The sequence below is a fragment of the Pseudomonas sp. ES4 genome (assembly GCF_050586665.1).
GTDB classification, from domain to species: Bacteria; Pseudomonadota; Gammaproteobacteria; order Pseudomonadales; family Pseudomonadaceae; genus Aquipseudomonas; species Aquipseudomonas frederiksbergensis.
The window spans coordinates 55,381-113,051 of sequence record NZ_JBOBDO010000007.1; the positions used below are offsets into that span (position 1 = coordinate 55,381).

At 60.0% G+C, this 57,671-nt stretch carries 45 protein-coding genes and 8 tRNA genes (2 of these 53 only partly in view); 7 read left to right on the forward strand and 46 right to left on the reverse strand.

Annotation, left to right across the window (positions count from 1 at the left end; genetic code table 11):
- The 28 genes from ACQ4OB_RS10645 to leuC all read right to left on the reverse strand — a co-directional run.
- Nucleotides 1–379, reverse strand: partial view of an HpcH/HpaI aldolase family protein gene (locus ACQ4OB_RS10645; protein ID WP_430955655.1) — the beginning only. It extends 395 nt beyond the left edge of the window; the window shows 379 of its 774 coding nt (coding positions 1–379); its start codon is at nt 377–379; its stop codon lies off the left edge, out of view.
- Nucleotides 373–2,238, reverse strand: a complete 1,866-nt coding sequence (locus ACQ4OB_RS10650) for an IucA/IucC family protein (protein WP_430955656.1) — start codon at nt 2,236–2,238, stop codon at nt 373–375. The genes ACQ4OB_RS10645 and ACQ4OB_RS10650 overlap by 7 nt, the downstream gene beginning before the upstream one ends.
- A 25-nt stretch (nt 2,239–2,263) precedes the next feature.
- On the reverse strand, nt 2,264–3,691 hold the full coding sequence (locus tag ACQ4OB_RS10655; RefSeq protein ID WP_430955705.1) for a DHA2 family efflux MFS transporter permease subunit: 1,428 nt from the start codon (nt 3,689–3,691) through the stop codon (nt 2,264–2,266).
- Nucleotides 3,688–4,899 (reverse strand): type III PLP-dependent enzyme, encoded by a 1,212-nt coding sequence (locus ACQ4OB_RS10660; RefSeq protein WP_102615216.1) that lies wholly within the window; start codon nt 4,897–4,899, stop codon nt 3,688–3,690. Before ACQ4OB_RS10660 ends, ACQ4OB_RS10655 begins: the two co-directional genes overlap by 4 nt.
- Complete coding sequence (locus ACQ4OB_RS10665; RefSeq protein WP_430955657.1) at nt 4,892–6,676, reverse strand: IucA/IucC family protein; 1,785 nt, start codon at nt 6,674–6,676, stop codon at nt 4,892–4,894. Before ACQ4OB_RS10665 ends, ACQ4OB_RS10660 begins: the two co-directional genes overlap by 8 nt.
- Nucleotides 6,677–6,888: 212 nt before the next feature.
- Nucleotides 6,889–8,265, reverse strand: a complete 1,377-nt coding sequence (locus tag ACQ4OB_RS10670) for a diaminobutyrate--2-oxoglutarate transaminase (protein WP_430955706.1) — start codon at nt 8,263–8,265, stop codon at nt 6,889–6,891.
- 355 nt (nt 8,266–8,620) lie between these two features.
- Nucleotides 8,621–11,044: a TonB-dependent receptor gene (locus tag ACQ4OB_RS10675; protein WP_074875255.1), complete on the reverse strand. Its 2,424-nt coding sequence runs from the start codon at nt 11,042–11,044 to the stop codon at nt 8,621–8,623.
- 67 nt (nt 11,045–11,111) lie between these two features.
- Nucleotides 11,112–12,062, reverse strand: a complete 951-nt coding sequence (locus tag ACQ4OB_RS10680; protein ID WP_430955658.1) for a FecR domain-containing protein — start codon at nt 12,060–12,062, stop codon at nt 11,112–11,114.
- Nucleotides 12,059–12,568 (reverse strand): sigma-70 family RNA polymerase sigma factor, encoded by a 510-nt coding sequence (locus ACQ4OB_RS10685; protein WP_008145604.1) that lies wholly within the window; start codon nt 12,566–12,568, stop codon nt 12,059–12,061. The genes ACQ4OB_RS10680 and ACQ4OB_RS10685 overlap by 4 nt, the downstream gene beginning before the upstream one ends.
- A gap of 393 nt (nt 12,569–12,961) precedes the next feature.
- Nucleotides 12,962–13,038, reverse strand: a tRNA-Asp gene (locus ACQ4OB_RS10690).
- A gap of 93 nt (nt 13,039–13,131) precedes the next feature.
- A tRNA-Asp gene (locus ACQ4OB_RS10695) sits at nt 13,132–13,208 on the reverse strand.
- Nucleotides 13,209–13,263: 55 nt separating this feature from the next.
- Nucleotides 13,264–13,339: transfer RNA gene (locus ACQ4OB_RS10700), tRNA-Val, on the reverse strand.
- A gap of 159 nt (nt 13,340–13,498) precedes the next feature.
- Nucleotides 13,499–14,275: an SDR family oxidoreductase gene (locus ACQ4OB_RS10705; protein ID WP_430955659.1), complete on the reverse strand. Its 777-nt coding sequence runs from the start codon at nt 14,273–14,275 to the stop codon at nt 13,499–13,501.
- Nucleotides 14,272–15,483: an O-succinylhomoserine sulfhydrylase gene (locus ACQ4OB_RS10710; RefSeq protein ID WP_430955660.1), complete on the reverse strand. Its 1,212-nt coding sequence runs from the start codon at nt 15,481–15,483 to the stop codon at nt 14,272–14,274. Before ACQ4OB_RS10710 ends, ACQ4OB_RS10705 begins: the two co-directional genes overlap by 4 nt.
- A gap of 65 nt (nt 15,484–15,548) precedes the next feature.
- The gene (purF, locus tag ACQ4OB_RS10715) at nt 15,549–17,054 is read right to left on the reverse strand and encodes an amidophosphoribosyltransferase (protein ID WP_007905939.1); all 1,506 of its coding nucleotides are present in this window, start codon (nt 17,052–17,054) and stop codon (nt 15,549–15,551) included.
- Between the two features lie 41 nt (nt 17,055–17,095).
- Nucleotides 17,096–17,656, reverse strand: coding sequence for a CvpA family protein (locus tag ACQ4OB_RS10720; RefSeq protein ID WP_074875247.1), 561 nt, complete (start codon nt 17,654–17,656; stop codon nt 17,096–17,098).
- 291 nt (nt 17,657–17,947) lie between these two features.
- On the reverse strand, nt 17,948–18,619 hold the full coding sequence (locus tag ACQ4OB_RS10725) for an SPOR domain-containing protein (RefSeq protein WP_074875245.1): 672 nt from the start codon (nt 18,617–18,619) through the stop codon (nt 17,948–17,950).
- On the reverse strand, nt 18,603–19,910 hold the full coding sequence (gene folC / locus ACQ4OB_RS10730) for a bifunctional tetrahydrofolate synthase/dihydrofolate synthase (protein ID WP_074875243.1): 1,308 nt from the start codon (nt 19,908–19,910) through the stop codon (nt 18,603–18,605). The genes ACQ4OB_RS10725 and folC overlap by 17 nt, the downstream gene beginning before the upstream one ends.
- Nucleotides 19,907–20,827 (reverse strand): acetyl-CoA carboxylase, carboxyltransferase subunit beta, encoded by a 921-nt coding sequence (accD, locus tag ACQ4OB_RS10735; protein ID WP_430955661.1) that lies wholly within the window; start codon nt 20,825–20,827, stop codon nt 19,907–19,909. The genes folC and accD overlap by 4 nt, the downstream gene beginning before the upstream one ends.
- A 182-nt stretch (nt 20,828–21,009) precedes the next feature.
- The gene (locus ACQ4OB_RS10740; RefSeq protein WP_430955662.1) at nt 21,010–21,630 is read right to left on the reverse strand and encodes a phosphoribosylanthranilate isomerase; all 621 of its coding nucleotides are present in this window, start codon (nt 21,628–21,630) and stop codon (nt 21,010–21,012) included.
- Nucleotides 21,631–21,693: 63 nt separating this feature from the next.
- On the reverse strand, nt 21,694–22,548 hold the full coding sequence (truA, locus tag ACQ4OB_RS10745; protein ID WP_430955663.1) for a tRNA pseudouridine(38-40) synthase TruA: 855 nt from the start codon (nt 22,546–22,548) through the stop codon (nt 21,694–21,696).
- A gap of 198 nt (nt 22,549–22,746) precedes the next feature.
- The gene (locus ACQ4OB_RS10750) at nt 22,747–25,602 is read right to left on the reverse strand and encodes a FimV/HubP family polar landmark protein (RefSeq protein ID WP_430955664.1); all 2,856 of its coding nucleotides are present in this window, start codon (nt 25,600–25,602) and stop codon (nt 22,747–22,749) included.
- 207 nt (nt 25,603–25,809) lie between these two features.
- Nucleotides 25,810–26,820: an aspartate-semialdehyde dehydrogenase gene (locus tag ACQ4OB_RS10755; protein WP_430955665.1), complete on the reverse strand. Its 1,011-nt coding sequence runs from the start codon at nt 26,818–26,820 to the stop codon at nt 25,810–25,812.
- Between the two features lie 166 nt (nt 26,821–26,986).
- Entirely contained in the window at nt 26,987–28,099 is a 1,113-nt protein-coding gene (gene asd / locus ACQ4OB_RS10760) for an aspartate-semialdehyde dehydrogenase (RefSeq protein ID WP_102615226.1), read from the reverse strand.
- A gap of 68 nt (nt 28,100–28,167) precedes the next feature.
- Nucleotides 28,168–29,250: a 3-isopropylmalate dehydrogenase gene (gene leuB / locus ACQ4OB_RS10765; protein ID WP_074875232.1), complete on the reverse strand. Its 1,083-nt coding sequence runs from the start codon at nt 29,248–29,250 to the stop codon at nt 28,168–28,170.
- A 61-nt stretch (nt 29,251–29,311) separates the two neighbouring features.
- Nucleotides 29,312–30,076, reverse strand: coding sequence for a class I SAM-dependent methyltransferase (locus ACQ4OB_RS10770; RefSeq protein ID WP_074875230.1), 765 nt, complete (start codon nt 30,074–30,076; stop codon nt 29,312–29,314).
- Between the two features lie 137 nt (nt 30,077–30,213).
- Nucleotides 30,214–30,858 carry a 3-isopropylmalate dehydratase small subunit gene (gene leuD, locus ACQ4OB_RS10775; protein ID WP_074875228.1) on the reverse strand — a complete coding sequence of 215 codons (645 nt, stop codon included), beginning with the start codon at nt 30,856–30,858 and terminating at the stop codon, nt 30,214–30,216.
- Between the two features lie 10 nt (nt 30,859–30,868).
- Nucleotides 30,869–32,287, reverse strand: a complete 1,419-nt coding sequence (gene leuC, locus ACQ4OB_RS10780) for a 3-isopropylmalate dehydratase large subunit (RefSeq protein WP_074875226.1) — start codon at nt 32,285–32,287, stop codon at nt 30,869–30,871.
- A 146-nt stretch (nt 32,288–32,433) separates the two neighbouring features.
- On the opposite strand from leuC, the gene ACQ4OB_RS10785 reads away from it, so the two are divergent.
- Nucleotides 32,434–33,324, forward strand: coding sequence for a LysR family transcriptional regulator (locus ACQ4OB_RS10785; RefSeq protein WP_008151271.1), 891 nt, complete (start codon nt 32,434–32,436; stop codon nt 33,322–33,324).
- Between the two features lie 63 nt (nt 33,325–33,387).
- A complete protein-coding gene (locus tag ACQ4OB_RS10790) occupies nt 33,388–36,666 on the forward strand; it encodes an EAL domain-containing protein (RefSeq protein ID WP_074875224.1) in 3,279 nt (1,092 codons plus the stop codon).
- 47 nt (nt 36,667–36,713) lie between these two features.
- Here the strand turns inward: ACQ4OB_RS10790 and ACQ4OB_RS10795 are convergent, their stop codons facing one another.
- The 11 genes from ACQ4OB_RS10795 to uvrB all read right to left on the reverse strand — a co-directional run bounded on the left by ACQ4OB_RS10795 (nt 36,714) and on the right by uvrB (nt 44,845).
- Nucleotides 36,714–37,160: an Hsp20 family protein gene (locus tag ACQ4OB_RS10795; protein WP_008151276.1), complete on the reverse strand. Its 447-nt coding sequence runs from the start codon at nt 37,158–37,160 to the stop codon at nt 36,714–36,716.
- A gap of 122 nt (nt 37,161–37,282) precedes the next feature.
- Nucleotides 37,283–38,242: a tRNA dihydrouridine synthase gene (locus tag ACQ4OB_RS10800; RefSeq protein WP_074875222.1), complete on the reverse strand. Its 960-nt coding sequence runs from the start codon at nt 38,240–38,242 to the stop codon at nt 37,283–37,285.
- A 166-nt stretch (nt 38,243–38,408) separates the two neighbouring features.
- Nucleotides 38,409–38,858, reverse strand: coding sequence for an acyl-CoA thioesterase (locus ACQ4OB_RS10805; RefSeq protein ID WP_074875220.1), 450 nt, complete (start codon nt 38,856–38,858; stop codon nt 38,409–38,411).
- Nucleotides 38,859–38,905: 47 nt separating this feature from the next.
- Nucleotides 38,906–39,739 carry an alpha/beta fold hydrolase gene (locus tag ACQ4OB_RS10810; RefSeq protein ID WP_140893593.1) on the reverse strand — a complete coding sequence of 278 codons (834 nt, stop codon included), beginning with the start codon at nt 39,737–39,739 and terminating at the stop codon, nt 38,906–38,908.
- 31 nt (nt 39,740–39,770) lie between these two features.
- On the reverse strand, nt 39,771–40,310 hold the full coding sequence (locus ACQ4OB_RS10815) for a TetR/AcrR family transcriptional regulator (protein WP_008028313.1): 540 nt from the start codon (nt 40,308–40,310) through the stop codon (nt 39,771–39,773).
- Nucleotides 40,311–40,494: 184 nt separating this feature from the next.
- Nucleotides 40,495–40,570 (reverse strand) — tRNA-Glu (locus tag ACQ4OB_RS10820).
- Between the two features lie 80 nt (nt 40,571–40,650).
- Nucleotides 40,651–40,726 (reverse strand) — tRNA-Ala (locus tag ACQ4OB_RS10825).
- A gap of 53 nt (nt 40,727–40,779) precedes the next feature.
- Nucleotides 40,780–40,855: transfer RNA gene (locus tag ACQ4OB_RS10830), tRNA-Glu, on the reverse strand.
- A 79-nt stretch (nt 40,856–40,934) separates the two neighbouring features.
- Nucleotides 40,935–41,010, reverse strand: a tRNA-Ala gene (locus ACQ4OB_RS10835).
- 190 nt (nt 41,011–41,200) lie between these two features.
- Nucleotides 41,201–42,682 carry a glutamate--tRNA ligase gene (gene gltX, locus ACQ4OB_RS10840; protein WP_074875216.1) on the reverse strand — a complete coding sequence of 494 codons (1,482 nt, stop codon included), beginning with the start codon at nt 42,680–42,682 and terminating at the stop codon, nt 41,201–41,203.
- A gap of 147 nt (nt 42,683–42,829) precedes the next feature.
- Entirely contained in the window at nt 42,830–44,845 is a 2,016-nt protein-coding gene (gene uvrB / locus ACQ4OB_RS10845) for an excinuclease ABC subunit UvrB (protein WP_074875214.1), read from the reverse strand.
- Between the two features lie 336 nt (nt 44,846–45,181).
- Here uvrB and ACQ4OB_RS10850 point away from each other — a divergent pair, with 336 nt between their 5' ends.
- Together ACQ4OB_RS10850 and ACQ4OB_RS10855 are read left to right on the forward strand one after the other, a co-directional pair.
- Nucleotides 45,182–46,378, forward strand: coding sequence for an amino acid aminotransferase (locus tag ACQ4OB_RS10850; protein WP_102615227.1), 1,197 nt, complete (start codon nt 45,182–45,184; stop codon nt 46,376–46,378).
- Nucleotides 46,379–46,612: 234 nt separating this feature from the next.
- Entirely contained in the window at nt 46,613–46,813 is a 201-nt protein-coding gene (locus ACQ4OB_RS10855) for a hypothetical protein (protein ID WP_074875210.1), read from the forward strand.
- Here ACQ4OB_RS10855 and ACQ4OB_RS10860 read toward each other — a convergent pair.
- Nucleotides 46,810–47,040 carry a hypothetical protein gene (locus ACQ4OB_RS10860; protein WP_008007186.1) on the reverse strand — a complete coding sequence of 77 codons (231 nt, stop codon included), beginning with the start codon at nt 47,038–47,040 and terminating at the stop codon, nt 46,810–46,812. The two genes, ACQ4OB_RS10855 and ACQ4OB_RS10860, sit on opposite strands and share 4 nt — an antisense overlap.
- 227 nt (nt 47,041–47,267) lie before the next feature.
- Here ACQ4OB_RS10860 and ACQ4OB_RS10865 point away from each other — a divergent pair.
- A tRNA-Asn gene (locus tag ACQ4OB_RS10865) sits at nt 47,268–47,343 on the forward strand.
- 120 nt (nt 47,344–47,463) lie between these two features.
- Here ACQ4OB_RS10865 and ACQ4OB_RS10870 read toward each other — a convergent pair.
- Nucleotides 47,464–48,981 (reverse strand): nucleobase:cation symporter-2 family protein, encoded by a 1,518-nt coding sequence (locus ACQ4OB_RS10870; RefSeq protein WP_102615228.1) that lies wholly within the window; start codon nt 48,979–48,981, stop codon nt 47,464–47,466.
- Nucleotides 48,982–49,276: 295 nt separating this feature from the next.
- Here ACQ4OB_RS10870 and ACQ4OB_RS10875 point away from each other — a divergent pair, with 295 nt between their 5' ends.
- On the forward strand, nt 49,277–49,762 hold the full coding sequence (locus ACQ4OB_RS10875) for a hypothetical protein (RefSeq protein WP_430955666.1): 486 nt from the start codon (nt 49,277–49,279) through the stop codon (nt 49,760–49,762).
- A 3-nt stretch (nt 49,763–49,765) separates the two neighbouring features.
- On the opposite strand, the gene ACQ4OB_RS10880 is transcribed toward ACQ4OB_RS10875, so the two are convergent.
- The 3 genes from ACQ4OB_RS10880 to ACQ4OB_RS10890 form a co-directional block, all read right to left on the reverse strand.
- Nucleotides 49,766–50,593: an arylamine N-acetyltransferase family protein gene (locus ACQ4OB_RS10880; protein WP_430955667.1), complete on the reverse strand. Its 828-nt coding sequence runs from the start codon at nt 50,591–50,593 to the stop codon at nt 49,766–49,768.
- A 117-nt stretch (nt 50,594–50,710) separates the two neighbouring features.
- Nucleotides 50,711–51,505: an exodeoxyribonuclease III gene (locus tag ACQ4OB_RS10885; protein WP_074875203.1), complete on the reverse strand. Its 795-nt coding sequence runs from the start codon at nt 51,503–51,505 to the stop codon at nt 50,711–50,713.
- 99 nt (nt 51,506–51,604) lie between these two features.
- Nucleotides 51,605–54,175, reverse strand: coding sequence for a bifunctional diguanylate cyclase/phosphodiesterase (locus ACQ4OB_RS10890; RefSeq protein ID WP_430955668.1), 2,571 nt, complete (start codon nt 54,173–54,175; stop codon nt 51,605–51,607).
- A 281-nt stretch (nt 54,176–54,456) separates the two neighbouring features.
- Here ACQ4OB_RS10890 and ACQ4OB_RS10895 point away from each other — a divergent pair, with 281 nt between their 5' ends.
- Nucleotides 54,457–54,795, forward strand: a complete 339-nt coding sequence (locus tag ACQ4OB_RS10895; protein WP_102615252.1) for a hypothetical protein — start codon at nt 54,457–54,459, stop codon at nt 54,793–54,795.
- Between the two features lie 32 nt (nt 54,796–54,827).
- On the opposite strand, the gene ACQ4OB_RS10900 is transcribed toward ACQ4OB_RS10895, so the two are convergent.
- Together ACQ4OB_RS10900 and ACQ4OB_RS10905 are read right to left on the reverse strand one after the other, a co-directional pair.
- Complete coding sequence (locus ACQ4OB_RS10900; RefSeq protein WP_430955669.1) at nt 54,828–56,234, reverse strand: DUF1254 domain-containing protein; 1,407 nt, start codon at nt 56,232–56,234, stop codon at nt 54,828–54,830.
- Between the two features lie 142 nt (nt 56,235–56,376).
- Nucleotides 56,377–57,671, reverse strand: partial view of a sensor domain-containing diguanylate cyclase gene (locus tag ACQ4OB_RS10905; RefSeq protein ID WP_102615234.1) — the 3' portion only. 277 nt of this gene lie beyond the right edge of the window; 1,295 of the gene's 1,572 nt are visible here — the last part of the coding sequence; the start codon falls outside the window, past its right edge; its stop codon occupies nt 56,377–56,379.

Consider the following 57,671-nt stretch of genomic DNA (forward strand, 5'->3'; position numbering starts at 1 on the left):
CACCGGGGCGCCCGGCATTCAGGCTGCGGGTGCCCTGCGGATGGTATTTGCAGGCTCGAATGCTTTCGGCCAAAGGCTCGGGGCTCTCGATCATCGGCAACACAATGCCCTGGGCGCCGCCATCGAGCAGGCACAGCAGGGTTTTCGGGTTGAGGTCCGCCACCCGCACCAGCGGGGTCAGCGCGTAACTTTCGGCGGTGCGGATCATGTTCTCCACGGTCTCGGGATTGATCAGCACGTGTTCCATATCGATGATCACAAAATCGAAACCCGCCTCGGCAATCAGTTCGATGGCCGCTGGCGACGGAATCGAGCTGATCAGGCCGTAGACCGGCTCACCTGCTACGAGCTTCTGCTTGAGCAGATTGGTCCTCAGCATGATTGCGGCCGGAACGCGTGCAGCGGATTCGGCACCGATTTGAAACGACGTTCGCCGTCACCCAGCAGTCGGCGTTTGGTCAGCTCTTCCACTTCATAGAACGGCGCAAACACATCAAACGCGGCATAACGCGGACGGTGTTGCGGATGTTCAGCCTGGTAAGCCGTGATGACCTCGGCAGTCATCTGCCAGAACAGGGCCTCTTCGAGCTGATAGTGCTGATGCAGGAAGATCGCCATCTCGGCCAGGGCGATGAAAAAGAACGAATCACAGGAAAAGTCCCGGACCGCATCCAGGTCGTCGGTGAGGATGAACGAGTTGCGATTGAGCTTGGCGTGGCTGGCGGGCAGCGGCACCAGGGTCGGGCACAGCTCGGGGCGACCGAGGTGTTGCGGCGAATAGCGCACGCCGTCATGGAAGTCTTTCAGGGCGATACGTTGCGGCCAGCCCTGCTTCACGATCAGCACGATGTTCTGACCATGGGACTCCATGCCGATGCCTTCGGCGTAGAGCATGTGGATGATCGGCGACACCGCGACTTGCAGCAGTTGGCGGGTCCAGGCGTGCAGGCCGTATTGCTTGATCCAGGCGTCGATAAACGGCTTCTGTTCACCGCTGCCGTAGCGATTGTCCACGGAGCTCAAACCATTGAACGGCACCGCTTGCTCGTCGTCTTGCAGGTATTGGTGAATGCTCTCGCGCCATAGGCTGCCCATCGTGCCGTAGGCCTGGGACATCCGCGTGGCGGGCAGGTGATCGTAATCAAAGCTGACGCCGACCACTTCGCCGAGAATCACAAAGCCAAGGTCGCGGGCGGTGCTGTCGCTGCCGATCAACTGCTGCAACCAGTCGGTGATGATCGGGCCGTTCATCACCGTATGCCGGGCCAGAATTCGCGTGCTGGAGGTGTTGATCATGCTCAGCGCGAGCTTGACGTAAGGCCGCTTTTTCTCCGTAACGTTGGCCAGGGTGCGGATCGACTGTTGCGCCTGATACCGGTCATTGGTGGTGCCCAGATGGATCACTTCGCCGCTGACCAGCTCCGGGTAGAACACCGGAACGATGATGTTTTCCCACTGCCACGGGTGCACCGGCATCAGCCAGTAATCGCCCATCGCCTTGCCTTGATCGGTGAGGCTTTCAGCCAGTTCCTGCCAGCGCTGAAGTCCGAATTCCTGCTGGATAAAATCGTCGTAATTCAGGTGCCGCGAGATGTTCATCGCCCCGCAGGTTTTCGCCACTGCCAGCCAGACGATGGCAACAGGCGCGGCAAATTCCGGTCCGTAGCTCGCGTTGTCTTTCAGCGAGAAGCCGATGCGCGATTTGTAGCAAGGGTGATAGCTGTGGGCGTCCATGAAGTGCTGTTCCAGCGCATCGACGTCCAGTTGATGGGATGGCTTGGCCGCTTGATAACCCTGACTGCGCGATTGCAGATCCTTGAGCATCGTTTGTTCAAGCTCATGGGTGAAGCGTGGCAGGTGCGGGCTGTCCTGGAGTTCGCTCAGCAGCTCCGCCAATGCTTGATGGAGGTGCGGCCGGCGGCGTGCGCCCAACGCGTCAACGCGTTCGAGGCTGGCATAGTCGACGCGGATCAGCTCGAAGCTTTCGCTGAGCAATCCATTGCAGTGGTACTCCACCGGTTGTTGCTGCGCGTCGATACCGCTGACAACAAAACGGTACTGGCCGCCATCGAGGGGCGAATGGCGATACGGCAAGACGTTTTCATACAACAGCGTTTGCAGCAGTTGACCCACCACGCGCTGTTCCACTTGCTGATAGTGGCGCGGATCGGCCGTCGCCAGCCAGACGCCTGGCGCAGAATCCGCAGCCTGTTGTGTTGCCTGTGAAGAAGTCGCCATAGTCATAACCTTGTCCGTGAAAGAATTAACGGTGTTCGAGGGCCGAGGGCAATGCCTCGGCCGGCTCGTCGGATGCGTGAACGGGAAAACGCCAGGCACAGGGCAATGCCAGCAGGATGAGGATGCCGGTGGCCATGAAGACCTCGCTGATCGCCCCCGAACTGGCCATCGAAGCCACCCCGCCCCCGGTCTCGGCAGTCAGCCGGAGTTCCAGCCACAGGGACGCAATCACGATGGCCAGCGACGAGACGAGACGACGGGAAATGTTGTTCATCGCCGCGCCTTGCGTGACCATCGGTTCCGGCAGCGCATCGAGCCCGGCGGTGGTGATGGGGATGTAGGACAGGCCCAGCCCGGCGCCGCGGACCATCATCAGGAAAAACACCACACCGATTGAAGCGCCAGCCCCCAGCATGCCCAATCCCAGCGTGGCGCCCCCGGTCAGCAGCAACCCCCAGAACACCACGCCGCGCGGGCCGTGACGGTCCAGCCACTTGCCGCCCAGATGCCCGAACAGGCTGGCGAACAACGCCGTGCACAGCAGCGACAGGCCGGTCCAGATAGCGCTGTAGCCCATCACCACTTGCACCAGCAGCGGCAGCAGCACCAGGCATTCGAACATGCCGACCGACTGCACCACGGCGATGATCACGCTCAAGCGATAACCGCGCAGGGCAAAGATGCGCAGGTTGAGCAGCGGCGAAGTCCGGTTCAGTTCCAGTCGAACAAACGCGACCAGACACACAATGGCTGTCAGCAGCATGCCGAGGTTGAGCGGATCAGTGAGGGCCTCGGCATGGCGCAGGCGGCCAACGGCAATCATCAGCAGACCGATGCCCGTCGCGATCAACAGGTAACCCGCCAGGTCGAAAGGTTTGCGTTCCGATGCTTCGCAAGTCGGCAGCACGCCGACGCCAAGGATCAGCGCCAACAGGCCAATCGGCACATTCATCAGGAACAGCGAACGCCAACTGAACCACTCCAGCATCAGGCTCCCGCACAAGGGCCCCAACGCCGGCGCCAACATGACCGCCGCGCCCCACAGGCCAGTAACCCTGCCCCGCTCGCCCTTGGCGTACACCGAAAAAATGATCGCCAGCGACAGCGGAATCATCAGCCCGCTGGCAATGCCTTGCACCACGCGCGCGGCAATCACCAGCGCGATGGAGTTGGCCAACGCCCCTAGCAGCGAACCGCAGACAAACAACGCCACGCCCCACAAATAAAGGGATTTGCGCCCCACCCGCTGGCTGAGAAAACTGGTGAGCGGCATGGTCATGCCCATGCTCACCATGAACGCGGCCACGATCCAGGTGGCCAACAGCGGACCGATATCAAAGGCATCCATGAACGCCGGCAACGCCGGATTCAGCGAGCTGTTGTTCAGGCTGACCGTCAGCGTGCCCAACAGCACGTTGACCACCACCAACCAGCGCGGCACGGCAAACGTCAATCCCACGGTGCGACTCCGGCTTCTTGCACAAACACCTGCGGTGGTCGCGGATGACAGAGGAAATCGGCGTGGGAGATGTTGTAGCCATAGGCACCGGCCAGGGGCAGTACCAGCATGTCGCCGATCTCCACCTCCGTGAGCGGGCAATCGCGGCTCAGCACATCCTTGGGCGTACAGAGTTGCCCAACGACAGTCCACTGCTGTTGTGGCGCTGTTGACGTGACGCGATGCCGGGGCAGATGAATGACCGGGTGATCATGGCCCTGGGCAACCGGCAAACGGAACTGATGAGTGCCGCCCCGACAGACCAGGAAGTGCTTGCCGTGACTGGTTTTCCTGTCCAGCACTTCAATGGCGTAATAGCCGCAGAAGGCGCTGATGAAACGACCGGGCTCAAAGCGCACGATGGGCGCATCGGCACAGGCGGCAAGGCTCTGCGCCAAATGCGTACACAAGCGCTGCCAGTCGAATTGCTGCGGCCCGAGGTAATTGACGCCGATGCCACCGCCCACGTTGAGGTGAGTGACCGCTGCGGGATCGGCCGACAACGCCTTCCATTGCGGCCAGCGCTGCAAGTACAGATCGAGCAATTGTTCATGGCGTTCCACCAGCGACTGATGGGACATCGCATGCACATGGAAGCCCTTGAGCCGCAGGTGGCTGGCGTTATCAACCCAACTCACTGCCTGAGCCAGTTGCGACTCATCGATCCCGAACGGTGTCGCCGTGCCGGCCATCGCCAGTTTGCTGGAGAGTGGTGACGGCAGTTCAGGATTGATCCGCAGCAAGACGTCTTGCACGCGCCCCGCTTCCAGTGCCAACCGTTGCAGGCGGACGATCTCGTTCAGGCTTTCGATGTGAATCGCTTCGACCTGATGTTGCAGCGCCGAACGCAGATCGGAATCCAGTTTGCCGGGGCCGGAGAAGATGAATGGCTTGCGCGTCGGGCAGGCCTGGAGGCGATCGATCTCACCGCCGGAGGAAATCTCGAAGCCATGCACCAATGGCGCCACAGCGGCGAGGATTTGCGGTTCGCTGTTGGCCTTGATCGCGTAGTAAAGCTCTACGCCGTCGGGCAGCGCTGCCATCACTTGCGTCACGTGCTGTTTCAGCGCGTCCAGGTCATAGATGAACAGCGCCAGCGGATCTTCGTGTTGAACGCGGGCTTCGTCGATGGCGGCCAATACCGTTTCGGGCAACTTATCCATGCTTGGCTTCCTTGCCCCATGGGGACAGCAGACTGACGTAGCTGGCCTGGCGATCGGCCTTGGCTGCGAGGCGGACTTTCAGGTTGGTTTTGCAGGCAATCGGCTGACCGGCGATCAGGGCATCCAGCTCCGGCGCAGCGCGGGTCAATTCGGCGCGGATGCTGACCAATTGCTGCTCCACCCGTTGCCACATCAGCGGCGCCAGGTGCGGACGTTCCCAACTCAAGGCCAGTACAGCCTCGGACAAGTTGTTGACGAACAGACAATAGACGATGCGATTCCAGCCTTGCTGGCGAGAATACAGCAGCGACTCGCGCACCCGTGGGTGAACGTCTGCATCGATCCGCGAGGCCCCCAGTTCGTCGGTCAGTTTGACCCCTTCGAAATCCCGCAGCAGCAAGCGTTGCGGGCGACCGTTATCATGCACCAGCACGCTGTTCTGCAAATGCGGCTCCATGACGATGCCGTGGTTGAAGAACAGCGCCAGCACCGGCCGTAGCAACAGCGCCTGATAGTCGTCGAACCAGCTCAACAGCGTTTGATCGTCGATGTCATTGCCGTTGAACCGGCTCAGGAACTCATGCACCAACGGCGGCAAATGCAGGCCACGAGCGAACAACGTACCGGCCATGATGCTGCAGTCGGTGCCGGTGTCGAGGCAGAAGTTTTCCCGCAGGATTGCCCCGGTCTGTTCGCGGAACCAGTGGTTATCGGCTTCGCTGGCCTGTTGCGGCGCCCAGCTCAGGTTGCCCGGCTCAGCCACCACCGACAGCCCGCCCAGAGTTTCGGGTTGGGTCAATTGGAGGTTACGAAAGACCCGGTCGATCATCAGTGCGCTTTCCAGTTCGTACCAGGCGTTTTTCCTGACGCAGTTGGTGATGCGCACGTTCAGCGAGCCCTTGATGAAGAACTCATGGCCCTCGATGTACCAGGTTCGGATGGACGCCGTGGGATTGGCCATCAGCCCTGTAGCGCCAAGGTCGACGATGGCCGCGGATTTCAACAAACGCTGAACCCGGCCATCCTGCATGAACAACTGCGCCTGCACCGGGTGCATGCAGATAACCGCATGCCCTGGCCGCGCCTGCGCTTGATCGGCAAAACCGGCCAGCACTTGGGCTTTGCTCAGGCCGTTAGCCCCGACGTTCAATCCTTCCAGCGGCACCTCGAACAGGTGCAACGGCGTGCGGGCCTGGAATTCCGGGGCGTAGGTTTCCTGGGCCAGATGCGCTGGCCACAGCCGCGCCTTGGGTGCCGGGTGGTTCGGATGACCGAACCACAAGCCCTGTTCGCTGGCGAGATAACCACTGAGCGGTGCCGGGTGCTGACCGTCCATGTTGTGGCCGACGATGGCCGCGGTCAGCAACTGGCTTTGCAACACCTGATCCAGCAACTCATCATTGCTGGCACGGGTCATGTGTTCGCAGGCCGCGAGCAACTGCTCGACGAATTCGGTGAATCTCAGGCACGACCAGTCGCCCTCGCCACGCCGGGCATAAACGTCCGACAGGTAACGGTGACTGCCCAGACCATCACGGCGGTCCACCATCACAAAGAACTGCTGCTGGTTGGGCAGGCTGATGGTCAGGGGAATGCCCTTCCATTCCAGGCCCTCGAGGTAACTGCCCGGGGGGATACCTTGCATCTGTGTCGGCCAACTGTAACTGAGGCAGTTTTCCGGCAAGGCGAACTCTTTGATCAAACAATTAAGCAACGCGCGCGTCGTCGCCAACTCACTGACCATATTCGATAAAACACTGCGATCTGGATGATTCATGGGTGCTCCACAATAGCCCGCGAGGCCACTGGACACGTTATATGGCGAAGAAATTAGTTGCTGATCGATCTGTTTAACAGCCGACGAAACCCCACGTAACGACATCACTTCATTGAACCTTTTTAAACAATCAGATGAACATCAAAGTTACTCGCAGCACTGCCATCAAACAGTGATTCGACAGACTGCCAGCGCAACTTCGATTGACTCATTCAAGGGCGTAACTGCAATAACGCTGCCGCCATTGCATTATCAAAACGCTGGATGACTTGCTGGCATTGTTCATCGTCGATAATCAAGGGCGGCAACAAGCGGATGACATTGCCCTTGCGACCGCCGCGTTCCAGCAACAGGCCTTGTTTGAAGCACTGTTGCTGAATGGCCACGGCCAGCGCCGGGTCCGTCGGGAAATGCCCGTGGCGATCAGCCGGCTGGCGCTCATCGACGATCTCGATGCCCAGCATCAGGCCACGACCGCGCACTTGGCCGAGGGCCGGATAATGCGCCTGCAACTCGACCAGTCGGTCCTTGAGCCACTGGCCCTGGCGCTCGGCCTGGGCGGCGAGGTTTTGCTGTTGCAGCACCAGCAATGTGGCCAGCCCGGCGGCCATGGCCATCTGGTTGCCACGGAACGTCCCGGCGTGATTGCCTGGCTCCCAGGCGTCGAATTCACGACGGATGCCCAGCACCGCCATGGGCAAACCGCCACCGACCGCTTTCGACATGACGATCAGGTCCGGCTCGATGCCGGCGTGTTCGAAGGCAAACATCTTGCCGGTGCGACCGAAACCGGTCTGCACTTCGTCGAGGATCAGCAGGATGCCGTGCTTGCGCGTCACCTCACGGATCGCCCGCAGCCAGCCCGCCGGGGCACAGTTGACCCCGCCCTCACCCTGCACCGCTTCAAGGATCACCGCCGCGGGCAGTGACACGCCGCTTTCAACGTCTTCGATGAACTGGGTGAAATAGTGGGTCAAGGCCTCGACCCCGGCCTCACCGCCAATGCCCAGTGGGCAACGGTATTCATGGGGGTACGGCATGAACTGCACCCCGGGCATCAGGCTGGCGATGGCATTTTTCGGCGCCGTGTTGCCGGTCAGGGCCAGGGCGCCGTGGGTCATGCCATGGTAGGCCCCGGAGAAACTGATGATGTTGTTGCGCCCGGTATAGGTCTTGGCCAGTTTCAGCGCAGCCTCCACCGCATCCGCCCCGGACGGCCCGCAAAATTGCAGGCAGTAATCGCGGCCCTGGTTCGGCAACAGGCTGAGCAGGGTTTCGCTGAAAGCGTCCTTGACCGCGGTGGTCAGGTCCAGCGTGTGCATCGGCAGGCCTGAGGCGAGGAAGCTGTCGAGGCTGGCCATGACGGCCGGATGATTGTGCCCCAGTGCCAAAGTGCCGGCGCCGGCCAGGCAGTCGAGGTAAGTATTGCCCTCGACATCGGTCACCCAGAGCCCGTGCGCCTTGGCAATGGCCAGCGGCAACTTGCGTGGATAACTGCGTACATTAGATTCGAACTTGCTTTGTCGAGCCAAATAGTCGGCATTGGTCTTTTGCAAAGGATTAGAGTGCAATACGCCATCATTCAACATCGCTTCACCCTCGTTAAATTCGATATGCAACTTATTCTCATTTGAGAGTTGTTGCAACTAATTCTTACTACCGATTTGGAAATTTACATATAGCGATTTGAACTACTTTAAAAATAATCAGGCACGCAAAAAACCAAGTTAATAAACCTGGTATGAATTCCGGAAGTGCCATTGTCTGGCCATGATCTTGTAATGTTACTGACAACTTATATATAGGCTATCGACAAATAGCGACTTATACGCAAGTGTCTTGATTGTTCATTAACTGAGGGTGTGCATATGTCCTTCCTCTATACGAATCAGGTCATGGTCCAACAATGGCGCCCCGCTCCCTGGGGCGCATGACACGGGTGAATCAGAAGTCGACGGTCGCCGAAAGCAGGTAGGTGCGCGGGGTCGACAGCGTCAAGCCAGGCTCGCTGTCATCCGAGGCTCCGGCCGAACTCCAGTAGCGCTTGTCCGCCACGTTCTCGACATTGGCACGCAGGGTGATGTTCTTTTCCTCGACCTTGAACGCATAGCGTGCGCCCACGTCGAAACGCTCCCAGGAGTCGATTTCCTTGTTGTTGGACTGGTCCAGGTACTGCGAACTGGAATAGATGCCGCGGCTGGTCAGGGTCAGGCCCTGTACAGTCGGCACGTCCCACTCGGCGCCCAGGTTGACGTTGTATTTCGGTGTGGCCGGGGCCCGGTTGCCGTCGAAGGTGCCATTGGTGGTGTCATTCAACTCGCTGTCGATGTACATGACGCCGCCGAGCAGGCGGAAGCCATCGAGTGGCTCACCGAACATACTCAGTTCCACACCCGTGTTCTCACGCTTGCCGTTGGGGCCGAAGACGCGGGTCGTGGCGTTGGTCTCGTAGGCCGGCTGCTTGATGCGGAACACGGCGGCGGTGACGGCGAACGCACCGGCGTCGTACTTGGCACCGACTTCGACCTGGCGGCTGATGAACGGCGGGAAGATCTGGTCCTCGTTAATCGAGGTCGACGGCGCGATCTTGCCTTGGCTCAGGCCTTCCATGTAGTTGGCATACAGCGACAGCTTGTCGGTTGCCTTGAACAGGATGCCGCCCGACGGCGAAACCTTTTCCTCGTCGTAAGCGGTATCGCCTCTGACGTTATCGGTCCAGTCGTCAACCTTCACGCGCTGCCAGCGGGCGCCGAGGGTCAGCAGCAAGCGGTCATCGAAGAAACCCAGGGTGTCGGACAACGCCACGCCGGTGGACCGGTTCTCGGTATAGACCTCCGAATCCTGTCGCGTGGGCCTGCCAGGCGTTGGTGTTTCAACGGGGTTATAAATGTTGCTGTTGCCCGCGGCATAACGGGCGCCGCCATTTTCGAAGTCCATGTAGTAATAGCTGGCGGCCAGGTTGACTTCATGGCTTACCGGGCCGGTACGGAACCAGTTGCGCACACCCGCCGTGGCCGTGCGGACATTTTCGTCACGGGTGAAGTCACGGGGTAGAACGCTGAAATTGCCGGCGTCGTTGATGACTGAAACGGCATGTCGGAGGAATTCATGGTTACTTTTGCGCGCGCCCACGCCGCCGTACAACATGACGGAGTCGTTGACATCGAATTCAGCGTTCACCGTGCCGAACGTGTCGTTGGTGCTCGCCTTGCTCCAGGGCTGCGCATAGTTGCGTCGCACATCGCTGGCATGCGGCACCTGCGCGTTAGGGCCAACCTGTACGCGCTCCTGCGGTGCGTCGGTATCCCGCTCGGTGCGCCCAATGTCTGTCGAGAGTCGCAGGCGTTCACCGCGAAAATCCAGGCCCAGCACGGCCATCTCGCGGTCGACATTCTGGTGATCCCATTCGGTGTCGCCGGACTGCTTCACGCCGTTGAAACGAAGACCGAACTTGTTGTCTTCACCAAAGCGCCGGCCGACATCCACGGCACCACCGACCTGGCTGTCGGAAGCGTACATACCGGTAAACGAAGTGATAGGTTTGTCGGTCGCGCGCTTGGGCACCACGTTGATCCCGCCGCCCACGCTGCCCCGCGGCGAGATGCCGTTGATCAGCTGGGTCGGGCCCTTGATGACATCGACGCGGTCAGCCATCTCCATGTCGATCGTATAGGTCGGCAGCACGCCGTAGAGGCCGTTGTAGGAAACATCACTGTTGAACAGGCTCAACCCTCGAATGGTGAACTGCTCATAGCGCCCACCCGCCGGGTTGGTGACACGAACCGAAGGATCGCTGGCGATCAGGTCGCCCAAGGTACGCGCCTGCTGGTTTTTGACCACCTCGCTGGTGTAGGTGGTCATGCTGAACGGCGTTTCCATAAAGTCTTTCGAGCCCAGCAAGCCTTGCGACCCGCGACGCGCGACCTGGCCGCCGACATACGGATCACCGTGCTCCGAGTCAGTGGCACCGACAATCGAGGTGGCGCCCAGTTGCAGGCTGCCGCCTTCTGGCGCCGGGGTCAGGATGTACGCCTCTTCACCCACTGGCTGCAGTTGCAGACCGGAACCCTGCAACAGTCGGGCAAAGCCCTCCTCGACCGCATACTCGCCGGAAAGACCAGGGCTGGTGCGACTGCCCACCAGCGCCGGGTCCACCGACAGATTGACCCCGGCCAGACCGGCGAAACGGGTCAGCGCTGCACTGAGGCTTCCTGCCGGCACCTGGTAACTGCGTCGAGGCGCGTCTTCGGCCCAACCGGCAGTGATGAACAACGGACAGGCACTCAGACTCAGCATCAGACTCAAGTGCAACAACGGGCGCAACCTGGAAGAACCCAGACGCGAATTGCAGGGCATCACTACGGGCATTGAGAATCTCTCTGATTTCGTTTCACTTGCCTTGAATGACAAGCGACGCGAAAAAAGGGGACAAGCTTCAGACATTATTTTTACGCGGCAGTAACGTGACCCAGTAACGGGTTCGTCTCTGCACTTCCAGCGGCAAGCTGGCGGCCAGCAACGTCAGGATGCGATCGGTGTCGTCCAGACGGAAACTGCCGGTGACGCGCAGGGATTCGAGCTCCGGTTCCCAGCGCAACAATCCCGGCCGATGGGTGCTGAGTTCGCGCAGAAAATCGCCCAGGGGCTGGTTCTGCGCCATCAACACGCCGTCGCGCCAGCCTGGAGCAAGCACATCGAAAGGTTCGGTGCGCCCCGCCCCCATCGCCTGAAGGCTGACTTGCTGACCTGCACGCAATGAAAAGACCGGTCCGCGCAACGGCTGCAATTGCACCGCGCCTTTAAGCACCGACACCTTGCACCCCGTCTGCCCCTGGCGAACGCACACTTCGCTCTGACTGACGACCACTTGCCCGAAGTGCGTCTGGATCGTCAGTGGCGATGTGCCGGGCACCTTCAGCGCTATTTCGCCTTCCACAAGTGTCAGTCGCCGATTCTTCAGGTCGATATCGACGGCACTCGCGGTATTCAATTGCAGCGAGCTGCCATCGGCCAACTGGACTTTTTTGCCCTCCCCGGTCGCGGTTCGCAGGTCAGCGCGCCAGACATCCAGAGGTAGCTGCCGGCTGATCAGCCAGACAGTTGGCACAAGCGCCACCGCCCCCACGGCGCGCTTGAGCACCGTGCGCCGACTCGTCTGCGGCCGATCCAGGCTGGCCATGGCCAGTGCCGACGGCAGGTCGGCAAAGCGTTGACGCAAGAGCTGGGCTTTCTGCCAGGCTTGTTCGTGACTAGGGTGGCTGTCACGCCAGTGCTGCAGATTGGCACGATCGCGCTCGTTGGCGGCGCCTGATTCCATGAGTGCCAGCCATTGAGCGGCGGCCCGCACCACTTGCCGGGCTTCAGCCGAAGGTGGCGAACCGATCACAATTCCACCAGCAGGCAATGCTCGTAGGCTTGGGCCATGTAGCGCTTGATCGTGCGCTCCGAGACTTGCAGGCGTTCCGCAATCTCGTGATAACCCAAACCCTCCAACTGGCTCCAGAGAAACGCCCGTCGCACCGCGGTCGGCAATCCATCGAGCAATTCATCCAGGGCTTGCAGGGTTTCCAGCAGCAACCAGCGTTGCTCGGGAGACGGCACGCAATCCTCAGGCAGCAGCGCCAGCGCACTGAGGTAGGCCTGTTCGAGGCTGCGGCGCTTATAGAAGTTGGTGAGCAGTCGCTTGCCGACGGTCGCCAGATAGGCGCGGGGTTCTTGCAGGTCAGCGATGTGCTGGGAGCTGGCGAGTAAACGCACGAACGTATCCTGGCTCAAGTCCGCCGCATCATGGCCATTGCTCATGCGTCGTCTCAACCAGCTTTCGAGCCAGCCACGATGGTCGCGGTACAGGTCGTGAAAGGTTTGCGCCGCCGGCATCGCTGCATCACTCATCTAAAGGAACCCTGCGCGAAGAAATATTTTAAATGCGACTCATTCTAATTAGTGTTGATACTTCAAACCAAGCCCTTTATGCGTTTTGCCCCCAGGAAAAACTTGAATACGTGAATGAAAGACAGGGGTTTCTGCCACGCAGCCACCGGTTAGTCAGGGCTGGGCGTTTATGGCGGGATATCGTCGAGAGGAGGAAGAATTAGACACGCGGCGGCATTTGGCTGGCAGATGCAAATGCCCTTGGTTGCGAAGACAAGGAGAAAAGCCAAATCGCAGGCACAAAAAACCCCGGTCTTTCGACCAGGGTCTTTGCTATCGACTCGAAGTAGGCACTGGCTTTAGCAGTAACTTTCTTCGTAGCTCCAAGGCGTTCAGTGGGCCTTGAGGCAGATATGGCGCAGCGGACGGGACTCGAACCCGCGACCCCCGGCGTGACAGGCCGGTATTCTAACCGACTGAACTACCGCTGCGTATCGCTTTGGACTTGCGTCCAAGTAACTCGTCTGACTGAAAGCTTCGAGGCTTTCAATCTCGAACCAGAATAAACCCTGACTCGGAAAATATGGCGCAGCGGACGGGACTCGAACCCGCGACCCCCGGCGTGACAGGCCGGTATTCTAACCGACTGAACTACCGCTGCGCGTCGGTGGAGGCTTTTAAAAGCTTCCATCTTGCTTTCGCAAGACTCTCGGAAGTGGTGGGTGATGACGGGATCGAACCGCCGACATTCTGCTTGTAAGGCAGACGCTCTCCCAGCTGAGCTAATCACCCGTTTGCATCTCCGAGGCCGCGAAATTTACGCAGGTACCGAAGCTAAGTCAATACCCCGCTTGAAGTTTTTCTGAAAAAGACAAAATCATGTCATTTCCCGCAGCGCTGCCAATGGCGGTCTGCAACCTCAAGACGCCGCTGTCGCGGCCCCTGCCCGAATTACTCGCTGTAAATCATCTTCTTGGTCATGCCGCCATCGACCACGAACTCCTGGCCCGTGACGAAACCGGCGTTCTTCGACAACAGCCAGGCGACCATCGCTGCCACGTCCTCGACCGTCCCTACCCTGCCCGCCGGATGCTGGGCATGATCGGCATCGCTCAGCGGTTCGGCACGGCGCGCAGAGGGATCTCGCGCATCGATCCAGCCGGGGCTGACCGCGTTGACGCGAATTTCCGGCCCGAGGCTGATGGCCAAGGCATGTGTCAGGGCCAACAGGCCGCCCTTGCTCGCCGCGTAAGCCTCGGTGTCGGGTTCCGACTGCCCGGCGCGGGTCGAGGCCAGGTTGACGATCGCGCCGCTGTGAGCGCGCAGATACGGCGCACAGTGCTTGGCCAACAGCATCGGCCCACTGAGATTCACCGCCAGCACCCGATTCCAGTAAGCCAGATCGAGGCTTTCAAGGGTGATGTTGTGCGGATCGGCAACCGCCGCGTTGCACACCAGCGCATCCAGACGCCCAAACTGCCCCAGCACCTCCGCGACGCCCAATGCCACCTGCCCTTCGTTCGAGACGTCCATGGCGATGAACCAGGCGTTGTCGCCGAGCACCTTCGCCACTTTCGAACCGCGCACTCGATCAAGATCAGTCAGCACCACCTGCCAGCCTTCGCTGATCAGCCAGGCCGAGATCCCCAGACCTATGCCCCGCGCAGCACCCGTGACCAGTGCAACGCGGCCATTGGTGCCGGTACCCGGTGCGGACAACTCGATCACAAGGCAGCCAACCCGCGCGCCAGATCGGCTTGCAGGTCGGTCACGTCTTCCAGACCGACCGCGATGCGGATCAGGCTGTCACGGATGCCCGCGGCTTCACGCTCTTGCGGCGCCAGACGGCCGTGAGAGGTGGTGCTTGGGTGGGTAATGGTGGTTTTGCTGTCACCGAGGTTGGCGGTGATGGAAATCAGACGGGTCGCGTCGATAAAGCGCCAGGCGCCCTCTTTGCCGCCCTTGACCTCGAAACTCACGACCGCACCGAAGCCTTTCTGCTGACGCAGGGCCAACTCGTGCTGCGGATGGCTTTTGAGACCGGCGTAATGGACTTTTTCGATGCCCTCCTGCTGCTCCAGCCATTCGGCCAGTTGCTGGGCATTGGCACAGTGAGCCTTCATGCGCAGGCTCAGTGTTTCCAGGCCCTTGAGGAAGATCCAGGCGTTGAACGGGCTCAGGGTCGGCCCGGCAGTGCGCAGGAAACCGACGACTTCTTTCATCTGTTCGCTGCGACCGGCCACAACACCGCCCATGCAACGGCCCTGGCCGTCGATGAACTTGGTCGCCGAGTGCACGACGATGTCCGCGCCCATCTTCAGCGGCTGCTGCAATGCCGGGGTGCAGAAGCAGTTGTCGACCACCAGCATCGTGCCTTTGGCATGAGCGATTTTCGACAGCTCGGCGATGTCCACCAACTCCGCCAGCGGGTTGGAGGGCGATTCGACGAACAGCAATTTAGTATTGGCCTTGATCGCCGCATCCCAGCCGGACAAATCCGCCAGAGGCACGTAATCGACTTCAATGCCAAAGCGTTTGAAGTACTTCTCGAACAGGCTGATGGTCGAACCGAACACGCTGCGCGATACCAGAACGTGATCGCCGGCACTGCACAGGCTCATCACCACCGCCATGATCGCGGCCATGCCGGTCGCCGTGGCCACGGCTTGCTCGGCGCTTTCCAGCGCGGCAATGCGCTCTTCGAACGCACGCACGGTCGGGTTGGTGTAGCGCGAGTAAACGTTGCCCGGCACTTCACCGGCAAAACGTGCGGCTGCGTCGGCGGCAGTACGGAATACGTAGCTGGAAGTGAAGAACATCGGATCACCGTGTTCGCCTTCCGGCGTGCGGTGCTGACCGGCGCGTACGGCCAGGGTATCGAACGCTACGCCTTCGAGGTCGCTGTCCAGCCGACCGGCATCCCAATCCTGACTCATGCTGTCACTCCTTGCCTTGCTCTTTTTAGTAGATACAAAACCGGCCCCTCAGGGCCGGTAGTTACTTAGTTGTTATACAGATCAATGATCGCACTGACTGCCTGCGTCTTGACCTTGGAGGCATCGTTACGGGCCTGCTCGATCTTGTTCAGGTAAGCCTCGTCGACGTCGCCGGTGACGTACTGGCCGTCGAACACCGCGCAATCGAACTTCTCGATCTTGATCTTGCCGCCACCGACCGCTTCGATCAAGTCAGGCAAGTCCTGATAGATCAACCAGTCAGCGCCGATCAGATCAGCCACGTCCTGGGTCGAACGGTTGTGCGCGATCAACTCGTGAGCGCTCGGCATGTCGATGCCGTAGACGTTCGGATAACGAACGGCCGGTGCCGCGGAGCAGAAATAGACGTTCTTGGCGCCGGCTTCGCGGGCCATCTGGATGATCTGCTTGCAGGTGGTGCCACGAACGATGGAGTCGTCCACCAGCATCACGTTCTTGCCGCGGAATTCCAGCTCGATGGCGTTGAGCTTCTGGCGTACGGACTTTTTCCGTGCAGCCTGGCCCGGCATGATGAAGGTCCGGCCGATGTAGCGGTTCTTCACGAAGCCTTCGCGGAACTTGACGCCCAAGTGGTTCGCCAGCTCCAGGGCCGCGGTGCGGCTGGTGTCCGGAATCGGGATGACCACGTCGATGTCGTGATCCGGACGCTCGCGCAGAATCTTCTCGGCGAGTTTCTCACCCATGCGCAGACGTGCCTTATAGACCGACACGCCGTCGATGATCGAGTCCGGACGCGCCAGATAAACGTGTTCAAAGATGCACGGGGTCAGGGACGGGTTGGTCGCGCACTGACGGGTGTGCAGCTTGCCGTCTTCAGTGATGTAGACCGCTTCGCCCGGTGCCAGGTCGCGAATCAGGGTGAAACCGAGTACGTCCAGCGAAACGCTTTCGGAGGCGATCATGTACTCGACGCCTTCGTCGGTGTGACGCTGACCGAAGACGATCGGACGGATGCCGTGCGGGTCGCGGAAACCGACGATGCCGTAACCGGTCACCATCGCCACGACCGCGTAACCACCGACGCAACGGTTGTGCACGTCAGTTACAGCGGCGAACACGTCTTCTTCGGTTGGCTGCAACTTGCCGCGCTGGGCCAGTTCGTGTGCGAACACGTTGAGCAGCACTTCCGAATCGGAATTGGTGTTGACGTGGCGCAGGTCAGATTCGTAAATCTCCTTGGCCAGCTGTTCAACGTTGGTCAGGTTACCGTTGTGCGCCAGAGTGATGCCGTAAGGCGAGTTGACGTAAAACGGTTGGGCTTCGGCCGAAGTCGAACTGCCCGCGGTCGGGTAACGCACATGGCCAATGCCCATGTGGCCGACCAGGCGCTGCATGTGACGCTGATGGAACACGTCACGCACCAGGCCATTGTCCTTGCGCAGGAATAACCGGCCATCATGGCTGGTCACGATACCGGCAGCGTCCTGGCCGCGGTGCTGGAGGACGGTTAGCGCGTCATACAGCGCCTGATTGACGTTCGACTTACCGACGATACCGACGATGCCACACATGCGACGCAACCCCTACTTAATGGATCTGAACTGAACACAACTCACTGAGGCGTTTTGGCCATCGGCAAGAGGTGCTCCTTGAACGGTATCTCAGCGGGTACGCTGATACCACTGGCAAGCCACTGACTGCTCCACCCGAGAATCAGGTTTTTGGACCAGTCTGCAACCAATAGAAATTTTGGCACGAGCTGTGACTCTTGCCACCACCCGTCCTGCTGTACCGGCCCCAGGCTCAACAGCCCGACCGCCACGACCACCAGCAACACGCCACGCGCGGCACCGAAGGCCATGCCGAGGAATCGATCGGTCCCGGATAGCCCGGTGACGCGAACCAATTCGCCGATAAGATAATTGATCATCGCGCCTACGATTAACGTGGCGACAAACATGATGGCACAGCCCGTGATCACACGGGCCGACGGCGTTTGGATGTATCCGGCGAGGTACTCGGACAATGAACCACCGAACATCCAGGCGACGACTCCTGCGATGATCCAGGTCACCAGCGACAGTGCTTCTTTGACGAAGCCGCGGCTCAGACTGATCAATGCGGAGATGGCGACGATTGCAACGATCGCCCAGTCAACCCAGGTAAATGGCACAGTGCAGCCTACAGACGGATAAGGCGGCGCATTTTAGCAGAGCGCATGGCTATCGGTAAGCTGCGATTGTCAGTGCATTTCAAATCGACGCGATAGTTTTAGCCCCTATCGAGCTGCACTCGTCCTTGTAGCAGCTGGCGAAGCCTGCGTCCGGCTGCGCAGCAGCCGTAAAATCGGGCAATTCGGTCTATCCGGCATACCGTGCAAGCAGGGTTTACGGCTGCTTCGCAGACCGGACGCAGCCTCGCGGGGCTCGACAGCTGCTACATCGAGCCGGGGATTGGCGTTTCGTTAGCCACGCTCAGGCTGGAAACGCACCACAAAACCCTTGAGGTTCTGCTGGCGGCTCAACAAGTCACGCAGACGATCGGCTTCCGCCCGCTCGATCAGCGGCCCGACAAACACCCGATTCTTGCCATCGGCAGTTCGAATGTAGGCGTTGTAACCCTGGCTGCGCAGGGATTTCTGCAGGCTTTCTGCACTGGCACGGCTCGACAGGCTGGCCAGTTGCACCGACCAACTGACCGACAGGCCATTGGCATCGACGCGGCTTTGAGTCGTGTCCGGCTTGCCCGGTGCAGCCGTGATGGGCTGGCCAGGTGCAACCGTTGGCTTGTTCGCCGGAGCCGGCGCTGGCGCCACAGTTGGCGCGACCGGTTTGGCGGCAGGCGCAGGCGTCACCGGTACAGTCGGGGCAATCGCTGTCGACGGTGCTTCTTGCTGAGCGATTTCTTCATCACTCGGCACAGGTTCCTGAGGCAGCGCTTGCGGTTCAGGCACCGCCACCGGCTCGACCTGAACTTGCGGCACCACCGGCGCTTGCGGCGCAGCCGGGGCTTCGACCGTCACTTGACGCTGTTCATCCTGGCGGGAAAACAGCATCGGCAGGAAAATCACCGCCAGCGCCACCAGAACCAGGGCGCCGACCATGCGCTGTTTGTATGCCTTATCCAGCAATGCCATTTGCCGCTTCCTCCGTGGAGCGCCGGGACAACCATTCGAGGGCCTCGGCGACACAATAAAATGATCCGAACAACAGAATCTCGTCGTCGCTCGTTGCCAGCGCGCATTGCCCTTCCAGGGCGGCCGCCACGCTGTCATAAGATGTTACCGAGGCGCCAAGGTTATGCAACGCTGCGTGCAAATCGGCAACCGGGCGTGCTCGCGGCGAATCCAGCGGCGCGACGGCCCAATGCTGGACACTAGCACTCAATTCACCGACGACACCATCCAGATCCTTGTCTGCCAACAGTCCGAACACTGCCAAACGCTTGCCGGCCGGTGCACGGCTGGCCAGACGACGAGCCAGATACTCTGCCGCATGGGGGTTATGCCCCACATCCAGCAACAGGTTCAGGCGCTTGCCCTGCCAGTCGAACTGACGGCGATCGAGGCGACCGACCACCCGAGTGGCTTTCAGCGCTTCAATAATGTGTGCATCCACCCAAGGCAACCCGAGCAACAGGTAAGCCTGCAACGCCAGCGCGGCGTTTTCCATCGGCAGATCGAGCAACGGCAGATCATGCAGCTCGACAGCACGCCCTTGAGCGTCAAGACCGCGCCATTGCCAGTTGTGATCGGTGATACCGAGGTCGAAATCGCGCCCACGCAGGAAAAACGGGCAATTGAGCTCGCGCGCTTTATCCAGCAGGGGTTGTGGAGGATTCAGGTCGCCACACAGCGCAGGCGCGCTCTGGCGGAAGATGCCGGCCTTTTCGAACGCGACGGATTCACGGGTATCGCCCAGATAGTCCGCGTGATCCACACCGATGCTGGTGACCAGCGCCATATCGGCGTCGACCACATTGACCGTGTCCAGACGACCGCCCAACCCGACTTCCAGCACCACCGCATCGAGACTGGCGTGTTGAAACAGCCAGAACGCCGCCAGGGTGCCCATTTCGAAGTACGTCAGGGAAGTGTCGCCACGACCGGCCTCGACCGCAGCAAAGGCTTCGCACAGCTCGGCGTCAGTGGCTTCGATGCCATTGACCTGCACCCGCTCGTTGTAACGCAGCAGATGCGGAGAATTGTAGACACCGACGTTCAGACCCTGCGCCCGCAGCAACGAAGCCACGAATGCGCAGGTAGAACCTTTGCCGTTGGTGCCGGTGACCGTGATCACCCGAGGCGCCGGCTTGCCCAGTCCCATGCGGGACGCTACCTGCTGCGAGCGCTCCAGGCCCATGTCGATGGCCGAAGGGTGCAACTGCTCAAGGTAGGCGAGCCACTCGCCAAGGGTACGTTCGATCATAGGTTGGCGGGCACCGGTGGGACCACGATTGGCTCGATTGGCGCCGCGACGAATTGCGGTGTCGGCAGACCCATCATTTGTGCCAGCAGATTGCCCAGACGCGGACGCAGTTCCTGGCGGTGAATAATCATGTCGATCGCACCGTGCTCCAGCAGGAACTCACTGCGCTGGAAACCTTCCGGCAGTTTTTCGCGAACGGTCTGCTCGATAACGCGCGGACCGGCGAAGCCGATCAGGGCTTTGGGCTCACCGACAATCACGTCGCCGAGCATCGCCAGACTGGCGGAAACACCGCCGTAGACCGGGTCGGTCAGTACGGAGATGAACGGAATGCCTTCTTCACGCAGACGCGCCAGCACCGCAGAGGTCTTGGCCATTTGCATCAGGGAGATCAGGGCTTCCTGCATCCGCGCACCGCCGGAAGCGGAGAAGCAGATCATCGGGCAACGGTTTTCCAGCGCGTAGTTGGCGGCGCGAACAAAACGCTCGCCAACGATGGCGCCCATCGAGCCACCCATGAAGGAAAATTCGAAGGCCGACACCACGACCGGCATGCCCAGCAAGGTGCCGCTCATGGAGATCAGGGCGTCTTTTTCGCCGGTCTGCTTCTGCGCAGCGGTCAGGCGATCCTTGTACTTCTTGCCGTCGCGAAACTTCAGACGGTCAACCGGCTCCAGGTCCGCGCCCAGTTCGGCACGGCCTTCAGCGTCGAGGAAGATATCGATGCGGGCGCGTGCGCCGATACGCATGTGGTGGTTGCACTTGGGGCAAACGTCCAGGGTCTTTTCCAGCTCCGGACGATACAGCACAGCCTCGCAAGACGGGCATTTGTGCCACAGACCTTCAGGCACCGAGCTCTTCTTGACCTCGGAACGCATGATCGAAGGGATCAGTTTGTCTACTAACCAGTTGCTCATGCTTTCTTTCTCCAGTACCGGCGGCCCGAACGCTCTGGTTCGCAGCCCCGCGTATGCCCTTGAGCTAAATTCATATGTGTGGCGATGATCGATGGGTTGCCGGGTCAGTGAAGCGTGACCTGCGTACACCCCAAAAACCCTCAGCCATGCCTGTGGACGGCGGCAGTGTGCCAGCCGTCACATCAGCTTCCGCGTACCGCTTTAATGAATGCCTGAATCTTTGCGTGATCCTTGATGCCCTTGCTCGCCTCCACCCCGCCGCTGACGTCCACGGCATATGGCCGAACCCTTGCAATCGCTTCGGCGACGTTGTCCGGCGTCAAGCCACCCGCCAGGATGATCGGTTTGCTTAAGCCTTGCGGTATCAGAGACCAGTCAAACACTTCACCGGTTCCGCCGGGCACGCCTTCAACGTAGGCGTCGAGCAGGATACCGCTGGCGCCTGGAAACGCATCGCAGGCGGCCGCGATGTCATCACCGGCCTTGACCCGCAGCGCCTTGATGTACGGACGGTGCCAGCCTTCGCACTCCGCCGCGGTTTCATCGCCATGGAACTGCAACAGGTCCAGCGGCACGGCGTCGAGGATTTCTCCCAACTCGCAGCGGCTGGCGTTGACGAACAACCCGACAGTGGTCACGAACGGCGGCAACGCCTCGATGATCGAGCGCGCCTGCTGAAACGTCACGGCCCGAGGGCTTTTGGCATAGAACACGAAACCGATCGCATCAGCCCCGGCCTCAACCGCCGCCAACGCATCTTCCATGCGGGTAATCCCACAAATCTTGCTGCGAACGGCCGACATGTCGATAGAACCCCAAGGTAAATCCGAGAAAGTCCCGGATGGTAACAAAAGCGTTCGAGGGCGTCAGCCGTCAAGTTCCGAGAAACCGGTCAGGAAGTGCGGCCCGATGTAACGCTCGGGCAATTCGAACTCGTCGCGGTACTCGACCTGCACCAGGTACAGGCCGTACGGGTGCGCCGTCACCCCACCGGAACGACGAATACGACTCTCCAGCACTTCTTTCATCCACTCCACAGGACGCTCGCCAGCACCGATGGTCATCAGCACGCCAGCAATGTTGCGCACCATGTGATGCAGGAAGGCGCTGGCGCGGATGTCCAGCACGATCATCTTGCCGTGGCGCGTGACGCGCAGGTGATGCAGCTCCTTGATCGGCGACTTGGCCTGACACTGGCCGGCACGGAACGCGCTGAAATCGTGGGTGCCGACCAGGTACTGCGCGGCGTCGGCCATGCGCTCGACGTCCAGCGGACGGTGATTCCAGGTGATTTCTTCGTTCAGGTGCGCCGGACGGATCTGGTCGTTGTAGATCACGTAGCGATAGCGCCGGGCAATAGCCTTGAACCGCGCATGAAAATGCGCCGGCATGACCTTGGCCCAGCTGACACTAACGTCGTGAGGCAAATTGATATTGGCGCCCATGACCCAGGCTTTCATCGAACGCTCGACCTGAGTATCGAAATGCACCACCTGACCGCACGCATGCACGCCGGCATCCGTACGTCCGGCGCAGAGCAGTGACACCGGTGAGTCGGCGACTTTGGACAAGGCCTTTTCAAGCGTCTCCTGCACGGTGAGTACACCGGAGGCCTGACGCTGCCAGCCGCGATAGCGCGAGCCTTTGTATTCAACGCCCAACGCGATCCGGAAAAAGCCCTCGGCCGCCAGTTCGGCGGCCGGATTATCTATATTTGCCAAGGAGTGACAGCCTGCTGATGTACGCAAAGGCGGGCATTATAAGGCTGTCAGGCAGGGACGCCAGAGGCGTATGTTTTTTGTGGCCTGACGTGTCGGGGTTGATCGTTCCCACGCAGAGCGTGGGAACGGGCTGTCGTGGACTGAAACAAAAACGGCAGCCTCAATGGGCTGCCGTTTTGTTTACGCCTTACCGATCAATCAAGCCAGACGCGAAAGCATTTCGTTGGCTTCGCTCTTCTGACCTGCATCCCCCTCTGTCACCACTTCATTGAGGATGTCCCGGGCGCCGTCGGCGTCGCCCATGTCGATGTAGGCTTGGGCCAGATCGAGTTTGGTCGCCACTTCGTCGGTGCCGGAAAGGAAATCGAATTCCGGCTCGTCGGCGGCGGAGGCCATGGCATCTTCCGCGGTGAAACTCGGCTCGCCAAGACTCTGGGACAGGCGATCGAGCTCGGCGTTGACGTCTTCCAGTTCGGCTGCAAACGCGTCCGGAGCGTCTGGCGCATCCATTTCGTCAGCCAGCGACAGGTCGAAATCGGCTGGCAGCTCCAGATCGTCCAGCGCAGCTGCAGGAACAGCCGGCGCTTCAGCGACAGGCAAGTCCAGGTCCTTGACGCCGTCATCCAGGCTCAACAGGAAGTCGTCTTCGGCCAGGGTCGCCGGCGAGGCATCCCCACCAAGATCCATATCCAGGTCGAAGTCCGACAGGTCATCGAGGTTTTCCTTGATGTCGGTCTGCTGCTGCAACACCGACTCGAAGCTCAGGTCGTCGTCCAGCGGGAATTCGTCCAGATCTGCCGCAGCCACTGGTGCCGGTACAACCACTGCCGGCGAGGCAGTTTCCAGATCATCCAGGCTCAAATCGAAGGCACTGTCGAGATCATCGAGTTCAGGTTCAGGTTTTTCTGGCGCTGGTTCAGGTGCTGGTTCGGGTGCTGGTTCGGGTGCAACCTCTGCCGCCGAGGCCGTTTCCAGATCATCCAGGCTCAAATCGAAAGCACTGTCGAGATCATCGAGTTCTGGTTCTGGTTCTGGTTCTGGTTCTGGCTCTGATGCAACCCCTGCCGCCGAGGCAGTTTCCAGATCATCCAGGCTCAAATCGAAAGCATTGTCGAAGTCATCGGGCACTGCCGGCGCCGGCGCTTCTGGCTCGTCCAGCAGTAGATCCTTGACGTATTGCGCGTCCAGTTCGGCAGCGATCGCAGCGGCTGCGATACCACCGGCTGCCGCAACGGCCATGGCCGGGAAGCGGCTCTTGAGTTTTTCGACCTGAGCAAAGTTGTCGCCATTGGCCACCAGTTGGCGTTCCTGGGCAACGAATGCATCGCGGTCACCCTGCTGACCGTAGACTTCCATCAGCTTGAGGCGCAAGTCGCTGCGTTGCGGCTCTTGCTTGATCCCGTCTTCCAGCAAGGCGGCCGCCTGATTCAGACGACCGGCAGTGATGTGCGACTGCGCCTTGCTCAATACATCGTCATTGCGCTCGCCAGCAGGCGAAACCAATGGCGCAGCGATCGGCGGCGTCACCACAACCGGAGCAAACACCGGCGCGGGTGCAGGGGCTGGTGCAGGCGGCGGCGTTGGCGCGGTAGCGAGCTTCACGCTCGGCGGCGGCACTTCCAGGTCATCAAAGATGCCTTTTGGCAGGTCGAGTTCAGCGGAGAACGCCTGCTCCTCGGCCAAATCACGGGCCATGCGCAAATGCTTTTCGGCTTCTTGCTGGGCTTTGCGGCGACGCGCCAGCAACAGCAGCAGGAACAGCGCCACCACGGCGGCGCCCCCTGCCAGACCCAGCAGCCACGGATTGGTCAGCAGCTCTTTGAATTGCTGATCGTCAGAGGCTGCCGGCGTTGGCTCGACAGGCTTCTCGGCTGGAGGCGCAGCGTCCTGGGGAGCAGCCGCTTCTGGCGCAGGTGCAGGCGCTGCATCAGGATTGGCTGCGAGCTCGGCTGACATTGCCGGAGCGGTCGCATCGGATGCCGGCGTACCCGCCGCGCCTTCAGCCTGCAACTTGGCCAGTTGATTGTTCTTCAGCTCGATCAGGCGTTGCAGCTTGTCTAGCTGACTTTGCAGATCGGTCATGCGGCTTTTCAGTTCGGCGTTGTCACGACGGGTCGTGTCGAGGCTTTCCTGGGTCACGGCCAGCTTGTTGCTCAAATTCTTGGCATCACCCGCAGCGCCTTTGCCACCCGCCTTGCCGGCCTCGGCAGAGACCAGGCTCAGCTTGTCTGTCGCTGTTTGCGACGAAGGGCCTTCACCGCGAGCGCGTTTGGTGGCATCGAGCTGCTGCTGTCCGGTCCCGGGCTTCGCCACGTAGCGACGCCCCTGACGCCACGCAGTGTTCTGCGCGGAGACTTCGGCAATGGCTTTCGGTTGCGGCAGGCTGGTGCTCTGTGCCTGATCGGGCAGACGCAGCACCTGACCGGCTTTCAACCGGTTGATGTTGCCGTCGATAAAGGCATCCGGATTTAACGCCTGGATGGCCAGCATGGTTTGCTGGACCGAGCCGCCATTGCCCGTCTTTTCGGCGATTTCCCACAGGGTATCGCGCGGCGCGGTGGTGTATTGGGAGGGTTTGGTGCCACCGGTCACCGGAGCGGTGACGGTTTGCGTCGGAGCAGGTTGCGCAGCCGCATCAGCGGTTTGCGGCGAGAACTTGGACGGATCGAGCAGCACGCTGTAATCGCGCAGCAGGCGACCGTTGGGCCACATCACCTGAACCAGGAATTTCACCATGGGTTCAGAGAGCGGCTTGCTGGATGTCACACGCAAGATGCTTTTACCGCTGGCGTTGAGCACCGGGGTAAAGGTCAGGTCATTGAGAAAGGCCTGGCGATCAACGCCGGCCTTGGCGAAATCTTCGGGCGAAGCCAGGCTCGGCACCACTTCGGCAGCGGTGAGTTCCTTGACGTCGAGCAACTCGATTTCTGCCACCAGGGGTTGGTTCAGCGTCGACTTCAGGGTCAATTCCCCGAGCCCGAGGGCATGCGCCATACCGGAGGACAGCGCCGAGGCGGCCGCTATTGCTAACACCAGTTTGCGAACTTGAACCATAGCCTCATCCTTTGTTTGAACATTCCTCGGCCAGCGAGAAGGTGTTGATAGTCGCTGCCGTAAGGCATTGCGCGCGGCGGCGAAGAGTCATCGCGCGCGATCATTTCATTCATGCCACGCAAAACCCCGCAGGGAGCCCGCCTTCAGCAGTCCAGCCAAGCATAGCGCCCGACTGGATTCATTCGACAAATTGTTGCCAAGTATCTTTTACAGCAGGCCTTTTATCAACAATTCAGCCACCTGCACAGCATTGAGCGCTGCGCCTTTGCGTACGTTATCTGACGTCAGCCACAAATTAAGTTCCGACAGGTCGTCGATCCCGTGGCGAACCCGACCAACGTAAACCACGTCCTGCCCTACCGCATCGCCTACCGGCGTCGGGTAATCACCGGCTTCCACCAGCTCTATACCGGGCGCGTCTTCCAGGGCAGCGCTGACTTTTGCCAGGTCGATGTCGCTCGATGACTGCAAGGTCACGTTAAAGCTATCGCCAAAAAACACCGGGGCTTGAATGCAAGTCACGGAAATCTTTAATAAAGGCAGCGCCATGACCTGACGCAGCTCGCGTACCAGGCGTTTTTCCAGCAGCGTGTGACCCTGTTCATCAGGCTTGCCCACTTGCGCCAGCAGGTTGAAGGCCATCTGCCGATCAAAGAACGTCGGCTCCAGCGGACGCACATTCAGCAGCTCGGCTGTTTGCCGCGCCAGCTCGGTGACGGCTTCGCGGCCCTGGGCGGAGACGGCCAGGCTGGCGGTCAAATTGATCCGTTGCAGATCGAGCAAACCGAGCAACGGCGCCAGCACGACCGCCAATGTGGTGGCCGAAGGGCTTGGACTGCTGACCTGGAACGGCTTTTTCAAACCGGCCAGCACCTGCGCGTTGGCTTCAGGCACGACTTGTGGCGCCTGATCAGCCGGCAAGGCGCCGGACAAGTCGATCAACGAACAACCGGCGGCGGTGGCACGCGAGGCGAAACTCAGGGTTACCGCCGGGCCGGCAGCGAAGAACACCAGCTGGACTTTGCTGAAGTCGAACTCATCGACCTCCCTCACCCGCACGTTCTTGCCGCGAAACGGCACCGAATGCCCGGCGGATTCGCTGCTGGCGAGCAGGTGCAGATTGCCGACCGGGAAGTCGCGCTCTTCGAGAATCTGCACGAGCGTTTCGCCGACAGTACCGGTGGCGCCGATCACGGCAATATCAAAGGACTGGTTCATGGATCTACCTCTGGCGAAACGGGGGGAGCGGCACTTTACCGGGTGGTTGGCATGCAGGCAATTCACGCCCACCCCGATCGCTCCCACACTCTGCGTGGGAACGATCGGCAGGAACAAAAAACCCGCACCTCTTTCAAGGCACGGGTTCCTTTATGACTTCAACCGATCAACGCTCAAGCAGGATCCGCAGCATGCGACGCAGCGGTTCGGCCGCGCCCCACAGCAGTTGGTCGCCGACGGTGAACGCGCCGACGTACTGCGTGCCCATGTTCAGCTTGCGCAGACGGCCAACCGGCACGTTCAGGGTACCGGTGACCTTTGTAGGGCTCAGCTCCTGCATGCTGATTTCGCGGTTGTTCGGCACCAGTTTGACCCAAGGGTTGTGCTGGCTGATCAACCCTTCGATGTCAGCGATCGGCACGTCTTTGTTCAGCTTGATGGTCAGCGCCTGGCTGTGGCAGCGCATGGCGCCGATGCGCACGCAGATGCCGTCCACCGGGATCGGGCTCTTGAAGCGACCGAGGATCTTGTTGGTCTCGGCCTGGGCTTTCCACTCTTCGCGGCTCTGACCGTTCGGCAGTTCCTTGTCGATCCACGGGATCAGGCTGCCGGCCAGCGGTACGCCGAAGTTCTCGGTCGGGTACGCGTCGCTGCGCATGGCTTCGGCAACACGGCGGTCGATGTCGAGGATCGCGCTGGCCGGGTCGGCCAGTTGATCGGCGACAGCGGCGTGGGTCACACCCATTTGCTTGATCAGTTCACGCATGTGCTGCGCGCCGCCACCGGAGGCGGCCTGATAAGTCATGGCGCTCATCCACTCGACCAGACCCGCCTCGAACAGGCCCCCCAGGCCCATCAGCATCAGGCTGACGGTGCAGTTGCCGCCGATGTAGTTCTTGGTGCCCGCGTCGAGCTGCTGGTCGATGACCTTGCGGTTAACCGGGTCCAGGACGATGACCGCGTCATCCTGCATGCGCAGGCTGGAAGCGGCGTCGATCCAGTAACCCTGCCAGCCGGCTTCGCGCAGCTTCGGGAACACTTCGCTGGTGTAGTCGCCACCCTGGCAGGTCAGAATCACGTCGAGGGTTTTCAGCTCTTCAATGTTGTAAGCGTCCTTGAGCGGAGCAATGTCCTTACCCACGGACGGGCCTTGGCCACCGACATTGGAAGTGGTGAAAAACACCGGCTCGATAAGATCGAAATCCTGCTCTTCCAGCATCCGCTGCATGAGCACGGAACCGACCATACCGCGCCAACCGATCAGACCTACACGTTTCATCGCAACTACACCTTCTTCAAAAGTGGGCCGCTGCCTTCATGGTTGAAAGTTGCAGCGGGCCAAAGAGATTACAGATTCCGCAGCGCGGCGACTACTGCGTCGCCCATTTCCTGCGTACCGACTTTAGTGCAACCGGCCGACCAGATGTCGCCCGTACGCAGGCCCTGGTCCAATACCAGACTGACGGCCTGCTCGATGGCATCGGCCGCATCCTGCAGATTGAAGCTGTAACGCAGCATCATCGACACCGACAAAATGGTCGCCAACGGGTTGGCGATACCTTTGCCAGCGATGTCCGGCGCCGAACCGTGGCACGGCTCATACATGCCTTTGTTGTTGGTATCCAGGGACGCCGAGGGCAGCATGCCGATGGAACCGGTGAGCATCGACGCCTGGTCGGAAAGAATGTCGCCGAACAGGTTGTCGGTGACGATCACGTCGAACTGCTTTGGTGCGCGCACCAGCTGCATGGCGGCGTTGTCGACGTACATGTGGCTGAGTTCGACTTCCGGGTAATCCTTGGCCACTTGCTCGACGATTTCACGCCACAGTTGACTGGACGCTAACACGTTGGCCTTGTCTACCGAACACAGTTTCTTGTTACGAACCATGGCCATGTCGAAACCGACACGGGCGATACGGCGGATTTCGCTTTCGCTGTACGGCAGGGTGTCGTAAGCCTGACGCTCGCCGTTTTCCAGGGTGCGAACGCCACGTGGCGCGCCGAAGTAGATACCACCGGTCAGTTCACGGACGATCAGGATATCCAGGCCAGCCACGATTTCAGGCTTCAGGCTCGAAGCCTCGGCCAGTTGCGGGTACAGGATCGCCGGACGCAGGTTGCCGAACAGGCCCAGTTGCGCACGGATTTTCAGCAGGCCGCGCTCAGGGCGGATGTCACGCTCGATGGTGTCCCATTTCGGGCCGCCCACGGCGCCCAGCAATACAGCGTCAGCTGCGCGTGCACGGTCCAGGGTTTCGTCAGCCAGCGGCACGCCGTGCTTGTCGATGGCAGCGCCGCCGATCACGTCATGGCTCAGCTCGAAGCCCAGGCTGTACTTGTCGTTCGCCAGCTCCAGCACCTTGACCGCTTCGGCCATGATTTCCGGGCCAATACCGTCACCTGGGAGAATCAGAATCTGCTTGCTCATGCTTTCCTCATGTCATCAGTCGGTGCGCCCTGGGGCACACCCGGAAAAATTGGTTTGACGCTTACCTTTCAGCCATCAGTACCAACACATCGGTACTGAACGAGCCATCAGCCTCGATTTCAAAATATTCGCGTACTTCATTGCCCATCGATTGCTGCAGCTCGAGGATTGCCGCGCGCATCACTTCTGGGGTGCGCATGCGCTCGACCCAGGAGGTGTACTCCAGACGCAACCGTTGACGAGTGGTGCTGCGGGTATGCAACCCCGCTTCGCTGACCTGACGCAACCACTCACCGGCGGAATAATCGCGCACATGGCTGGTGTCGCGCAGCACTTCGACGCTTTGCAGGTAAGTGTCGAACAGCGGACTGCCCGGTGACAACACGTCGATGAACGCCGCCACGCCGCCCGGCTTCAGCACCCGGCGAACCTCTCGCAGGGCCAGGCCGAGATCGCTCCAATGGTGCGCCGAATAACGGCTGAAGACGAAATCGAATTCGCCATCGGCGAAGGGCAAGTGCTCGGCGGCGCCCAGCACGGTGGACACGTTGGTCAGGCCGCGATCAACGGCAGCACCGGCCACCACGTCGAGCATCTGCTGCGACAAATCGTAGGCCACCACTTCCTTGACCAGCGACGCCACGTGAAAACTCACGTGACCGGCGCCGCAGCCCAGGTCCAGCACTCGGGCATCGCCCTGCCCTGCCAGTTCAGCCTGTAGCAACGCAAATTCGGTGCCTTGAGCATGTACGGCGCTGCTCAGGTAGGCCGAGGCTTGTTCGCCGAATTGCTTTTGTACGACTTGGCTGTGGGCGGTGCTGGTCATCGTAATGTCCTGATATTTGTGTTGTCTGGGCTCCCGTCATCGCGAGCAAGCTCAGCTCCTACAGGGGATCTGTGGCACTCACATAACCTGTGGGAGCCGAGCTTGCTCGCGATGGCGTAATTACGCCTTACGCAGAATCAAACGTCGCGAAACAACCACGGCTGGCTCGCACGGTGTTTGGCTTCAAACGCCGCAATCGCTTCGTGATCCATCAATGTCAGACCGATATCGTCGAGGCCATTCACCAGGCAGTGTTTACGGAATTCGTCCAATTCGAATTTGTAGACCTTGCCATCCGGACGGGTCACGGTCTGGGCTTGCAGGTCGACCGTCAACTCGTAACCCGGATTGGCCTCGACTTGCTGGAACAACTCATCCACTTCAGCGTCGGTCAGAATGATCGGCAACAAGCCGTTCTTGAAGCTGTTGTTGTAGAAGATGTCGGCATAGCTCGGCGCAATGATGCTGCGAAAACCGTACTCTTCCAGCGCCCACGGCGCGTGTTCACGGCTGGAGCCGCAACCGAAGTTTTCGCGGGCCAGCAGCACGCTGGCGCCTTGATAACGCTCGGCGTTGAGCACGAAGTCCTTGTTCAGCGGACGCTTGGAGTTGTCCTGGTAGGCATAGCCCACGTCCAGGTAGCGCCATTCGTCGAACAGGTTCGGGCCAAAACCGGTGCGCTTGATCGACTTCAAGAACTGCTTCGGAATGATCTGGTCGGTGTCGACGTTGGCACGGTCCAATGGCGCGACCAAACCGGTGTGTTGGGTAAAAGCTCTCATGTGCGGTTCCTCAGATCAGTTCGCGAACGTCGATGAAACGACCGTGGACGGCAGCCGCCGCGGCCATGGCCGGGCTGACCAGGTGCGTACGGCCACCGGCGCCCTGACGCCCTTCGAAGTTGCGGTTGGAGGTCGAGGCGCAATGCTCGCCCGACTCCAAGCGGTCCGGGTTCATCGCCAGGCACATCGAGCAACCCGGTTCACGCCACTCGAAACCGGCTTCGAGGAAAATCTTGTCCAGGCCTTCGGCCTCGGCTTGCGCCTTCACCAGGCCCGAGCCCGGCACCACGATGGCTTGCTTGATGGTCGAAGCGACTTTACGGCCCTTGGCGATCACCGCCGCAGCGCGCAAGTCTTCGATCCGCGAGTTGGTGCAGGAACCGATGAACACGCGGTCCAGTTGAATGTCGGTGATCGCCTGATTGGCGCTCAAACCCATGTATTTCAAGGCGCGCTCGATGGAACCGCGCTTGACCAGGTCCATTTCCTTCGCCGGGTCCGGCACGTTCTGATCAACCGCCAAAACCATCTCGGGCGAAGTACCCCAGCTGACTTGCGGCTTGATCTGGGCAGCGTCGAGCTCGACGACGGTGTCGAACACGGCATCGGCGTCGGACACCAGGTCTTTCCAGGCTTCGACCGCCATGTCCCATTCCGCACCTTTCGGGGCAAATGGACGACCCTTGACGTAAGCCACGGTTTTTTCATCGGCAGCCACCAGGCCAACACGAGCGCCGGCTTCGATGGACATGTTGCAGATGGTCATGCGGCCTTCGACGGACAAATCGCGAATGGCGCTGCCGGCGAACTCGATGGCGTGGCCGTTACCGCCGGCAGTGCCGATCTTGCCGATGACGGCGAGCACGATGTCCTTGGCGGTCACGCCGAACGGCAATTTGCCTTCGACCGACACCAGCATGTTTTTCATTTTCTTGGCCACCAGGCATTGCGTGGCGAACACGTGCTCGACTTCGGAAGTGCCGATGCCGTGGGCCAATGCGCCAAACGCGCCGTGGGTCGAGGTGTGCGAGTCGCCGCAGACCACGGTCATGCCCGGCAAGGTGGCGCCCTGCTCCGGACCGATCACGTGAACGATGCCCTGACGCACGTCATTCATCTTGAATTCGGTGATGCCATATTCGTCGCAGTAGTCGTCGAGGGTCTGAACCTGCAAACGCGAGACCTGGTCGGTAATCGCTTCGATGCCGCCCTTGCGATCCGGGGTGGTCGGTACGTTGTGGTCCGGGGTCGCGATGATCGAGTCGACGCGCCAAGGCTTGCGCCCGGCCAGACGCAGGCCTTCGAAAGCTTGGGGCGAAGTCACTTCATGGATGATGTGGCGGTCGATATAGATCAGCGACGACCCATCGTCGCGCCGTTTCACTTCATGGGAATCCCAAAGCTTGTCGTAAAGCGTTTTGCCGGCCATCAGACGGTCCTCATCAGCGTATTTCTATGCCCTGGATTTTGAAAAACTCAATAACCCCTTGGCTTGTGAGGTCGATCCTAGGGGGTTACATTAAATAACTCAAATTCATATTTTTCATGCTTTGGATAACCAACTGGAATACAGCAATGGACCTCGCCAACCTCAATGCTTTTATCGCGATTGCCGAGACCGGGAGCTTCTCCGGCGCTGGCGAACGGCTGCACCTGACGCAACCGGCCATCAGCAAGCGCATTGCCGGGCTGGAACAGCAATTGAAGGTGCGTCTGTTCGATCGCCTGGGCCGGGAAGTCAGCCTGACTGAGGCCGGACGCGCCTTGCTGCCGCGGGCCTATCAGATCCTGAATGTGCTGGACGACACCCGCCGCGCGCTGACCAACCTGACCGGCGAAGTGACTGGCCGCCTGACCCTGGCCACCAGCCACCACATAGGCCTGCACCGCTTGCCCCCCTTGCTAAGGGAGTTCACCCGACGTTACCCGCAAGTGGCGCTGGATATTCAGTTCCTCGATTCGGAAGTGGCCTACGAAGAAATCCTCCATGGCCGCGCCGAACTGGCGGTCATCACCCTGGCGCCGGAGCCCCACGCACTGGTCAAGGCCACGCCGGTGTGGGACGACCCGCTGGACTTCGTGGTCGCCCCGGAGCATTCGCTGATCAGCCACGGCCCGGTCAGCCTGGCGGACATTGCCCTGCACCCGGCGGTTTTCCCCGGCGGCAACACCTTTACTCACCACATCGTCCGGCGCCTGTTCGAAGCTCAAGGCCTGACGCCGAACATCGCCATGAGCACGAATTATCTGGAAACCATCAAGATGATGGTCTCGATCGGCCTGGCCTGGAGCGTGTTGCCGCGCACTATGCTTGACGATCAAGTGGCGCGAATACCTTTACCAGGCATACAACTCACTCGCCAGCTAGGCTATATCCTGCACACAGAAAGGACACTATCGAATGCGGCGCGAGCCTTCATGGCCTTGCTGGATGCACAAATCGATCTGCCAGGGACTCTCGGCTAAGCTGTGCTACGTCTATAGAGCTTCGAGTCACTGACCTGACCCCCACTCAGCCAAGGCTTGCCAATGCCGAAATCTGTTGACCGTATTCCGCCGATGCCGCGTATACAAGCGCTTGACCCAAAACGGTCCGAGCAGAGTTGGGAGAGCGCCCCACAATTGCTGGCCGCCCTCAACGGTGCACGACTGGGCGCCTGGTATTGGGACATCGAGCGTGGGCAGATCAGTTGGTCGCGGGGGACCCAGGCGCTGTTCGGCTTCGATCCCCGGCAACCGCTGCCGGCGGATCTGGAATACCTCGACTTGCTGCCGCCAGAGGATCGGGCGAAAACCATTCGCGCCTTCGACGCGGTGATCGCCGGCGCCCCGCTGGAACAGGCGATGCATCACCGCATTCGCTGGCCCGACGGCAGCCTGCACTGGCTGGAGATCAACGGCAGTCTGCTGCCGGACAAACACGGCCGGCCACGCATGATCGGCGTCATCCGCGAAATCACCCACCAGCGTCAGCGCGAACAGGCGTTGACCAGCTCAGAAAAACGCTTTGCCACGCTGTTCCACCTGTGTCCGAACATGGTCCTGCTGACTCGCCAGGAAGACGGCCTGATCAGCGAAGCCAACCAGTATTTCGAAAGCCTGTTTGGCTGGCCAGTTCAGAACGCTATTGGTCGTACCACCCTGGAACTGGGCCTCTGGGTGCATCCGGAACAACGGACGCAACTGGTCAAAGCCACCAAGGCCAAAGGCGAACTGATCAACATGGAGGTGCAATTTCGTGCCAGCAACGGCCAGATCCACGACGGCATCCTCAGCGCACAAAAAGTCGAGCTAGAAGGCCAGCCGTATCTGCTGAGCACGTTTCTGGACACCACCGAACGCAAAGCCGCCGAGCTTGCCCTGAAAGACAGCCAGGAGCGCCTCGACCTGGCGCTGGATTCGGCGCAACTGGGTACCTGGGACTGGCACATCCCCAGCGGCATGCTGTACGGCTCGGCGCGCGCCGCCCAGCTACATGGGCTGGAAGCCATACCTTTCCATGAATCCTTCGACGAGTTTTTCGAAGGCGTACCCGACGAAGAACGCGGCTCCATGCGCGATGCCTATCGCAGCCTGCGAGAAGGCCCGGCCGGCAATTATCAACTGACCTACCGCGTACAACTGCAGGACGGCAGCTCACGCTACCTGGAAAGCCGCGCCCGGCTCTATCGCGACGAAAACGGGGCCCCGCTGCGCATGGCCGGCACCCTGCTCGACATCACTGACCAGGTGGAGCGCGAGCAACTGCTGGTGGCGTCCGAAGAGAAGTTCGCCACCCTGTTCCAGGTCAGCCCGGACCCGATTTGCGTGACCCGTCAGGACACCGGCCAATTTATCGAGATCAATTCCAGTTTCACCCAGACCTTCGGCTGGAGCGCCGCCGACGTGATTGGCCGCGGCGCCGACGAAATCGGTCTATGGGACGCTTCGGCACAAAGCCTGCGACGCATCGAGCAGGTCATCCGCGAACAGGGCCTGAACAACGTGGCGATCCTCGTTCAGCACAAAGACGGGCAAGCCCTGACCTGCGTGATTTCCAGCCGCCAGATCAGCGTCGGCGACCAGCCGTGCATTGTTACTACCCTGCGCGATATCACTCAGCAGCAACGCTCGGAAGCTGCGCTCAAGGCCAGCGAAGAGAAGTTCGCCAAGGCCTTCCACTCCAGCCCCGACGCCATCACCATCACCGAGCGCGACACCGGGCGTTATCTGGAGGTTAACGATGGCTTTTGCCGCCTGACCGGCTACCGCGCCGATGAAGTGGTCGGCCGCACGGTGTACCAGGTCGGCATCTGGGCCGAGGAAAAACAACGTTCAGCGCTGCTCGCCGAACTCCAGATCAAGGGCCGGGTACTTCATCAGGAAATGCTCGGACGCAATAAACGCGGCGAGTTGCTGACCGTCGAAGTCTCGATAGAACCAATTACCCTCAACGAAACCGCGTGCCTGCTGCTGACCGCGCGGGACGTCAGCCTGCTGAAAAACGCCGAAGCGCAGATCCGTCACCTGGCCTACCACGACCCGCTGACCAACCTGCCCAACCGCGCCCTGCTGATGGATCGCCTGAGCCAGCAGATTGCCTTGCTCAAGCGCCACAACCTGCGCGGCGCCCTGATGTTTCTCGACCTTGATCACTTCAAGCACATCAATGATTCGCTCGGCCATCCGGTGGGCGATACCGTGCTGAAAATCATCACCGCGCGCCTCGAAGCCAGCGTGCGCATGGAAGACACCGTCGCGCGCTTGGGCGGTGACGAATTCGTGGTGCTGCTCAGCGGACTCGAAGGCTCGCGCAACGAGGTCAGCGAGCAAGTCCTGCAACTGGCGGACACCTTGCGTGAACTGCTGTCGGAGCCGATGTTCCTCGACGGACAACGCCTGCAAGTAACCCCGAGCATCGGTATCGCGCTGATTCCCGATCACGGTTCGACACCGACCGACCTGCTCAAGCGCGCCGACATTGCCCTCTATAGAGCCAAGGATTCGGGCCGCAACACCGCGCAGATGTACCACAACACCATGCAGAAGGCGGCGAGCGAACGCTTGCGCATGGAAACCGACCTGCGCCTGGCCCTTTCCCGGGGCGAGTTCCGCGTGCATTACCAACCCCAGGTCGACGCCCGGAACGAGCGCATCGTCGGCGCCGAGGCCCTGGTGCGCTGGAACCATCCGGAACTCGGCGAGCAATCGCCCACCGAGTTCATCAAGGTGCTGGAAGACAGCGGACTGATTCTGGAAGTGGGTACCTGGATCGTCGACGAGGCCTGCAGCGCCTTCAAACAGCTGATCGCCAACGGCCTGGTCGATCCGCTGGACTTCAGCCTGTGCGTCAACATCAGCCCACGGCAATTTCGCCAGAATGACTTTGTCGAACGCATCGAACACAGCCTCGTCAGCCACGGCCTGCCCTGCTCGCTGCTGAAACTGGAAATCACCGAAGGCATCGTGATCCAGAACCTGGAAGACACCATCAACAAAATGCGCAGCCTGAAAAAGCTCGGCGTGAGTTTCGCCATGGACGATTTCGGCACCGGTTATTCCTCGCTGACCTACCTCAAGCGTTTGCCGGTCGACACCCTGAAAATCGACCAATCATTCATCCGCGACGCCACCACCGACCCCAACGACGCCGAGATCATCCGCGCCATCGTTGCCATGGCCCGCAGCCTGGAATTGAAAGTGATTGCCGAAGGGGTCGAGACGCCTGAGCAGCTGGAATTCTTGCAGGGGCTGGGCTGCCATTTCTATCAGGGGTATTTGCACAGTCCTCCGCTGCCTGTGGAGGACTTCCAGAAACTGCTCAAGTGACGGGCACAAAAAAAGGGCGCCGATGGCGCCCTTTTCATTGCCCTGCCTCAGTGCTGCAGCGCAGGTTTTTGCGTCCCGTTGATCGGGATGCGTTTGGCTTTCGCCTCTTCCGGAATGACCCGCAACAGGTCGATGCTCAACAAACCGTTGCTCAGACCGGCGGCCTTGATTTCGATATGGTCCGCCAGACGGAAGGACAGTTTGAAGGCACGCTGTGCGATGCCCTGGTACAGATAGGTGACGTCTTCGGTCGCGTCACGTTTGCCGCCACTGATGGTCAGCACACCTTTTTCCACTTGCAGCTCCAGGTCTTCTTCCTGGAAGCCGGCGGCCGCTACGACGATGCGGTATTGGTCGTCGCCGTGTTTTTCCACGTTGTAAGGTGGGTAGGTGCTGCCTGGCTCGTTGCGCAGGGCGGTTTCGAACAGGTCATTGAAACGATCGAAACCGACCGAGGAACGGAACAGTGGTGCCATGGAAAATGCAGTACTCATGATTCAAATCTCCTGAAAACATATCAGCAAGTTTTTTTGTCTCCGCGACCCGAATTCGGCATCGCGTAATCCTTAAATAAGGACCGCTGATTGCTTTTCAAGAGATTATTTTCAGATTTTTTTCAGGCGGCTTCGGACACCTGCAAGCCCAGTAAACGCGAGACCTGATCCAGTTCGGTCTCACGACGCAGCACGGTAAACAGCTCGACCGCTTCGGGATAATTGCGGGTCAGCATCGCCAGCCACTGCTTCAAGCGACCCGGCGATTGGCGGGCTGTCATCTGCGCCTTGGCTTGCAGCCAGAAGTCCTGAATCAGCGGCAGCAATTGGGCCCAGGTCATCTCGACGACGTCCTCACCGGCCCGCGCCATTGCGATTTGCCGTGCCAGGTCCGGGCGCGAAACCAGGCCGCGACCGAGCATGATGTCCTCAACGCCGCTGATTTCACGGCAACGACGCCAGTCTTCGACGCTCCAGATGTCGCCATTGGCGAACACCGGCACCTTGACCACATCCTGCACCCGGGGGATCCACTCCCAATGGGCCGGGGGCTTGTAGCCGTCAGTTTTGGTCCGCGCGTGAACCACGATGTGCGCCGCGCCACCTTCGGCCAGGGCCGTGGCACACACTAGCGCACCGTCCGGGCTGTCGAAACCGAGGCGCATCTTGGCAGTCACCGGAATGTGCGCCGGAACGGCACGGCGTACGTGTTCGACGATCCGGTTCAGCAGCTCAGGCTCTTTGAGCAGGACTGCGCCGCCACGGGACTTGTTCACGGTCTTGGCCGGGCAGCCGAAGTTAAGGTCAATGACCTCGGAGCCCAGTTCGCAGGCCAGCGCGGCGTTTTCCGCCAGGCATACCGGATCGGAACCGAGCAGTTGCACCCGCAGCGGCACGCCGGATGCGGTGCGGGCGCCGGTCAGCAGTTCCGGGCCGAACTTGTGGTAATAGGCAGGCGTGAGCAGTTGATCGTTGATCCGAATGAACTCGGTCACGCACCAATCGATACCGCCCACACGAGTCAGCACGTCCCGCAGGATGTTGTCGACCAACCCCTCCATGGGCGCCAAAGCAATTTGCATGAAAAACACACTCAACGAAAAACGTGCGGCAGTTTACTGGATTGCGCGAGGAATCTGCAGAACATCCCACATTCCACTGTAGGAGTGAGCCTGCTCGCGATAGCGTTGTGTCAGCCAACAGTGATGTTGCTGATGCACCGCTATCGCGAGCAGGCTCGCTCCTACATTAGATTTTGGTTGTATCCAAGACTTGCAACGCAGGGCCGTAGCCCTCGATGAACTCCGCCGGCATGCGCTTGGGCTTGCCGGTCGACAGTTCGATGCAGACGAAGGTGGTCTGCGCCCGCAGCAGCGTGGTGTTGTCGCTCGGGCGCTTCAACTGGAAGTGCCGGGTCATTTTCAGGCGTTGGTCCCAATCGACGATCCAGGTCGCCAATTGCAACTCATCGCCTTCATAGGCGGCCGCCAGGTAATCGATCTCGTGCCGCACCACCGCCATCGCCCGATCCAGCCGACGATACTCGACCAGGTCCAGGCCAAGCCGCTGGGAGTGGCGCCAGGCACAGCGTTCGAGCCAGGTCACATACACCGCGTTGTTCGCGTGACCCAACCCATCGATGTCCTCTGCGCCGACTTCCAGGTCAATGATAAATGGCGTTGCCCGATCCCAGCCCATGCCCCACTCCCGGTCAGAAAATTTTCACCGGGGAGTGTAACGGATGCTCAAGCCGATTGGCGCGATTGCAGACTGCGACCGGCGAGCAACGAAAGAACGCCTTCGATCACCCGAGGGTCAGCCAGCACCCGCTGATGACCACCCTCTTCCAGGCGCAACAGACGGCTGTCAAACCAGGCCTCGTTGATCAGCTGCGATTCCTTGACCGGAACGTAGCAGTCATCTTCGGCGTGAACGATCAGGCCGGGCATGTCGAGCTGATAGTGCGCGACATCCAGTGCCGCAGCGCGCATGCCGACGTCTCTTTCGACCTGACGTATGAACGCCGAACGGGCTTTCGGTGGCAGCCGTACATAGCGGGCGAAACCGCGCAATACGCCGAGTATTCGCGCCGGGGCCGCGATAGTGACCAGGGTTTCAGTACGCAAGCCCAACTGCACGGCGAGCATGGCACTGGCACCGCCCATGGAGTGGCCGATGACGGCTTGCAGCGGTGGCAACTCGGCAGCGGCCTCAAGCATGGCCCGGGCGAACAGCACCACATTGGCCTCGCGACCCGGCGAGCGACCGTGGGCCGGACCGTCCAGCGCAACCACCGTGTAACCGGCATCGACCAGCGCGGTGATAAGGCTGGCGAATTGAGTCGGCCGGCCTTCCCAACCGTGCATCAGCAACACCGCGGGGCCTTGCCCCCAACGCAGCGCCGAGAGACCGAAGCGCAGGGTGATTCGCTCGGACTTCGCCAACAGCGGCAATTCCCAATCACGCGGCGGCAGTTCTCGCGGTGTCATGAATGCCAATCGCATTTTGCTCGCGACCAGTTTCGGTGCGAACCAGCCCAAGGTGCCATTAACGCCACGAACCCACTTCAACGTGCTCATCGCTCTCACTCCTCAGGCCAATGCCTTTAGGTCACAGCACCGCAGACTTGGCGGCGCGCAGCAATCGATCGGACAATTCTCCTGGCCCCAACGCGCGAGCCAAAGCCAAACCACCGACCATCAGAGCCATATCGGCAAGGGCCTTGTCGGTGTCTTCCGGGCTGGCCGCCAACTGCGCGACCATCATTTCCACATGCTCGTTCAACGCCACGCGAAACGCGTCCGGCAGACGCCCCAGCTCGCCGACAGAAGCCGGAATCGGGCAGGCTGACTCAGAGGAATCACGGTGTTTGCGTGACAGATAAAACGCAGCAACCAATGCGCGACGTTCTTCGCCGGTCAATTCGGCATCCATGTCGGCGATCAAGCCACGGCGATGACCGAGCAACTGCTTGAACGCTTCCAGCATCATCGCGTCCTTGCTTTCGAAGTGCGCATAGAAACCGCCGACGGTCAGGCCGGCCGCCCCCATCACTTCGCCCACGCTCGGTTCGGCCGGGCCACGCTGAATCAGCGCTGCGCTGGCAGCCTTGAGGATGCGTTCGCGGGTTTGAGCTTTTTTATCGTTCATCGTTGCCTCCGAATATTACGACTAGAATATTATTCTCATAATAATTTTACGCAAGTCGTGGTTGTGACCGCTGGTCTGAAGAACAGTTTGAAAGAAATAGGGGGATTTGGCCAAACGCCAGACAAACAAAAGGGCCATTCAATAATTGAATGACCCTTATAAAATCCCGCAGAGCGGGTAATCGTGGCGTCCCCTAGGGGACTCGAACCCCTGTTACCGCCGTGAAAGGGCGGTGTCCTAGGCCACTAGACGAAGGGGACGCAAAACCTTCTATACAACTGATCAGTGCTGAGAGCTGATCGATTCAAGGCCGGTGTGGCCAGACCTTGAACTGTAAAATTGGTGGAGCTAAGCGGGATCGAACCGCTGACCTCCTGCATGCCATGCAGGCGCTCTCCCAGCTGAGCTATAGCCCCGGATTTTTCGCCTCGCGGCAGAGCGACATCTTGCAACATCGCTTCTGTAAAACTGGCGTCCCCTAGGGGACTCGAACCCCTGTTACCGCCGTGAAAGGGCGGTGTCCTAGGCCACTAGACGAAGGGGACGCAAACCCTTCTATACAACAGATCACCGCTGAGTGGTGATCGCTTCAAGGCCGGTGTGGCCAGACCTTGAAGTGTAAATTGGTGGAGCTAGACGGGATCGAACCGTCGACCTCTTGCATGCCATGCAAGCGCTCTCCCAGCTGAGCTATAGCCCCTCATCGCTGAGGACGGGGCGAATCTTAATGGCGCATCGGAAGGCTGTCAAACTTATTTTTAAAATATTTCAAAGTTTTTTGCCGACATAACAATCACTTACCGCCCTCCCCCTGCAAAACCGGGGTGGCGCCGAAGAGCAGGATCAAAAGATCGCAGCCTTCGGCAGCTCCTACGCAGGATCAAACAACCTTAGGCGATGTTGCCCAAGAGTTTTTCCCACTCCTTGTTTTCCTTCTTCGACACGCCGCCCAGCAAGTCGATCGCCTGGCGCAGACGGAAACGGGTCAGGTCCGGCCCCAGGATCTCCATCGCATCGAGCACCGACACCGAACTGGCCTGGCCAGTGATCGAGGCAAACATCAGCGGCATGGCGTCACGCAATTTCAGTTCCAGGGATTCGACCACCGCCTGAATCGTTGCGGTGATGCTGTCCTTCTCCCACTGACGCAGGCTTTCCAGCTTCCACAAAATCAACTGCATCAACTGACGAACCTGATCGCCCGACAGCTTCTTGGATTCGAACAGCTTGGCGTCCGGGTTCACGCCACCGGCGAAGAAGAAACCGGCCAGCGGTGCAACCTGGCTGAAGGTTTCGACGCGGCCCTGCACGTGCGGCGCGATCTTCATCATGTATTCCGGGTTCAGCGCCCATTTTTGCAGGCGCGAAGCGAACTCTTCCACCGGCAGGTCGCGCAGCCACTGACCGTTGAGCCACGACAGTTTCTCGATGTCGAAAATCGGCCCGCCGAGGGAGACGCGGCTCAGGTCGAAGTGATCGACCATTTCCTGCAGCGAGAACTTCTCGCGCTCGTCCGGCATCGACCAGCCCATGCGACCGAGGTAGTTGAGCATCGCTTCCGGCATGAAGCCCATGCGCTCGTAGAACGTCACCGAGGTCGGGTTCTTGCGTTTGGACAGCTTGCTCTTGTCCGGGTTACGCAACAGCGGCATGTAGCACAGCTCGGGTTGTTCCCAGCCGAAGTACTCGTACAACAGAATCAGTTTCGGTGCCGAGGGCAGCCATTCTTCGCCGCGCAGGACGTGGGTGATGCCCATCAGGTGGTCATCGACGACGTTGGCCAGGAAGTACGTTGGCAGACCGTCGGTCTTCATCAGCACTTGCATGTCCATGCGATCCCACGGGATCTCGACGTCGCCACGCAGCATGTCCGGCACCACGCAAACGCCTTCGCTCGGCACTTTCATGCGGATCACGTGCGGCTCGCCAGCGGCCAGGCGACGCGCGACTTCTTCCTTGGACAGCAACAACGCACGGCCGTCGTAACGCGGGGTTTCGCCGCGGGCCATTTGTTCGGCGCGCATCTGGTCGAGTTCTTCAGCGGTGCAGAAGCACGGGAAAGCGTGGCCCATTTCGACCAACTGCTGGCAGTACTTCTGATAGATGTCGCCACGCTCGCTCTGACGGTAAGGACCGTGCGGGCCGCCAACATCCGGGCCTTCGCTCCAGTCGATACCCAACCAGCGCAAGGCGTCGAAAATCTGTTGTTCGGACTCGCGAGTCGAACGCAATTGGTCGGTGTCTTCGATCCGCAGGATGAACTCACCGCCGTGCTGCTTGGCAAAGCAGTAGTTGAACAAAGCGATGTAAGCGGTACCTACGTGGGGATCCCCGGTAGGCGATGGCGCGATGCGAGTGCGGACGGTGGTCATGGCAAGTCTCGAAATGAAGATAAAACAAAGGGCGAATGGTAACAGGCGTTGCCCGCCCGGCTCCAGTGAGCAGGGCATTTAAGCCAAGATTTGCACCATTGACCCTGTGGAGCTTGCCCGCGAAGAGACCAGTACGAGCGCAGCAAATCAGACGGTGATCAACCGCTCACGCAACTTGCCAATTTCATCGCGCATCTGCGCCGCCGCTTCGAATTCAAGATCCCGCGCCAATGCGTACATCTTCTCTTCCAAGGCTTTGATGCGCTTGGCGACTTCCCCCGGCGAACGCAATTCCGCTTCGTACTTGGCGCTTTCCTCGGCGGCCTTGGCCATGCCTTTGCGCTTCTTGCTGCGCGAACCCGGCACGGTGGCGCCTTCCATGATGTCGGCAACGTCCTTGAACACGCCCTTGGGCGTGATGCCATTGGCCAGGTTGAAGGCAATCTGCTTGTCGCGACGACGCTCGGTCTCGCCGATCGCCCGCTCCATGGAACCGGTGATGCGATCCGCATAAAGAATCGCCCGACCATTGAGGTTGCGCGCCGCCCGGCCAATGGTCTGGATCAGCGAGCGCTCGGAACGCAGGAAGCCTTCCTTGTCTGCATCAAGGATCGCCACCAGCGACACTTCCGGCATGTCCAGGCCTTCACGCAGCAGGTTGATCCCCACCAGCACATCGAAGGTGCCCAGACGCAAGTCGCGGATGATTTCGACCCGCTCCACCGTGTCGATGTCGGAGTGCAAATAACGCACCCGCACACCGTGGTCGGCCAGGTAATCGGTCAAGTCTTCAGACATGCGCTTGGTCAACGTGGTGACCAGCACCCGCTCTTCCAGCGCCACGCGCTTGCCGATTTCCGAAAGCAAATCGTCGACCTGGGTCAACGCCGGACGGATTTCGATTTGCGGGTCCACCAGGCCAGTCGGGCGGACCAGTTGCTCGACCACGCGACCGGCGTGCTCTGCCTCGTAATTGCCCGGCGTGGCCGAAACAAAGATCGTCTGCGGGCTGATGCTTTCGAACTCATCGAAGCGCATCGGCCGGTTATCCAGCGCGGACGGCAGGCGGAAACCGTATTCCACCAGCGTCTCTTTACGCGAACGGTCGCCCTTATACATGGCGCCAACCTGCGGCACGCTGACATGGGATTCGTCGATCACCAGCAAGGCATCGGCCGGCAGATAGTCAAACAAAGTGGGCGGCGCCTGGCCGGATTCGCGACCGGACAGGTAGCGCGAGTAGTTTTCGATGCCGTTGCAGTAACCCAGCTCGAGGATCATCTCCAGGTCGAAACGGGTGCGCTGCTCGAGGCGCTGGGCCTCAACGAGTTTATTGTTGGAGCGCAAGTATTCCAGGCGCTCCTGCAACTCGACCTTGATCCCTTCGACGGCATCCAGCAGGGTTTCTCGCGGGGTGACGTAGTGGCTTTTCGGATAGAACGTGAACCGCGGCAGCTTGCGGATCACTTCACCGGTCAGCGGATCGAAGGCGGACAGGCTCTCGACTTCGTCATCGAACAGCTCGATGCGGATCGCTTCGAAATCGGATTCCGCCGGGTGGATATCGATCACATCGCCGCGGACCCGGAAGGTCGCACGGGCAAACTCCATGTCGTTGCGGGTGTATTGCAGGTCTGCCAGGCGACGCAGCAACGCACGCTGATCGAGTTTGTCGCCGCGATCCACGTGCAGCACCATCTTCAGATAGGTTTCCGGACTGCCCAGACCGTAGATGCACGACACCGTGGTGACGATGATCGCGTCTTTGCGCTCCAGCAACGCCTTGGTCGCGGACAATCGCATCTGTTCGATGTGATCGTTGATCGAGGCGTCTTTCTCGATGAACGTATCCGATGACGGCACGTAGGCTTCGGGCTGGTAGTAGTCGTAGTACGAAACGAAGTATTCGACGGCATTGTTCGGGAAGAATGCCTTGAACTCACCGTACAACTGCGCGGCCAGGGTCTTGTTCGGCGCCAGGACCAGGGTCGGACGCTGAATCTGGGCGATCACATTGGCGATGCTGAAGGTCTTGCCCGAGCCGGTCACACCGAGCAACGTCTGGTGCGCCAGCCCGGCTTCGATGCCCTCGACCATCAGGCGGATGGCTTCCGGCTGATCGCCGGCGGGCTCGAAACGGGTGACTAGCTGGAATTCAGACATGAAAAACCTCTGGGTTCGCGCCTGTCCGGGTGAGCCGGGCAGCAACGGAAAGACCGCAAACGACCGATGTCGCCCGAGGAAAAAACTGGATTGTGCTCAATGTGGAGCCGATTGCCCTCGCTTTCAAGGCAATCGTCCTACATCAGGTAAAACCTTTGACGGTGCCAATCGACTAACGGTCTAGAAATAATCGGAAAAACTTACCGCAAAAGCCGAATCGTCTGTCGCCATCAATCGCAGATGGCCTCTATACTAGCTCCCCGTTTGTGCACCGCTCTAGTGCATTCGGCTGGAGCGCGACACGTCCCTCCATTTTCCATTCAGAGCCGCCGCAAAATGAGCCTGTTCTCCGCTGTCGAAATGGCACCACGCGATCCAATCCTGGGCCTCAACGAAGCATTCAACGCCGATACCCGCACCAACAAGGTCAACCTGGGGGTCGGTGTTTACTGCAACGAGGAGGGGCGAATTCCACTCCTGCGCGCCGTTGTCGAAGCCGAGACGATTCGCGTCGCTCAACACGCATCCCGTGGCTACCTGCCAATCGACGGTATTGCCGCCTATGACCAGGCCGTGCAAAAACTGCTGTTCGGCAATGACTCGCCGCTGATCGCCGCTGGCCGCGTCATCACCACCCAGGCCGTTGGCGGTACTGGCGCCCTGAAAATTGGTGCCGACTTCCTCAAGCAACTGCTGCCGAACGCCGTCGTGGCGATCAGCGACCCGAGCTGGGAAAACCACCGCGCGCTGTTCGAAACGGCCGGTTTCCCGGTGCAGAACTATCGCTACTACGACGCCGCGACCCACGACGTGAACCGTGCTGGCTTGCTGGAAGACTTGAACGCCCTGCCGTCCGGCTCCATCGTCGTCCTGCATGCTTGCTGCCATAACCCGACCGGTGTGGACCTGAGCCCGGCGGACTGGAAAAACGTGCTGGAAGTCGTCAAAGCGAAAGGTCACGTACCGTTCCTCGACATGGCCTACCAGGGCTTTGGCGATGGCATCGACGAAGACGCCGCTGCCGTGCGCCTGTTCGCTGAATCGGGTCTGACCTTCTTCGTCTCCAGCTCGTTCTCCAAATCGTTCTCGCTGTACGGCGAGCGCGTGGGCGCCCTGTCGATCGTCAGCGAATCGAAAGAAGAAAGCGCGCGCGTGCTGTCGCAAGTCAAACGCGTGATCCGCACCAACTACTCCAACCCGCCGACCCACGGTGCAAGCATCGTCGCCGCTGTACTGAACAGCCCGGAACTGCGTGCCCAGTGGGAAGAAGAACTGGCTGAGATGCGTCTACGGATTCGCGGCATGCGCATCCAGATGGTCGACCTGCTGGCGAAAAACGCGCCACACCGCGACTTCAGCTTCGTCGGCCGTCAGCGCGGCATGTTCTCCTACTCCGGCCTGACGGTTGAGCAAGTGACCCGCCTGCGCAGCGAGTTCGGCATCTACGCCCTGGACACCGGTCGCATCTGCGTGGCTGCACTGAACCAGAGCAACATCGACGTCGTGACCAAGGCCATCGTTGCGGTGATCTGAATCGCCCGGTGATACGAAAAACGGGAAGCCAAAATGGCTTCCCGTTTTTATTGGCCGCAGATAAATCTCAAAGCGGCAGCTGCGCCCTTTAAACTCCACACAAATTAAATGTGGGAGTGAGCCTGCTCGCGATAGCGGTCTTTCTGTCATATAGATACAAGATGTGCCGCCGCCATCGCGAGCAGGCTCGCCCCCACAGGTTTTATGTACACCCGAGAATTCTTGAGAACCCACATGAAAAACGATGACCTACGCGCCGACCGCGATGAGCTGGACCACTTTGTGCCCCGCACCCCGGCCAAACGCGGTAATAACCTGGTGATGCAAGTCGCTGCCGGCGTGTTTCTCGGCGGCCTGGCCTTGTGGCTGGTGCAGCTGGCCGCAACGATGCTATACGCCAAACTGGCGCTCGCTACAGTGACTTTCGGCGGTTAAGCCAGTTCGGTTGCCCGCTGGCTGGCTGCGTCGTCATAGGCGACGTAGAGCGACTCGGCGACCTGGCTTTTGATGGCCTTGGTGCTTTCCAGGCCCAGGACAAACCCTTCGGCCTTGCCACCGGCACGATTCAATTCATCAGCGGTGCTGGCCTGAGTGATTGCGTCGAACAGTTTTTCGGCGTGCGGGCCGACGCCTTTGGGCAGGCTGATCTGAGCGATGCTCATGCGAACACCCCGTTGTGGCGAGGTGTGGTGGTTGGGTGATTCATGGCGCGTACCTTTTCGGCGAATGGCCGGCAGCGCGTGTAACCACTTCCGGGCCGCCATGGTAGACCTCTGAAGCGGTTCTGGTAACCGCCCGCGGTCGATAAACCACCGCCCGTCCCCATGAACCCGTCAAATTGCCAACAGGTGCTTGACTTCTCTTTTTGAATCAGTAACATACACGCCATTCCGCGATAGCTCAGTTGGTAGAGCAAGTGACTGTTAATCACTGGGTCCCTGGTTCGAGTCCAGGTCGTGGAGCCAGACAGCAAAATCAAAAAGCCCCTGAATCGAAAGGTTCGGGGGCTTTTTTGTGTCTGACGAAAAAGCAAAAAAACCGATCTGTCTCTTCAACAGATCGGCCTTTTTCAGCGAGTGCCGGCGTCAGACATGCTCACTGCTTTTCGCATGCATCGTCCGCGGCTCTGCATGCTCATGCTCCGCCTCCACCACCGGAATCTCATTCCCGTCGCAGTCACGCAGCTTGCCGTCGCTGAAATAATCCCCTTCGCGCAACGCTGCCAGATCCTGATAACGCAGGACGCGCTCAGTGCCCGCCGCGAACACCGACTGCTGATCGGAGTTACCGGCAGTGAGGTGGTTGAAGGTCAGGTTCAGCACGATGGCCATGATCGCCGACGAGCTGATGCCCGAGTGGAAGATCGTGGCGAACCAGCTTGGGAAGTGGTCGTAGAAAGTCGGTGCAGCGATGGGGATCATGCCAAAGCCGATGGAGGTGGCAACGATGATCAGGTTGACGTTGTTGCGGTAGTCGACCTTGGACAGCGTACGAATACCGCTGGCGGCCACGGTGCCGAACAGCACGATACCGGCGCCGCCAAGGACAGAAGTCGGTACAGCGGCGATGACGCGGCCCATAAACGGCAGCAAGCCGAGGATCACCAGAAACAAACCGCCGGTAGCCACCACGAAGCGGCTCTTGATCCCGGTCACTGCCACCAGTCCGACGTTCTGGGCGAAGGCACTTTGAGTGAAGGAACCGAAGATCGGCGCGAACATGCTCGACAGCATGTCGGCACGCAGACCGTTGCCCAGGCGTTTGGAGTCGACTTTGGTGCCGATGATTTCACCCACCGCCAGAATGTCGGCCGAGGTTTCCACCAGCGTCACCATCACCACGATGCACATCGACAGGATCGCGGCGAAGTGGAAGGTCGGCATGCCAAAGTGGAACGGCGTCGGGAAGCCAAACATCGGGCCTTGAGTGACGGACGAGAAGTCAGCCATGCCAAGGAACACCGCAATCACCGTACCGATGACCATCGCCAGCAGGATCGACAAGCGGGAGATGGTCGCGCTGCCGATCTTGCTCAACAGCAGCACCAGCACCAGCGTCACCGCTGCCAGACCGATGTTCGCCATGCTGCCGAAGTCCGGGGCATGGCTGTTGCCACCCATGGCCCAGCGTGCGGCCACCGGCATCAGCGTCAGGCCGATGGTGGTGATCACAATGCCGGTGACCAGCGGTGGGAAAAACTTGGTGATTCGCGAGAACACCGGCGTGATCAGCAAGCCGATCAACGACGCGGCAATCACCGCCCCGAGAATCGATTGAAACCCGCCCTCCCCGCCACTGCTGACAATTGCCACCATCGTCGCGACACCAGAGAACGACACGCCCTGTACCAGCGGCAATTGGCAACCGAAAAACGGTAAACCCAGCGTTTGCAGTAATGTCGCCAAGCCCCCCGCAAACAGTGAAGCAGCAATCAACAAACCGATGTCCGCCGGCGAGAGCCCGGCTGCCTGGCCGATGATCAAAGGCACCGCGACGATGCCGCCGTACATGGTCAGAACGTGTTGCAGGCCGTAAGCCATATTCGCGCCGATCCCGAGATTTTCGTCCTCGGGCCGTTGGTGTGAAACATGGGGCGTTTTCATGGTTGGGGGGTTCCCTGGTTTTTGTTATGCGCACACTGTATGCAAGACTCAGGACAAATGTCTATAGAGTTGTATACAACTAATCAGTCAGATTATGGACACATGGCCATTCCATACCAGAGACTTGCCCTGCCACTCCCCCGATAAACCCTGCCGTTGCGCAGCCCTGGCGAACAATTACGGACATGGAAGCCGCCACCTGGAAGCCAAAACCTCCCGACAACATGACGCAAGGCAAGACGTGCACTACCTTGATAGGGGTACGCTCTTTTTGAGACCACGATAGGAAATCGATATGAGCAAGGCTGACCAACTCGCTGCGAAACTGAAGCAAACCCAGCAGTCCAGTGCCGACGCGACACACTGCGCCGATCAGCAGATCGACAGCTGGCCTGCACAGGTTTACGAGCTGTACCACCTCGTCGAAGCCTGGCTGGCGCCGCTCAGCGAAGCGGGCCTGAACATTCGGCGAGTGCCCACGCACGTCTTCGAGCGTCATCCCGACGGTGAAACCTATGACTACGCGATCGACCAGTTACTGATTGAAGGCAATCACCACAGCATCACTTTCGACCCTGTCGCTCGTTTCACCGAGGATGGTGCCGGGCGGATCGAAATCCACACTCAAGGAAAAGCACTCTCGATGCTGCGAACCGTGAACGAACACGGCGAGACACAGTGGTGGCTGCAGGCGATCGATCAATCCGGGCAACAACCGGATGCGATCGCCATGACCGAAGACACCCTGCTGTCGGTGGTGCAGGAGGGGCTTGAGCTGTGAGGTTCAGGGTTGTTGAATCAGTCTTTCAATAACCCGACGCAACGTCACCTCCCGCGGTACCCGAATGTCGAATTCGTTGCGCAACAAATCCATCAATTCGTCCACATCAGCCACCTGCCGCCGTTCAGTCTCACGGCCGATCCGATGAATCGCAAAACTGCCGTTGTTCAGCGTGCGGCGCCACCCTTCGCCGGTGCGCGCCACCATCAGCTGCCTGGCGAACGGCGATTCCGGATGGGTCGAGACATACCAGTTGCCAACGGCGTAATCGATGTCTTCCTGGCGCTGCAAATCGAAAATGTACATCGCCCGCCATTCTCCGGCGACGTTGGCGCGCAGGGTGTAGCCATCCTCGTGCTGCTCGATGCGATACGGTTCGTGAGGTGTGAACTGTTCAACCGGGGTATCGAGCATCAGCGGTGCGGTGGGCACCATGCCGCCGAAGCCGACGTCGGTGATGTAACGCACGCCGTCCAGCGTCACCAGGCTCAAGCGATGTGTGCGGGCGGTCCATGCGCCTTCGGGTTGGCCCATGACCACTCGGCCGGAGATGCCGCGAGCATCGAAGCCCAACGTCTGGAGCAAGGCCAGGAACAGATTGTTGAGTTCGTAGCAGTACCCGCCACGACCATCGTGCAGGACCTTTTGCTCGATGGACGGCAGGTCGATGAGCACCGGTTGCCCCGACAACGTGTTGAGGTTTTCGAACGGGAACGCGCCGGTGTGACGCAGTTGAAGCTGGCACAGGGTTTCCAGGGTCGGCGCGGGAGGCGCGTCGAAGCCCAGGCGCTGGAGGTACAACGCAAGATTGCCCAGATGTGGCTCACTCATTGCTCAGTCCTTATCCTTATGCAGGGGGGCCGGATCTCTCCGCTGACAGGCGCCATGTATAAGGGAAAAAGCGGTTCGACCGACAATTGATTTAGCCAATCGCCACACACTTCAAACTCAACGCCGCTTACGCGGACTCAGTCGAATCCACGCCGGTGCGTGATCACTCGCGTGGGGCTCGTTGCGAACCCAGGCATCCACTCCGCCCTCCTGCAAATAAGGGCTCAGCGCCGGATTAAGCAACAGATGATCGATGCGCAGCCCCGAGTTCTTTTGCCAGTGCTGGCGAAAATAATCCCAGAAGGTATAGAGCCGATCCTGCGGATACAGATGGCGCAAGGAATCGGTCCAGCCCTGGGCCAGCAGGCGCTGATAACACTCGCGGCTTTCAGGTTGCAGCAATGCATCCTTCAGCCAGGATCGCGGGTTGTAAATGTCGAGGTCGGTGGGCACCACGTTGTAGTCACCGGCCAGGACCACAGGATGCTCGCTGGCCTGAAGCGTCTGCGCGTAGTGGATCAGCCGTTCGAACCACGCCAGCTTGTAATCGAACTTCGGCCCCGGCTGCGGGTTGCCATTGGGCAGGTACAGGCAGCCCACCAGAACCCCATGCACGGCGGCCTCCAGATACCGACTATGGGTGTCGCTATCATCGCCCGGCAGGCCTCGACGACTCTCCAGCGGCTGCGCGTCCCGCGCCAGAATCGCCACGCCGTTCCACGACGACTGTCCTTGCCAGAGCGCGCCGTAACCCGCGGCCTCAAGCTCGGCGGCGGGGAACGCACTGTCGACTGATTTGAGCTCTTGCAAACAGGCGATGTCTGGCTGCTCTCGCTCAAGCCAGGCCAGCAAGTTCGGCAGTCGGGCGCGCATGCCGTTGACGTTGAATGTCGCGATTTTCAGGTTTTTCATGGGCCAACGCTCACAACGCAGGGTCGATATCCAGTTGTGACCGAAGGTGCGTGCTGGCAGTTGCCTCTACGGGCGAGTCAGGCGACTAAAGGCGCGGCCCTACACGGGAAACTCGTCATGCGATGCCTTCAGCAATGGCAGCAACGCCTGCTTTTCCATAGGTCGACTCAAATAGAAGCCCTGCACCTCATGGCACTGGTCCGAGATCAGGAAGTCCAGTTGCTCGAGGGTCTCGACGCCTTCTGCGGTCACGGTCAGGCCCATGGCTTTGCCCAGGTTGATGATCGCCTGCACCACGGCGCGGTCATTGCCGCCGCCGCTCATGGACGAGATGAAACGCTTGTCGATCTTGATCCCGTCGAACGGGTACGTGCGCAGGTAACCCAGGGACGAATAGCCGGTACCGAAATCGTCCATGTTCAACCGCACGCCCAGCTCCTTGAGCGCATTCATGGTCGTCAACGCGCCCTCCACATCGATGAGCATCACGTTTTCGGTGATCTCCAGCTCCAGACGACTGGCCGGTAAACGGCTCTGGATCAAGGCCTCCCTGACGTCCTCCACCACATCGCTGCGGGCAAATTGAACAGGCGACAAATTGACCGACACCATCAACGCACCAGGCCAGGTCAGGGCCGTTTCACAGGCTTCGCGCAACACCCAGCGCCCCAAAGGCACGATCAGGTCAGTCTGCTCGGCCAAAGGAATAAACTCGTCGGGGCTCAGCAGCCCCTGCTCCGGATGCTGCCAGCGCAGCAACGCTTCCACCGAGACCACCTGCTTGCCGTCCATGTTGTAGCGCGGCTGGTAGTGCATCAGGAACTCGTTGTTCTTGATCGCCCGGCGCAGGTCGTTTTCCAGTTGCCGACGGTGCTGGATCTGATCGTTCATGTGCGGCGCAAAGTAGCACCAGGTCCTCTTGCCGTCGGATTTAGCCTGATACAGCGCAATGTCGGCACACCGGATCAGTTCATTGGGAATGTGCCCCTGACGCCGACTCAAGGCCACACCGATGCTCGCGCCGATGTGCAGCGTGTGATGCTCGTAATGAATCGGCTGCTGCAGGCTTTCGAGCAAACGCTCGCAGAACCGGTCGATTTCGGCGTGGCTGTCCATGCCGTTGAGCACCAGCACAAACTCATCACCACCGAGCCGCGCGACCAGATCGATGTCCCGCGTGCACTCGCGCAATCGGGTGGCCACTTCCAGCAATACCGCGTCGCCTGCCGGGTGACCGAGGGAATCGTTGATCGGCTTGAAGTTATCCAGATCGATCATCAACAGCACCAGCGCTGCCGAATGCTCTTTAAGCGCCAGGGCCTCGTCGAGGAAACGCGCCAGTTTGTTGCGATTCGGCAGCCCCGTCAGGGCATCGTGCAACGACAGATGCTGGATCTGGGCATGGGCGGCGACTTCATCGGTGATGTCGCTGGCCGTCCCGCGATAGCCCACTACCGCGCCCTTGCGATGGATCGGTCGTGCCGAAACCCGGCAGATACGCTGTTGCCCCGACTGATCGCGATAGGAGCAGCGCAGATGGCTGACGGGCTGTTCTTCATTGAGCTTATGCAGCCACCGCGACAAGGGCAGCGTGTCGCAATTGAGCAGTTGCCCGATGTCCCGCCCTATCCATTGCTGATCGGAAAAACCGGTGACGGTGGAGAAACGTCCTGACAGATAAGAGATGCAATGTTTGTCATCGATTTCCCAGATCCAGTCGGAAGCGGCCTCAGCCACTGCACGAAAACGTTCTTCACTGGCCTCCAGCGCCTGGTTCGATAAATCGAGGCTGGTGTAGCTCGCATCCACGTGCCCGGACGTGCGCAAGACATACCGGAAAAAATAAGCCGTTAACAACGCCAGCACCAACAGCGCGCTGCCCAATGGCGGCAGCAACGACCAGAGCAACTGCTGGCCCGGTTGCTCAAGTCGGGACACCAGGCTGTAGCCAGTGTCCGCCAGCGCCACGGCCGGGCTGCCGGGCGCGATGGCGTTATCCGGCGTCAGGTTTAAATCATGCAAACCGTAATCGGTGCTCAGGGTGCTGAGCTTGTCAGGGCTTAATTGGTCGACAAACACCAGCACCGAGGTGCTTTGCGGATCGACCGCCGGCCTTTCGTCATTGGGAACGATTGCAGCAGCCGTCAGCAATGCCGGTTTGCCCTCGAACAGCGTGAACTGGCTGATCGGGTCAATGAGGCTTTCCTGACGCTGGACTGCTTCTATCAGTGTCGCCATGGATGCCGAAAGATAGGTGGTCGCCGCCTCCTGTACCTGAAGCCCGCGCACCATTGCGTATTTGGTTTGCTGATGATCGACCACGAAGACGCCATCGTAGTGATCGATGCTGAACAAGGTTTTGCCCAGGTTCTGCTCGACGTAAGCCCATTGCACATCAACCTTGCCGTCCAAATGGTCGTAGGCGCTCGTCCAGTTTGCATAACTGGCGATGTAGTTTTTCGAGGCGGTGATGCGATTTTCCAGTGCACGCTGGGTGTAGAAAGTGGTCTTGGCCAGGTCCTGGGCGTCCAGCCGTCCGGCAATGTTGAACAAGGCCAACAAAGCGATCAGCACCCCCAGAACAAACAGCAGGCCGACGACAAACACCAGGTTACGGGTTATCGGCGTATGACGGGGAGCGGTGACGGGGGTTACGGCGGTCATATCCATGCACTGGGTCCTGTGAATCGATTGCCTGATCGGGATGCGACGCTCGCAATGCTTTTTTACCAACGCACTCGCCGAACGTTCACTGAACATAGCAGCCATGCTGGGCCCTGGCGCCTGGATAACGCAACCCATTGCAGCAATTGAAGAACCGTTGACACAACCATCGCCAATCGACGGCTGCTGCCCTGTAATTGCACACCAGCCACTCGTCAACCAGCCGGCACCCACCGCCCTGCCCTTCATACCATCATCAGGTAACGACTCATCTTTGGAGGCGCATCCTGATGACCATCAAAATGACTTCGCTGTTACTGGCTGGAGTGCTGTGCGCCCTGTCCGTCGGTATTTTTGCTGCCCCAGGCGATGGCGCTGATGCGAAGGGTAGCCAATCGGGCTCATTCGGCGGCTCGACCATGGCGCCCAACAATAACCCTGGCCAACCCTCGAACGATCAAAACACTAATCGCGGCAATAGCGGATCGGGCTCGTCGGATAGCGGAAACGGTGGCAATGCCGGGAACAGCGGTTCTGGCGCGGGAGGTGGCACGGGCGCGGCAGGCGGTGGAACAGGCGGTGCCGGCGGTGGGACGGGCAGCTGGACGCGTAAAAACAGCCGATGATCGTCGGCTGCTTTTAGGCCTGAAACGCGCAACTAGGTTGGCTTGACCGGTGGCGGATTCCACTTGCCGTTCAAAACCTCGGGCTTGGGCCCATACAAACGCATGGTCAGGTTGAAACCGCCCTTCGGTGCCGGCAGCCAATTGGCTTCAAGGTCCTTGCCGGGGTTTTCGTGCTGGAGGTAGATGTCCAGCGAACCGTCGGCATTAGTCTTGAACGGCATCCAGCTACTGACTGCAAAGCGGTTGAGCGCATTGCCGACCTGGAAACCCTCGGGGTCGTACAAGGTGATCGACCAAAAAGCGTTTACCGGTGGCGTTTCACCCTTTTCGAAATGCAGCACGTATTTGTTCGAGCCATCGAGTGGCTTGCCTTCGACATCGCCGATGTTCAGCGGATAAATCGCATCCTCGGGCAAGTTGGCACCGAGCCCGATCTGCGCAACGATCGCGCGCTTGAGGTAGTAGTTGCCATAGACGCCCATGGTGTCGGTGTTCATCGACCAGCCGTTGACCACACGAGCGAGGGTTGGAACCTTCCACGTCATCAGCGCCTGCGCGTCCTTGGGCACGGTCTGCAACGCTGCTTGGATTTCAGGGTCCAGCGCCTTCATGTCGAAGGATTTTCCGGGCTCGATACCGATACGCTTCATCTGCGCCAGGATCGGTTGATCGCTGATGTGCGCAGGATGCACCTTGAGCAATTCGGCGGCGTAGGCGAAGTAGTCCGCCGCCGACATTGAGTCGACCTGGATCTTGGGCGGGGTCTTCATATCCACGGCCGGGTCAATGTTCACGCTGACCGGTTCGGCGCTTTTACCCAGCCGGGACAACGGTGTCACCGTATAGCCAGCCTGAATTTTGTGGACCGCCGCGTAGTCCGCGGCGCCGTCGGTCTTGGTGCGGCCAATGACCCAGACAAAGGGCGTGGGCGCCGGCAGATGGTTCAGTCCGGCTGGCACCGTCCCGGTCCAGCCCGGCGGTGTCACCAGGAACTGCCCCGCCTGGGTGCCCGTGGTGCGCCAGCCCGGTGAGGCGAACACATCGGTCCACATGTCGAGCATCGGCAGCAAGTAAAAACGTCCGGCCGTATCGGGCGCTGCGATCACCAGCGGTTCTTCGGTCAAATCCAGCCAGGCAATGGAATACAAGGTGTCGAAGTTCGAACGCACCACCCCTTTGAAATCCGCAGGCGGATACTGCGGAACGCTGACAAACATATTCATCGGACCTTTGCCGAATTCCTTGCCAGGTTCGATATTGGTGAATTGCTTGCGGGTAATGTCCATGGTCAACAGCGGGTACAAATAAAGGTAGGCATCCACGCCGATGGCGTGTGCTTCTTCGGCTGTGACTTTCGATTGAGCCTGGCTGGCGAGCGGAAAGACGACGCTGGCTGCTACGGTTAGAGCAACGGCTGTCAATGCTTGAGTAATCAACATTCTAAGATCATCCGTGCGGTGGGAAGACCTGCCGGGATCGACAGGGTTACCGCAACTCTAGACGATCAATCGAAGGGGATCTGACAGGCAGACAGCCGGCTGGCCGCGGTGTTGCGCGGGTGAAACACCCTCGATAGACAGCTCAACGATCCGAACGCAGCAGTGCCTCGACACCACCCTCCATCGACAGCACCGCCGAGCGGTTTCGCCCCGAATGCTTGGCTTGATAAAGCGCCGCGTCCGCGCGTTCGATAAACACTTCCATGCTGTCCCGCCCCGTCGGCACAAACGAGTAACAACCCAGGCTGACCGTCACGAAGCCCGAGGGCGAACCGCTGTGGAGGATGTTCTTGTCCATGACGCTGCGGCGGATCTGCTCGGCAATCACCATCGCGCCGTGAATGTCGGTGTCGGGCAGCAATACCGCAAACTCTTCACCGCCATAGCGCACGGCCAAATCGGCCTTTCGATGGCAGCAGCCTTTCACCGCCCGCGCCACTTCAGCCAGGCAATGGTCCCCCGCAACGTGGCCATAAGTGTCGTTGTAGCGCTTGAAGTAATCGATATCGAGCATGATCAGGCTTAGCGAACTCGACTGCCGGGCGCCTCGGCTGAATTCGATGTCCAGCGCGCCCTCGAACAGCCGGCGATTGCCCAGGCCGGTCAGGCTGTCGTGGGTCGCGATCAGCTTCAGCGCTTCCTTTGCCTTGCGCAAATCCGCCTCGACCTGTTCGCCGACACGCACCTGATAAAGGAACATCCAACCGAACAGCCCTACGCCCACTACCACCAGGGCAACGATGACTGTGGAGCGAAATGCCGTGTCGTACCAATCCTTGAGAATCGCCTCCCTGGACGAGGCGGCAGACACGACCAACGGATAAGCGTCGAGCTCACGGTAGCCATGCAACCGCACAACACCATCGAGCAGCGAGCTGAACATCGCGTTCCCGGCAGGCGCGTTGGGCAGCAACTTCTCGAAGATCTCGCCCTTGGCCAGTGATGTGCCAATCAGCGACTCCACAAACGGTCGGCGCGCCAGCAGCGTTCCGTCGGTCAATGCCAAAAACATCGAACCGTTGCCATCAATGCTGAAGCTTTTGAAGAACTGATCGAAGTACGCCATCTTGATGCCGGCCAACAAGACGCCCTGGAAATTGCCATTCCTGTCGTTCACCCGTTTTGATACCGGAATGATCCATTCGCCGTTTCCTCGACTGCGAATCGCCGGCCCGATGTGCGCCAGGGAGGAGACGTTCTGCTGGTGGAACTTGAAATAATCGCGATCCCCCACACCGGCTCCGCGTGGCAGCTCGTCGAAAGAGGTAACGATCCACTGTCCCTTTTGGTCGAACAGAAATATCCCGTGCAATTGATGCAGTGCCTGCACTCGCCGGGCGAATGTTTTCTGCAAGCGTGCCTTTTGCGGCGCACCGA

What these genes read in the sequence shown, in the direction of transcription:
- ACQ4OB_RS10650 (WP_430955656.1), bottom strand. Translation starts at nt 2,238, where the DNA reads ATGGCGACTTCTTCACAGGCAACACAACAGGCTGCGGATTCTGCGCCA.
- ACQ4OB_RS10660 (WP_102615216.1), bottom strand. Translation starts at nt 4,899, where the DNA reads ATGGATAAGTTGCCCGAAACGGTATTGGCCGCCATCGACGAAGCCCGC.
- ACQ4OB_RS10665 (WP_430955657.1), bottom strand. Translation starts at nt 6,676, where the DNA reads ATGAATCATCCAGATCGCAGTGTTTTATCGAATATGGTCAGTGAGTTG.
- ACQ4OB_RS10670 (WP_430955706.1), bottom strand. Translation starts at nt 8,265, where the DNA reads ATGTTGAATGATGGCGTATTGCACTCTAATCCTTTGCAAAAGACCAAT.
- ACQ4OB_RS10675 (WP_074875255.1), bottom strand. Translation starts at nt 11,044, where the DNA reads ATGCCCGTAGTGATGCCCTGCAATTCGCGTCTGGGTTCTTCCAGGTTG.
- ACQ4OB_RS10685 (WP_008145604.1), bottom strand. Translation starts at nt 12,568, where the DNA reads ATGAGTGATGCAGCGATGCCGGCGGCGCAAACCTTTCACGACCTGTAC.
- ACQ4OB_RS10710 (WP_430955660.1), bottom strand. Translation starts at nt 15,483, where the DNA reads ATGAGTCAGGATTGGGATGCCGGTCGGCTGGACAGCGACCTCGAAGGC.
- purF (WP_007905939.1), bottom strand. Translation starts at nt 17,054, where the DNA reads ATGTGTGGCATCGTCGGTATCGTCGGTAAGTCGAACGTCAATCAGGCG.
- ACQ4OB_RS10725 (WP_074875245.1), bottom strand. Translation starts at nt 18,619, where the DNA reads ATGGCATTGCTGGATAAGGCATACAAACAGCGCATGGTCGGCGCCCTG.
- folC (WP_074875243.1), bottom strand. Translation starts at nt 19,910, where the DNA reads ATGATCGAACGTACCCTTGGCGAGTGGCTCGCCTACCTTGAGCAGTTG.
- accD (WP_430955661.1), bottom strand. Translation starts at nt 20,827, where the DNA reads ATGAGCAACTGGTTAGTAGACAAACTGATCCCTTCGATCATGCGTTCC.
- ACQ4OB_RS10740 (WP_430955662.1), bottom strand. Translation starts at nt 21,630, where the DNA reads ATGTCGGCCGTTCGCAGCAAGATTTGTGGGATTACCCGCATGGAAGAT.
- ACQ4OB_RS10750 (WP_430955664.1), bottom strand. Translation starts at nt 25,602, where the DNA reads ATGGTTCAAGTTCGCAAACTGGTGTTAGCAATAGCGGCCGCCTCGGCG.
- ACQ4OB_RS10755 (WP_430955665.1), bottom strand. Translation starts at nt 26,820, where the DNA reads ATGAACCAGTCCTTTGATATTGCCGTGATCGGCGCCACCGGTACTGTC.
- asd (WP_102615226.1), bottom strand. Translation starts at nt 28,099, where the DNA reads ATGAAACGTGTAGGTCTGATCGGTTGGCGCGGTATGGTCGGTTCCGTG.
- leuB (WP_074875232.1), bottom strand. Translation starts at nt 29,250, where the DNA reads ATGAGCAAGCAGATTCTGATTCTCCCAGGTGACGGTATTGGCCCGGAA.
- ACQ4OB_RS10770 (WP_074875230.1), bottom strand. Translation starts at nt 30,076, where the DNA reads ATGACCAGCACCGCCCACAGCCAAGTCGTACAAAAGCAATTCGGCGAA.
- leuD (WP_074875228.1), bottom strand. Translation starts at nt 30,858, where the DNA reads ATGAGAGCTTTTACCCAACACACCGGTTTGGTCGCGCCATTGGACCGT.
- leuC (WP_074875226.1), bottom strand. Translation starts at nt 32,287, where the DNA reads ATGGCCGGCAAAACGCTTTACGACAAGCTTTGGGATTCCCATGAAGTG.
- ACQ4OB_RS10785 (WP_008151271.1), top strand. Translation starts at nt 32,434, where the DNA reads ATGGACCTCGCCAACCTCAATGCTTTTATCGCGATTGCCGAGACCGGG.
- ACQ4OB_RS10790 (WP_074875224.1), top strand. Translation starts at nt 33,388, where the DNA reads ATGCCGAAATCTGTTGACCGTATTCCGCCGATGCCGCGTATACAAGCG.
- ACQ4OB_RS10795 (WP_008151276.1), bottom strand. Translation starts at nt 37,160, where the DNA reads ATGAGTACTGCATTTTCCATGGCACCACTGTTCCGTTCCTCGGTCGGT.
- ACQ4OB_RS10800 (WP_074875222.1), bottom strand. Translation starts at nt 38,242, where the DNA reads ATGCAAATTGCTTTGGCGCCCATGGAGGGGTTGGTCGACAACATCCTG.
- ACQ4OB_RS10805 (WP_074875220.1), bottom strand. Translation starts at nt 38,858, where the DNA reads ATGGGCTGGGATCGGGCAACGCCATTTATCATTGACCTGGAAGTCGGC.
- ACQ4OB_RS10810 (WP_140893593.1), bottom strand. Translation starts at nt 39,739, where the DNA reads ATGAGCACGTTGAAGTGGGTTCGTGGCGTTAATGGCACCTTGGGCTGG.
- ACQ4OB_RS10815 (WP_008028313.1), bottom strand. Translation starts at nt 40,310, where the DNA reads ATGAACGATAAAAAAGCTCAAACCCGCGAACGCATCCTCAAGGCTGCC.
- gltX (WP_074875216.1), bottom strand. Translation starts at nt 42,682, where the DNA reads ATGACCACCGTCCGCACTCGCATCGCGCCATCGCCTACCGGGGATCCC.
- uvrB (WP_074875214.1), bottom strand. Translation starts at nt 44,845, where the DNA reads ATGTCTGAATTCCAGCTAGTCACCCGTTTCGAGCCCGCCGGCGATCAG.
- ACQ4OB_RS10850 (WP_102615227.1), top strand. Translation starts at nt 45,182, where the DNA reads ATGAGCCTGTTCTCCGCTGTCGAAATGGCACCACGCGATCCAATCCTG.
- ACQ4OB_RS10855 (WP_074875210.1), top strand. Translation starts at nt 46,613, where the DNA reads ATGAAAAACGATGACCTACGCGCCGACCGCGATGAGCTGGACCACTTT.
- ACQ4OB_RS10860 (WP_008007186.1), bottom strand. Translation starts at nt 47,040, where the DNA reads ATGAGCATCGCTCAGATCAGCCTGCCCAAAGGCGTCGGCCCGCACGCC.
- ACQ4OB_RS10870 (WP_102615228.1), bottom strand. Translation starts at nt 48,981, where the DNA reads ATGAAAACGCCCCATGTTTCACACCAACGGCCCGAGGACGAAAATCTC.
- ACQ4OB_RS10875 (WP_430955666.1), top strand. Translation starts at nt 49,277, where the DNA reads ATGAGCAAGGCTGACCAACTCGCTGCGAAACTGAAGCAAACCCAGCAG.
- ACQ4OB_RS10880 (WP_430955667.1), bottom strand. Translation starts at nt 50,593, where the DNA reads ATGAGTGAGCCACATCTGGGCAATCTTGCGTTGTACCTCCAGCGCCTG.
- ACQ4OB_RS10885 (WP_074875203.1), bottom strand. Translation starts at nt 51,505, where the DNA reads ATGAAAAACCTGAAAATCGCGACATTCAACGTCAACGGCATGCGCGCC.
- ACQ4OB_RS10890 (WP_430955668.1), bottom strand. Translation starts at nt 54,175, where the DNA reads ATGGATATGACCGCCGTAACCCCCGTCACCGCTCCCCGTCATACGCCG.
- ACQ4OB_RS10900 (WP_430955669.1), bottom strand. Translation starts at nt 56,234, where the DNA reads ATGTTGATTACTCAAGCATTGACAGCCGTTGCTCTAACCGTAGCAGCC.